The 44967-nt window shown below is 30.5% G+C and carries 40 protein-coding genes (1 of these 40 only partly in view); 10 read left to right on the top strand and 30 right to left on the bottom strand.

Annotation, left to right across the window (positions count from 1 at the left end; genetic code table 11):
• Window positions 1–321: 321 nt before the first annotated feature.
• From aspS to I4V16_RS08930, 17 genes are all read right to left on the bottom strand, one after another.
• A complete protein-coding gene (aspS, locus tag I4V16_RS09010; RefSeq protein WP_111937122.1) occupies window positions 322–2112 on the bottom strand; it encodes an aspartate--tRNA ligase in 1791 nt (596 codons plus the stop codon).
• Between the two features lie 18 nt (window positions 2113–2130).
• On the bottom strand, window positions 2131–3381 hold the full coding sequence (hisS, locus tag I4V16_RS09005) for a histidine--tRNA ligase (RefSeq protein WP_049180119.1): 1251 nt from the start codon (window positions 3379–3381) through the stop codon (window positions 2131–2133).
• An 11-nt stretch (window positions 3382–3392) separates the two neighbouring features.
• Window positions 3393–4823 carry a coproporphyrinogen III oxidase gene (locus I4V16_RS09000; RefSeq protein WP_195966640.1) on the bottom strand — a complete coding sequence of 477 codons (1431 nt, stop codon included), beginning with the start codon at window positions 4821–4823 and terminating at the stop codon, window positions 3393–3395.
• Between the two features lie 8 nt (window positions 4824–4831).
• On the bottom strand, window positions 4832–5449 hold the full coding sequence (locus I4V16_RS08995) for an MBL fold metallo-hydrolase (protein ID WP_195966639.1): 618 nt from the start codon (window positions 5447–5449) through the stop codon (window positions 4832–4834).
• Between the two features lie 189 nt (window positions 5450–5638).
• Window positions 5639–6088: a D-aminoacyl-tRNA deacylase gene (gene dtd / locus I4V16_RS08990; RefSeq protein WP_049180116.1), complete on the bottom strand. Its 450-nt coding sequence runs from the start codon at window positions 6086–6088 to the stop codon at window positions 5639–5641.
• 12 nt (window positions 6089–6100) lie between these two features.
• Window positions 6101–8287 carry a bifunctional (p)ppGpp synthetase/guanosine-3',5'-bis(diphosphate) 3'-pyrophosphohydrolase gene (locus I4V16_RS08985; protein ID WP_049180115.1) on the bottom strand — a complete coding sequence of 729 codons (2187 nt, stop codon included), beginning with the start codon at window positions 8285–8287 and terminating at the stop codon, window positions 6101–6103.
• A gap of 111 nt (window positions 8288–8398) precedes the next feature.
• A complete protein-coding gene (locus tag I4V16_RS08980) occupies window positions 8399–8917 on the bottom strand; it encodes an adenine phosphoribosyltransferase (RefSeq protein ID WP_049180114.1) in 519 nt (172 codons plus the stop codon).
• Window positions 8918–8987: 70 nt separating this feature from the next.
• Window positions 8988–9845: a DHH family phosphoesterase gene (locus I4V16_RS08975; RefSeq protein ID WP_049180113.1), complete on the bottom strand. Its 858-nt coding sequence runs from the start codon at window positions 9843–9845 to the stop codon at window positions 8988–8990.
• Between the two features lie 423 nt (window positions 9846–10268).
• Complete coding sequence (gene secF, locus I4V16_RS08970; protein ID WP_195542001.1) at window positions 10269–11126, bottom strand: protein translocase subunit SecF; 858 nt, start codon at window positions 11124–11126, stop codon at window positions 10269–10271.
• A gap of 6 nt (window positions 11127–11132) precedes the next feature.
• Entirely contained in the window at window positions 11133–12374 is a 1242-nt protein-coding gene (gene secD, locus I4V16_RS08965; RefSeq protein WP_195542000.1) for a protein translocase subunit SecD, read from the bottom strand.
• 82 nt (window positions 12375–12456) lie between these two features.
• Complete coding sequence (locus tag I4V16_RS08960; RefSeq protein WP_049177674.1) at window positions 12457–12828, bottom strand: TIGR04086 family membrane protein; 372 nt, start codon at window positions 12826–12828, stop codon at window positions 12457–12459.
• A 50-nt stretch (window positions 12829–12878) separates the two neighbouring features.
• Window positions 12879–13148, bottom strand: a complete 270-nt coding sequence (yajC, locus tag I4V16_RS08955) for a preprotein translocase subunit YajC (RefSeq protein ID WP_049177675.1) — start codon at window positions 13146–13148, stop codon at window positions 12879–12881.
• Between the two features lie 100 nt (window positions 13149–13248).
• Entirely contained in the window at window positions 13249–14388 is a 1140-nt protein-coding gene (gene tgt, locus I4V16_RS08950) for a tRNA guanosine(34) transglycosylase Tgt (RefSeq protein WP_049177676.1), read from the bottom strand.
• Window positions 14389–14400: 12 nt separating this feature from the next.
• The gene (gene queA, locus I4V16_RS08945; protein WP_195963202.1) at window positions 14401–15426 is read right to left on the bottom strand and encodes a tRNA preQ1(34) S-adenosylmethionine ribosyltransferase-isomerase QueA; all 1026 of its coding nucleotides are present in this window, start codon (window positions 15424–15426) and stop codon (window positions 14401–14403) included.
• A gap of 14 nt (window positions 15427–15440) precedes the next feature.
• Window positions 15441–16475, bottom strand: a complete 1035-nt coding sequence (gene ruvB, locus I4V16_RS08940) for a Holliday junction branch migration DNA helicase RuvB (RefSeq protein WP_027099634.1) — start codon at window positions 16473–16475, stop codon at window positions 15441–15443.
• Window positions 16476–16486: 11 nt separating this feature from the next.
• Window positions 16487–17098: a Holliday junction branch migration protein RuvA gene (gene ruvA, locus I4V16_RS08935; RefSeq protein WP_049177678.1), complete on the bottom strand. Its 612-nt coding sequence runs from the start codon at window positions 17096–17098 to the stop codon at window positions 16487–16489.
• Between the two features lie 163 nt (window positions 17099–17261).
• Window positions 17262–17843 carry a hypothetical protein gene (locus I4V16_RS08930; protein ID WP_195966638.1) on the bottom strand — a complete coding sequence of 194 codons (582 nt, stop codon included), beginning with the start codon at window positions 17841–17843 and terminating at the stop codon, window positions 17262–17264.
• 164 nt (window positions 17844–18007) lie between these two features.
• On the opposite strand from I4V16_RS08930, the gene I4V16_RS08925 reads away from it, so the two are divergent.
• Window positions 18008–18898: an SDR family oxidoreductase gene (locus I4V16_RS08925; RefSeq protein WP_243282796.1), complete on the top strand. Its 891-nt coding sequence runs from the start codon at window positions 18008–18010 to the stop codon at window positions 18896–18898.
• 119 nt (window positions 18899–19017) lie between these two features.
• On the opposite strand, the gene I4V16_RS08920 is transcribed toward I4V16_RS08925, so the two are convergent.
• The 4 genes from I4V16_RS08920 to I4V16_RS08905 all read right to left on the bottom strand — a co-directional run bounded on the left by I4V16_RS08920 (window position 19018) and on the right by I4V16_RS08905 (window position 25752).
• Window positions 19018–19395, bottom strand: coding sequence for a hypothetical protein (locus I4V16_RS08920; protein ID WP_195966637.1), 378 nt, complete (start codon window positions 19393–19395; stop codon window positions 19018–19020).
• Window positions 19396–19459: 64 nt separating this feature from the next.
• Window positions 19460–19726, bottom strand: coding sequence for a hypothetical protein (locus I4V16_RS08915; RefSeq protein WP_049179543.1), 267 nt, complete (start codon window positions 19724–19726; stop codon window positions 19460–19462).
• Window positions 19727–20092: 366 nt separating this feature from the next.
• The gene (locus I4V16_RS08910; protein ID WP_195966636.1) at window positions 20093–24673 is read right to left on the bottom strand and encodes an Ig-like domain-containing protein; all 4581 of its coding nucleotides are present in this window, start codon (window positions 24671–24673) and stop codon (window positions 20093–20095) included.
• 203 nt (window positions 24674–24876) lie between these two features.
• Window positions 24877–25752: a radical SAM/SPASM domain-containing protein gene (locus I4V16_RS08905; protein WP_195966635.1), complete on the bottom strand. Its 876-nt coding sequence runs from the start codon at window positions 25750–25752 to the stop codon at window positions 24877–24879.
• A gap of 255 nt (window positions 25753–26007) precedes the next feature.
• Here I4V16_RS08905 and I4V16_RS08900 point away from each other — a divergent pair, with 255 nt between their 5' ends.
• Window positions 26008–26340 (top strand): DUF1622 domain-containing protein, encoded by a 333-nt coding sequence (locus I4V16_RS08900; RefSeq protein WP_049177178.1) that lies wholly within the window; start codon window positions 26008–26010, stop codon window positions 26338–26340.
• Between the two features lie 40 nt (window positions 26341–26380).
• Here the strand turns inward: I4V16_RS08900 and I4V16_RS08895 are convergent, their stop codons facing one another.
• A complete protein-coding gene (locus I4V16_RS08895; RefSeq protein ID WP_153246598.1) occupies window positions 26381–26521 on the bottom strand; it encodes a hypothetical protein in 141 nt (46 codons plus the stop codon).
• A 142-nt stretch (window positions 26522–26663) separates the two neighbouring features.
• Between I4V16_RS08895 and I4V16_RS08890 the strand changes: the two genes are divergently transcribed.
• A complete protein-coding gene (locus I4V16_RS08890) occupies window positions 26664–27359 on the top strand; it encodes a GerMN domain-containing protein (RefSeq protein ID WP_111937116.1) in 696 nt (231 codons plus the stop codon).
• 271 nt (window positions 27360–27630) lie between these two features.
• On the opposite strand, the gene I4V16_RS08885 is transcribed toward I4V16_RS08890, so the two are convergent.
• From I4V16_RS08885 to hflX, 5 genes are all read right to left on the bottom strand, one after another.
• Window positions 27631–28368, bottom strand: a complete 738-nt coding sequence (locus I4V16_RS08885; protein ID WP_049177181.1) for a YebC/PmpR family DNA-binding transcriptional regulator — start codon at window positions 28366–28368, stop codon at window positions 27631–27633.
• Between the two features lie 76 nt (window positions 28369–28444).
• On the bottom strand, window positions 28445–29095 hold the full coding sequence (locus I4V16_RS08880) for a YigZ family protein (protein ID WP_195572225.1): 651 nt from the start codon (window positions 29093–29095) through the stop codon (window positions 28445–28447).
• Complete coding sequence (locus I4V16_RS08875) at window positions 29083–30498, bottom strand: PLP-dependent aminotransferase family protein (RefSeq protein WP_049177184.1); 1416 nt, start codon at window positions 30496–30498, stop codon at window positions 29083–29085. The genes I4V16_RS08880 and I4V16_RS08875 overlap by 13 nt, the downstream gene beginning before the upstream one ends.
• 16 nt (window positions 30499–30514) lie before the next feature.
• Window positions 30515–31417, bottom strand: coding sequence for a nucleotidyltransferase domain-containing protein (locus I4V16_RS08870; RefSeq protein WP_049177185.1), 903 nt, complete (start codon window positions 31415–31417; stop codon window positions 30515–30517).
• Window positions 31418–31543: 126 nt separating this feature from the next.
• Window positions 31544–33340: a GTPase HflX gene (hflX, locus tag I4V16_RS08865; RefSeq protein ID WP_049177186.1), complete on the bottom strand. Its 1797-nt coding sequence runs from the start codon at window positions 33338–33340 to the stop codon at window positions 31544–31546.
• A gap of 708 nt (window positions 33341–34048) precedes the next feature.
• Between hflX and hpt the strand changes: the two genes are divergently transcribed.
• Window positions 34049–34573 (top strand): hypoxanthine phosphoribosyltransferase, encoded by a 525-nt coding sequence (hpt, locus tag I4V16_RS08860; protein ID WP_027099619.1) that lies wholly within the window; start codon window positions 34049–34051, stop codon window positions 34571–34573.
• A 405-nt stretch (window positions 34574–34978) separates the two neighbouring features.
• Here the strand turns inward: hpt and yunB are convergent, their stop codons facing one another.
• The gene (gene yunB / locus I4V16_RS08855) at window positions 34979–35629 is read right to left on the bottom strand and encodes a sporulation protein YunB (RefSeq protein ID WP_049177187.1); all 651 of its coding nucleotides are present in this window, start codon (window positions 35627–35629) and stop codon (window positions 34979–34981) included.
• A 96-nt stretch (window positions 35630–35725) separates the two neighbouring features.
• Here yunB and I4V16_RS08850 point away from each other — a divergent pair, with 96 nt between their 5' ends.
• A complete protein-coding gene (locus I4V16_RS08850; protein ID WP_111937114.1) occupies window positions 35726–38269 on the top strand; it encodes a transglycosylase domain-containing protein in 2544 nt (847 codons plus the stop codon).
• A gap of 277 nt (window positions 38270–38546) precedes the next feature.
• The gene (locus I4V16_RS08845) at window positions 38547–39947 is read left to right on the top strand and encodes an alanine/glycine:cation symporter family protein (RefSeq protein WP_111937113.1); all 1401 of its coding nucleotides are present in this window, start codon (window positions 38547–38549) and stop codon (window positions 39945–39947) included.
• Window positions 39948–40053: 106 nt separating this feature from the next.
• Here I4V16_RS08845 and I4V16_RS08840 read toward each other — a convergent pair whose 3' ends face one another.
• Window positions 40054–40896, bottom strand: a complete 843-nt coding sequence (locus tag I4V16_RS08840) for a YcdB/YcdC domain-containing protein (protein WP_049177190.1) — start codon at window positions 40894–40896, stop codon at window positions 40054–40056.
• Between the two features lie 63 nt (window positions 40897–40959).
• A complete protein-coding gene (locus I4V16_RS08835) occupies window positions 40960–41973 on the bottom strand; it encodes a GNAT family N-acetyltransferase (RefSeq protein WP_111937112.1) in 1014 nt (337 codons plus the stop codon).
• Window positions 41974–42333: 360 nt separating this feature from the next.
• Here I4V16_RS08835 and I4V16_RS08830 point away from each other — a divergent pair, with 360 nt between their 5' ends.
• The 4 genes in view from I4V16_RS08830 to I4V16_RS08815 are tightly spaced (at most 28 nt apart) and all read left to right on the top strand, a layout consistent with a single transcriptional unit that may run on beyond the window.
• On the top strand, window positions 42334–42873 hold the full coding sequence (locus tag I4V16_RS08830) for an XRE family transcriptional regulator (protein WP_027099614.1): 540 nt from the start codon (window positions 42334–42336) through the stop codon (window positions 42871–42873).
• A 28-nt stretch (window positions 42874–42901) separates the two neighbouring features.
• Window positions 42902–43942 (top strand): spermidine/putrescine ABC transporter ATP-binding protein, encoded by a 1041-nt coding sequence (potA, locus tag I4V16_RS08825; protein WP_049177192.1) that lies wholly within the window; start codon window positions 42902–42904, stop codon window positions 43940–43942.
• A gap of 1 nt (window position 43943) precedes the next feature.
• On the top strand, window positions 43944–44786 hold the full coding sequence (locus tag I4V16_RS08820; RefSeq protein ID WP_049177193.1) for an ABC transporter permease: 843 nt from the start codon (window positions 43944–43946) through the stop codon (window positions 44784–44786).
• Window positions 44780–44967, top strand: partial view of an ABC transporter permease gene (locus I4V16_RS08815; RefSeq protein WP_111937111.1) — the 5' end (the start) only. 610 nt of this gene lie beyond the right edge of the window; only the first 188 of its 798 coding nucleotides appear in the window; it begins with the start codon at window positions 44780–44782; the stop codon falls past the right edge of the window. The genes I4V16_RS08820 and I4V16_RS08815 overlap by 7 nt, the downstream gene beginning before the upstream one ends.

Here is a 44967-nt window from a genome sequence, read left to right as displayed (position 1 = left end):
TTGATGCGTGGTATGTCTAAAGTTCGTACGGAATTTTTATTAATGGCTTTTGGATATAATGTTAACAAATTACATAGCAAAACTCTTCAAAAGCGTAACGGAAAGCTGCTTCACAAGCAGCAAGCTTCTTAATTAGTGCAATATAGTAATAATTTGGATAATTTTGAAATTGTCCTTATTTTCTTATGCTCAAAAATAAATATTTTGGAAATAAGTACATATAAAGTTATGAATAAAATTTAAAATTATAAAAATAAGGCTGTATCAGCCTAAGGTAAAAAACCTTAATCTGATACAGCCCCTTTTAATTAAAACAAAATATTATTCTTCTTCATTTTTAGCTATTATAGCAATACCTAATTCTTCTAATTGTTTTTCATCTGCTATATTTGGTGCTTCACTTAAGTAGCAGTAAGCATTTTGATTCTTAGGGAATGCAATAACATCTTTAATATTATCTGTTCCAGCTAAGAACATTATCATTCTATCAAGACCAAATGCTAATCCTCCATGTGGTGGTGGACCAAACTTAAATGCTTCTAATAAGAATCCAAATCTTTCCCAAGCAGATTCTTCTGTAAAGCCTAAAGCTTTAAACATTCTTTGTTGAAGTTCCATATTATGAATTCTTATAGAACCTCCACCTAATTCTTCACCATTTAATACTAAGTCATATGCCTTAGATCTTACTGCACCTGGATTAGTTTCTATCATATCTAAATCTTCATCCATTGGTGCTGTAAATGGATGGTGACAAGCTGTATATCTATTTTCTTCTTCATCATACTCAAATAATGGGAATTCAGTAATCCAGCAGAAGTTAAATTCATTCTTATCCTTAATTAAATCATACTTCTTAGCAAGTTCTAATCTTAATGCTCCAAGACTTTGGAATACTACTGAGTTTTTATCTGCAACTATTAAAATTATATCTCCTGTTTCTGCTCCCATCTTTTCAATGATAGCATTCATTTCTTCTTCCTTTAAGAACTTAGCTATAGGAGATTTAATTCCTTCTTCCTTAAGTTGAATATATGCTAATCCCTTAGCTTTATAAGTCTTAACAAATTCACCTAATCTATCAACATCTTTTCTTCCCATAGATGCTCCACCCTTTAGGCAAAGAGCTCTAACTGAACCGCCAATTTCTATAGCGCTTTGGAATACTTTAAAGTCTACATCCTTAACAACCTCTGTTAAATCAGTAATTTCCATACCGAATCTTAAGTCTGGCTTATCAGAACCGTACTTTTCCATAGCATCTTTAAATGTCATTCTAGCTATTGGAAGCTTAACTTCATGACCTAAAACTTCTTTGAATACATGAGCTACAAGTCTTTCATTTAATTCCATAACATCATCTTGCTCAACGAAGCTTAATTCCATATCTATTTGAGTAAATTCTGGTTGTCTGTTTGCTCTTAAATCTTCATCTCTGAAGCACTTAACTATTTGATAGTATCTATCAAATCCAGAAACCATTAATAATTGCTTAAATATTTGTGGTGATTGAGGTAATGCATAGAACATACCTGGATAGTTTCTAGATGGTACTAAGTAGTCTCTTGCTCCTTCTGGAGTTGACTTAGTTAGCATTGGAGTTTCTACATCTAAGAATCCGTTGTTATCTAAGAAATCTCTTACTGCCTTAGTAGCTCTATTTCTTATCATAAAGATGTTTTGCATATCTGGTCTTCTTAAATCTAAGTATCTATACTTTAATCTAATTTGTTCAGATGCATCTAATCCTTCTTTTATATATATTGGTGGAGTTTCAGATTCTGAAAGAACCTTTATTTCTTCACACATTAATTCAACCATACCTGTTGGCATGTTTTCATTAGGAGATTGTCTCTTAACAACTTCTCCTGTTACAGCTATGCAGTATTCTGGCTTAACACCCTTAGCTTTTTCAAAAGCTTCAGCATTTATTTCTTCACCAAAAACAACTTGCATTATTCCACTTCTATCTCTTAAGTCTATAAATTCAAGACCTCCAAGCTTTCTATTTCTTTGAACCCATCCCATAAGAGTAATCTTCTTACCTATATGTTCTTCTCTAGGTTCACCACAGTACATAGTTCTCTTTAATCCGCCTAAAGATTCACCCATTTTAAAGTCATTCCTTTCTTACTTAAGTGTGTTTGCAATTTCATCTATATTTTCAAGTGATACTTCAAATATTTCACCATCACTCATTCTCTTAAGCTTTATTACATTATTAGCTAATTCATCATCACCTAAGATTGTAGTAAACTTAGCACCAACCTTATTAGCATATTTCATTTCTGCTTTAACACTTCTACCCATATGATTTATTTCAACAGCTACACCTTTGCTTCTTAAATCATTAGCAAGCTTAAATCCAGCTTTATATGCTTCATCACCTCTTGATCCTATATATAAAGCATAACTCTCATTACTTGGAATTTCTATACCTTCCTTGTCAAGAGCCATTATCAATCTTTCAATACCCATTGCAAATCCAACTGCTGGCATGCTAGGACCACCAAGTTCTTCTATCATATTATCATATCTTCCTCCACCTATAGCTGTGAAGTCATCATTTAAGATTTCAAAGATAGTCTTAGTGTAATAATCTAATCCTCTAACTATTCCTGGATCAACTGCGTATGGAATTCCTAATAAATCTAAATACTCTTTTACCTTAGTAAAGTGAGTATCACATTCTTCGCACATAAAATCTAATATTATAGGTGCACTCTTAGTAATTTCCTTACATTTCTTTTCCTTACAATCTAGAATTCTCATAGGATTCTTTTCAAATCTTTCCTTACATGTAGGGCATAAATTATCATAGTTTTCCTTTAAGAAGTTCTTTAAAGCTTCATTGTAATTAGGTCTACATTTTGGACAACCTAAATTGTTTATATTAAGCTTTAATCCTTTTAATCCAAGATTCTTTAAAACTTCCATAGCAAAAGCTATAACTTCTGCATCCATTGATGGTTCCTTAGAACCAAATACTTCAACACCACATTGGTGGAATTGTCTAAGTCTTCCCTTTTGAACATTTTCATATCTAAAACAAGGAATTACATAGTATAGCTTAGTAGGTTGAGCTTCATTAAATAGTCTATTTTCTATAAAAGCTCTTACTATAGGTGCTGTACCTTCTGGTTTTAATGTAACACTTCTCTTTCCTTTATCTTCAAAAGTATACATTTCCTTTTGTACTATATCAGTTGTATCTCCAACTCCTCTTAAGAAAAGCTCTGTATGTTCAAAAATAGGAGTTCTTATCTCTTTTAAGCCAAAGTTTTTTGCTGTATCTTTAAATGTATTTTCTACATAGTGCCACTTATATGCATCTTGAGGCAACATATCTTTAGTACCCTTAGGTGCTTGCATTTCTGCCATATTAATCCTCCTTATTTATACAAAGTATCTAGTAAAGCAATCTTACCATCTACCATTTCTTTTATTCTATTTACATATTCCTTAATATCCTTAACATTACCAAATCTCTCTATTCTATCATTCTCTAAGAAAACAACTTTAGTAACAGCATCTGCTCCTAAGGCTATAATTGTTTGCTTATCCTCTATCATTTGAATGTTATAGATACACTCTTTTCCCTTCTTAGAATAACCCAAATTCTCCATATTTCCAACCATATTTTTTTGTCTATACATATAATATGGGGTTAATTCTAATTCCTTGGCAAGATTTTTACTCTCTTCGTACATCTTCATTATCTCTTCTTGACTTTTTAAACCTAAGCCTTTTTTTAGAATAAAGTTCTCATACATTATAGAACCTCTTTTAAGAGATAGTCCATGTATAGTTAAGCTATCAGGTGAAAGCTTTTTAATTTCTCTAGCTGTAATCTTAGCCTCCTGAAGGCCCTCCCCTGGTAGTCCTATTATCATATCCATATTTATATCTTCAAAGCCAAGCTCTCTAGCCATTTTGAACTTATCTATTACATCTTGTGAAGTATGTCCCCTACCTATTAACTTTAGGGTTTCATCATTCATAGTCTGAGGATTGATACTAATTCTTGTTACATCATACTTCTTCATTGTTTGAAGCTTGTTTAATGTAATAGAATCTGGTCTTCCACACTCTACTGTAAATTCTTTTAATTCTCTATTTTCTACAAATGAATTATATATTTTATTCATTAAGTTTTCAAATTCCTCATCATTTACAGCTGTTGGAGTGCCTCCCCCAAAATAAACAGATTCAATTCTTAATCCTTTTTCATCTACATATTTCTTAATTTCTTCAATTTCATATGTAAGTGACTCTAAGTATGGATTAACTAATTTTTTATTTCCACCGATTGGATTAGCTGCAAAGGAACAGTAAAGACATCTTGTAGGACAAAAGGCCATTCCAACATAAATAGCAATATTCTTAGGATCTTTATTTACATACTTATCCTCAAATTCAGCTACATCTATACAAAGTTGTGCTTTCTCTTCTGAAGTTATATGCTTTTCAAAGAATATTTCTTTTACCTCTTCTTCACTTTTTCCTTCTCTTAAATGTTTAAGAGCAATTTTAGATGGTCTAATACCAACTAAGGTTCCCCAAGGATATTCATCTCCAGTAATATCTCTTAAAGCTTTAAATATTACTTTCTTTATGGTTTCCTTATAATATTCATTATCATTTTTATAGTCTTCTCTACTTATATCATTATAAGAAAAACTAACTTTATCATCAGTTATTTCAACATGATAATCTCCCTCTAGCTCTGAAAAGTTAATTTTGTCTAGAGGGAAATATATATTAAACATTTGATAAACATCATATCTATATTTTAGATCGTTTAATTTAATATTTATATCCATTTTTTCTCCTATATTAAACTATCATAGTCATTTAAATACATATTGTATCCTTTTTCATATCCTATAGATGACTTAGGTCCATGACCTGGATATACTTCTATTTCATCACCAAGAGGTAATAATTTAGTCTTTATACTATTTATAATCTCTGAAAAACTTCCTCCTATAAAGTCAGTTCTTCCTATAGATCCTTGGAACAAGGTATCCCCTGTAAATAGTTTATCCTCTATTAAGAAGCATAAGCCACCCTTTGTATGACCTGGAGTAGCTATTACTTTTATATTTAAGCTTCCAAAAGATAACTCATTGCCATCCTCTAAATATCCGTTAGCATTTCTAATTGATCCAAATACATAATTGTCTTTCTCCATGTATTCTTCATCTATTTTTGATATATAGAATGGAACATTTAGTTTATCTGATAAATACTCTACACCACCTACATGATCCATATGCCCATGAGTTAAAAGAATACTCTTAACATTAGCTCCCATATCTTTTATAGCTCTTTCTAGCATTTCTCCATCTCCACCTGGGTCTAACACTACTGCATCCTTTGTTTTTTCATCCATTACTATATAACAATTTGCATCATATATTCCAGCTGGTATTGCTTTTATTATCACTATAAATTCCTCCCTTTAAAAAATCGTCTCGTCGATTTTTTCAGCGCATTCTGGCTTTTGTGAACGCATGTGAGCAAAAGACCAGGCGCATATAATTTTATTTTTATTCTTTAGGAATAAATAAACTCATATATTATTAAATTGTTGAAGTTACTCACAATTTAGTAATTACTATAATTTCCTAAAGAATTAAAACTCTTTTTTGCTATCTAATAGAATTGTCACTGGCCCATCATTTTCAATTTCAACATTCATATGCGCGCCAAACTCTCCCGTTTCTACCTTTAAGCCAGATTCTTTTAGCATTTTCACGAATTCTTCATATAGTGCTTTTGCCTCATCTCCACCCATAGCATTCATAAAATTAGGTCTTCTACCTTTTCTACAATCACCATAAAGAGTAAATTGAGAAATTGCAAGAATATCCCCCTTTATATCTAAAAGAGAAAGGTTCATTTTATCATTTTCATCTTCAAACACTCTTAAGTTAATAATTTTATCTTTTATATATTTCAAGTCTTCTATTGTATCATCTTTAGAAATTCCTAAAAGGACATTAAAGCCTTTATTTATTTCTCCAACTAATCTACCTTCAACAATAACTCTTGACTTTTTAACTCTTTGTACAACAGCTCTCATTATATAGCTCTCCTAACTATTAACTCTAAATACATCTGTAACCCCTTTAAGTCTTCTTATCTTTTTCATAAGTTCCCTAAGTTGTTCTATAGAATCTATTTTTACCTTTATATTAATTAAAGCTTCATTTCCTTTAGCAGAATTAGCATTTAAAGCATTTAAATGTAATCCTGAATCTGTTATTACCTTCATAATATCAGATAATACTCCCATCCTATCGTCAGATTTAACTCTAACCTCTGCAACATATGAAGCACCCTTTGACATTCCCCAACTTACATCTACAACTTTATTAGGGTCATAGGCTATTAAAGATTTTAAGTTACTACAATCAGTTCTATGTACAGATACCCCTCTACCCTTTGTAATATATCCTTGTATTTCATCACCTGGTACAGGATTACAACATCTTGCAAACCTGATCATAAGATTACTTTCACCTTTTACTGTAATTCCATAATTACCTTCCTTCTTATTAACCCTATCACTTTTTGCAATGTGCTCCTCAATATTTTTAGCTATTTCTTCGTCAGATTGCTTAACCTTATCACCTAGATTTTCTTCTTTTAATCTAGATACAAAGGCAGAAGCTGATATGCTTCCCACTCCAACTGCAGCATAAATATCATCAGAGTTATGTAGATTATATCTTTTTGCAAGTCTTTCATATGAATCACCTTTAGTGATTTCTGATAGTATAACTCCCTGCTTTCTTAATTCTTTTTCAAGAAGTTCTTTACCCTTATTTATATTTTCATCCTTTTTAGCTTTTTTAAGCCAAGACTTTATCTTACTTTTAGCTTGATTACTCTTTGCTATATTAAGCCAATCCATATTAGGACCCTTAGCTGATTGAGAAGTGATTATTTCAACTATCTCTCCAGTCTTTAGCTTATAATCTAAAGGAACAATTTTTCCATTAACTTTTGCACCTATGCATCTATTTCCAACATCCGTATGTATTCTATAAGCAAAATCTATTGGTGTAGACCCACTTGCTAAATTTATAACTACCCCTTTAGGAGTAAATACAAATATTTCATCAGAGAAAAGATCTATTTTAAATCCTTCCATAAACTCTTCAGCATCTGATGTTTCCTTTTGCCACTCAAGCATATCTCTAAGCCAAGCAAGCTTCTTCTCAAAGCCCTTTTCTTTATCTTCACCTGCATCACCTTCTTTGTACTTCCAGTGAGCAGCAATACCATATTCAGCAGTTTTATGCATGTCAAAAGTTCTTATTTGTATTTCAAATGTTTTTCCTTGTGGTCCAATTACAGTTGTATGTAAAGATTGATACATATTTGGCTTAGGCATAGCTATATAATCCTTAAATCTTCCTGGTATTGGCTTATATATAGTATGAACTATACCTAAAACACCATAACAGTCCTTCACTGAATTCACTAAAATTCTAATAGCTGTTAAGTCAAAAATTTGCTCTATAGTCTTATTCTTATTAACCATTTTTCTATAAATACTATAGAAATGCTTTGGTCTTCCTTCAATATCAGAATCTATTCCAGATTCCTCTAAATTTTTATATAAATCATCAATTATACTAGAGATATACGCTTCTCTCTCTACTCTTTTTTCTGCAATTTGTCTTACTAAATCATAGTATTCTTCTTCATGTAAATATCTAAAAGAAAGGTCCTCTAATTCCCACTTAATCTTAGACATACCAAGTCTATGGGCAAGAGGTGCATATATATCTAAAGTTTCCTTTGCTTTAAGCTTTTGCTTTTCTTTAGGCATGAACTTTAGAGTTCTCATATTATGTAATCTATCTGCAAGCTTTATAATAATAACCCTTATATCTTTAGCCATTGCTAAAAGCATTTTTCTAACATTATCTGCTTGCTGTTCCTGTTTACTTTTATACTCTATTTTACCAAGCTTAGTTACTCCATTTACTAAACTTGCAATTTCTTCATTAAACATATCAGACATCTCTTTATAAGTACAATCAGTGTCTTCTAACACATCATGTAATAGTCCTGCAGCAATAGTATTTGTATCCATACCAAGCTCTGCAAGAATTTCTGCCACATCAATAGGATGAATTATATAGGGTTCACCTGATTCTCTCTTTTGAGATTTATGAGCTTCACTAGCAAAGTTATAAGCTTTTTCTATTATATCTATATCAACGTTTATACAATTGTCATTAATCTTTTTTATTAAGCTCTCAATCATAAGGCTTACTCTCCCCTAGCTATTTATTTCTAAAATCAATGGCTGGTTTATACTAACCAGCCATTCTTAATAAATATTATTATATATTATTATCCTATCTTTTTCAACAAATTAAAACTCGTAATCAACTAGAGACATTACATCATATCCTTGTAATTTATCTCTTCCATTTAGACCTGTAAGTTCAATAGCAAAATCTAAAGCTACTACTTCAGCACCAACAGTTTCTACTAGCTTGGCAACTGCTTCAATTGTTCCTCCTGTAGCTAAAAGATCATCTACTATTGCAACTCTTTGACCTTTCTTTATTGCATCTTTATGAATTTCTAAAGTATCATTACCGTATTCTAAACCATAGTCAACAGATACTGTTTCACATGGTAGTTTTCCTGGCTTTCTTACAGGCACAAACCCAACACCTAGAGCATAAGCTACTGGAACACCAAATATGAATCCTCTAGCTTCTGGTCCTACTATTAAATCAACGTTTTTATCCTTTAAGTGTTCTACAATTTTATCAATTGAGCACTTTAAAGCTTCTCCATCACCAATTAAAGTAGTGATATCTTTAAAGCTTATACCTTCTTTTGGAAAACCCTCTACCACTCTAATACTATCTTTTAAATTCATACTGCTTCCTCCAAAAATATTATTTATATAAAAATCGCCTATTCTACTTTATCAAAGCGTAAATTATTTACTACTCTTCAGGCTTTTTTAAGTTATATAAGTATTTAGAAATTTGTTCAGCTCTATCCTTATCATTTGTTATTAATAATTCAAGTATAATACGTGCATTATTAACCATTCCTACAGTGCTTCCTGTTGGAGTAATAAGTTCTATGATCTTAACGATGCTATTATCATCCAACTCTACTATATTATTTAACTCCATAACAGCCCTTAAACCATAGTTATTAGTATTAATTAAAAACTTTTTGCCCTCTTTTATTATAACTCCATTTTCACCTTTAAGGGGAACCTTTGCCCAATGCGCACCTATTAAAATCAAATCTAAATATTTGTTAATACTCTTTAGATTATAGTAGATTGCAATAGCTTGCATTAGCTTAAAAGTTAACGCACTTAAAGACAGGTTCTTATACCTGTACTGACACCCCTTTTGGTTCGGATTTATATAGACATAGCTTCTTTCCCTAACTGTCTTTTTATTTTCTAAAACAATTAGATCTATATCAAGCTCATTGCAAAGCTTTACCTCACTCTCCGACTTTAAATCAACTCCAAGTGTTATAAGTAAATCAGCTCCTAAAAAATCAATATCATTTTTTATATTATTGCAATCTATAGATTTTTTAGCATCTTCCTCTTCATATATAAGATATTCAACATCCGCATTTAAATACATTAAAATTAAACTTAAGGATGCAATAGAACATATTCCATCTACTGAAGACACACCATAAATAACAATCTTTTTTCTATTATTTACAGCGTAAACTAACTTTTCAATCGCTTTATTCATATGTCTAAGTAAAAAGGGATTATATCCAGTTATATAATTTGGACAATAAATACTCTCCCAAAATTTACGCATGACTTACTCCTCCATAAAATAAGAAAACAACTATATTATAGATGAAAACAGTCATAATATCAAACCATTTTTTAAAGTATTTACATACACACTACAAATTGTGCTTTTTATTTTTTTTATTCTACATATAGTATGCGTTTTTATTATTATTTAATTAAATATAAATCATATTCTATAAAAAAGATGGAGTGGATTTTTTTAATATGAAATTGTAATCCCCCTTTGATTTATATCTAATTAAAATTTTATACTTTCTTAGATAGTAAAAAAATCGTCAAGACGAGCTTGCCGAATCGTCGATTTTTTTTCAGCGCACTCTGGCTTTTGGAAACGCATGTGAGCAAAAGACCAGGCGCATATAATTTTCTAAAGAATAAAAAAAGTTTTCAACCTAGTTTAGGCTGAAAACTTTTATTATTATTATTATTTAGATTTTTTCTTTTTTTCTGTAACAAGTACCCATAAAGAAGGTGCTATAAATACTGATGAGAATAATCCTGAAACTATACCAATTATTATTGGGAAAGAGAATCCTCTTACAGTAGGTACAAATATATACACAGCTACTATAGTAAATAAAGTAGTTAATGTAGTATTTATTGACCTTGCCATAGTTTGAGTTACACTTTTGTTAGCAACTTCTGCTGCAGAAGTTCTTCCTGATAATTTTAGGTTTTCTCTTATTCTATCAAAAATTACTATTGTTGCATTTATAGAATAACCTACTATTGTTAATACTGCAGCTATAAATGGTGAATTAATAGAAATACCAAACACTGCAAATACGCTTATAGTTATTAATAAGTCATGTGCTAAGGCTATTAGTGCAATAACACCAAACTTAAATTCAAACCTTACTGCTATATATATAAGCATAGCTACAAATGCTATAGCTAACGCCTTTAAAGAATTAACTCTTAATTCTTTACCTACAGAAGCTCCAATCTCCTCTTGAGATACAATGGCATTTTCTGGCATCTTGTATTTTTTCTTTAATTCTTCTACTAACTTAGAAACATCCTTGCTCTCAAAATTCTTTGATTTAATTTCATACTCATTATTTTCTGCAGTATTTGTTACTGCATCAGATGCAAATCCTTTAACTATAGAATCTACTTCCTCTTTATTGTACTCTTCATCAAACTTTAAAATTATATTAGTTCCACCTTCAAAATCTATTCCGAAGTTTAAACCTTTAGCAAACATAGCAATTAACCCAATTGCTATTATAATAGCTGAAATACTAAACCATATCTTCTTTTTTTCTACAACTTTAAGCATGACTCTCTACCCCCTCTTCACTCTGAACTGAGATAGTTTTGTTAGTAATCCCATTTCTACAGCCTTATTCATAAAGAATTTAGTAACAATCAACGCTGTAAATAAACTTACTACTATACCTATAAGTAAAGTTATAGCAAAACCTTTTACTGTTCCTGATCCTAGGAAGTAAAGTACTAAAGCTGCTATTATAGTTGTAATATTGGAATCCATTATTGATGATGTTGCATTTTCAAATCCCTTTTCTACAGCACTTCTAATTGACACACCTTTTTTAAGCTCTTCTCTTATTCTTTCAAAAATTAGCACATTAGCATCTACAGCCATACCTATTGTTAATAGAACTCCTGCAATTCCTGGTAAAGTTAAGGTAACACCTATTTCACCAAATAAGAATAATATTAATGCAATAAATAATGTTAATGCTAAACAAGCTATAGCTCCTGGTACTCTATAATAAATAATCATAAATGCAAAAATTAGTCCTATACCAATTAAAGCTGCTTTTAAAGCATTTGGAAGTGCTTCTTCTCCAAGTTGTGCTCCTACAGTTTTTACTGAAGCTGCTTTTACAGTAACAGGTAAAGCCCCTGCATTAATTAATCCTGCAAGTCTCTTTGCATCATCTGCGCTTTTGCTTCCTGTAATTACCGCAGAACCATTTGTTATTACGCTATTTACTGTTGGATTTGTTAAAACTTCATCATCCATATTAACTGAAATTGATTGACCTAAGTACTCTTTAGTTGCATCAGCAAACTTTTTAGTTCCATTCTCATTTAGTTCTAGTGCAACTTGTGGCAACCCATTTTCATCTGATGTTGCTGTAGCCTTACTTACGTCTTGTCCTGTTAAGATAACATCCCCTTTTGGAGATTTAAAAGTTAACTCACCAGTTTTCCCTAAGCTTTCTACTATTTCCCCCGAATCAACTTGTGCTGGAATATCAATTCTTATTCTTCTATCCCCTTCAGTTGAAACTACTGTTTCTGCTACCCCTATTTTGTTTACTCTTAGAGATAATTGCTCTTTTGTTTTCTCTAAGTCTTCCTTGCTTACTTCTTCGTCTTGAATTTCCATAACAACAGAAACACCGCCTTGAAGGTCAAGTCCCTTTGTTATAGTTTCCGAAAACGGTTTAATTCTCCACCCTGCAACTTCAGCTCCTTTATAACCTACAAAAGCAAATAGGATTATAGCTAAAGTACAAAGTATAAATAATGCTGAACTTTTGCCCTTTGTCTTCATTTTTATCCTCCTCAGTACTAGGTTCGAATTTCACATTGTATTTTTACATTATAGCATATTGGTAATATATATAAAAGATTTTTTACAGATTTATCCCTAGTATTCCTGATATAGTACCAACTCCAAAACAGCCTATTAACTTATATATTTGTGTTATATCAAAAGCAAAACTTCCGTTTATAACAGAGCTAAACACAAATATAAATATAAAGAAAAGTAAACCTACTATACCACCAGTAAGCCATCCCTTTTCTCCATTGTTTCTTGCTGCAAGCACTGCTCCTATTACAAGAGAAACTACTGTTATTACTGTAAAAATAATGCTATATATATTATCATTTAGCTCAAACTTAATCATAGCTAAAGATAATATTAACATAAGCATAAATGTTAATAGCACTGCACCAATCCAACCCTTTAAAACTGATTTTACAAAACTTCTATTTTCATCCATATAAAACACCCCCTGATACTAAATTTTATGAAGTATCAAGGGGTACTATTCTAGTCTTCTTTATATATTTTATTTGCTATTGCATTTTTAGTCATTTTTAATCTTGCTCTATCTGGACCTGATTCAAGAACCATATTGTCTCCATCAAGAGAAATTATTTTTCCTATTATTCCACCTCTAGTCATGATTTCATCATTAACTTGTAGGTCATCTAACATTTGCATATATTGCTTTTTTCTCTTCTTTTCTGGTAATAGTAGTACTAAATAAAATACTACAAATACTATTAACATAGGTACTAATGATGCTATTATCTCCATTCTTTTATTTCCTTCCTTCCCTTTTGTAAAACTAACCTTATGAATGTTAATTCAACATCCTTTTAAAGTAGTTTACAATTCTTTATTATCTTTGTCAATATTATGCTTTAATGTTCCAATCTTTTAGCTTTTGTTCTTTAAACTCTTTATAATAGCCACCATCAATAGCTGCTCTTATATCTTCCATAAGCTTATTATAGAAATATAAATTATGTAGAACGCATAATCTCATGGCAAGCATTTCTTTAGCTTTAAATAAGTGTCTAATATATCCTCTAGTATAACTCTTGCATGCTGGACATTGACAACCTTCATCTATAGGTCTCTTATCTAATTCAAACTTTGCATTCATTAAATTAATCTTACCATCTTTAGTGAATACATGACCATGTCTACCATTTCTAGCAGGAAGTACACAGTCAAAGAAGTCTACCCCTCTATCAACAGCCTCTAATATATTAGCAGGAGTCCCTACTCCCATTAAATATATTGGTTTATCTTCTGGAAGGTATGGTACAACAGCATCTATAGTTTCATACATCTCCTCATGAGTTTCTCCAACTGCTAAACCACCTATAGCATATCCATCTAAATCCATCTTAGCAATAGTTTTTGCATGCTCTATTCTTATATCCTTAAATGTTGCTCCTTGGTTTATACCAAATAACATTTGTTCCTTATTAATTGTTTCTGGAAGTGAATTTAATCTATCCATTTCCGCCTTACATCTTTCAAGCCATCTAGTTGTTCTTGCCACTGACTTTTCAACATATTCTCTTGATGAAGGTATTGGAATACATTCATCAAAGGCCATTGCAATAGTTGATGCTAGATTGCTTTGAATTTGCATCGATTCCTCAGGTCCCATAAATATTTTCTTACCATCTATATGTGAACTAAAGTAAACTCCTTCTTCCTTTATCTTTCTCATTCCTGATAAAGAGAAAACTTGGAATCCACCTGAATCTGTAAGTATTGGTCTATCCCAATTCATAAATTCATGTAATCCACCCATTTTATATACAACCTTATCACTAGGTCTTAAATGAAGGTGATATGTATTTGAAAGCTCTACTTGGCATCCTATTTCCTTTAAATCCATTGATGATACAGCGCCCTTTATTGCAGCTAATGTACCAACATTCATAAATACTGGTGTTTCTATTGTTCCATGAGGTGTAACAAATCTACCTCTTCTTGCTTTTCCATCCTTCTTTAGTAAAGTATATCTCTTTGACAAAAAATTCACTCCTTATTTTATAAACATTGCATCTCCAAATGAGAAGAATCTATACTTTTCTTTAACTGCTTCATTATAAGCATTTAATACATGCTCTTTTCCAGCTAAAGCTGACACTAACATAATAAGCGTTGATTCTGGCAAGTGGAAATTTGTAATTAAGTTATCTATAGTTTTAAACTTATATCCTGGATAAATAAAAATATTAGTCCATCCAGTTTGAGCTTTAACTAATCCATTATCATCTGCAATAGTTTCTATAGTTCTTGTAGATGTTGTTCCTACAGATATTACCCTATTTCCTCTCTTCTTTGTATCATTTATTATTTGTGCATTTTCTTCATCTAATACATAAAACTCAGAATGCATATCATGACTTTCTATATCTTCAACCTTTACTGGTCTAAAAGTACCTAAACCAACATGTAAAGTTACATATGCAATATTTATACCCTTATCTTTTATCTTTTGTAATAATTCTTCTGTAAAGTGAAGTCCAGCTGTTGGTGCTGCTGCTGATCCCTCTTCCTTAGAATATACAGTTTGATATCTTTCTTTATCTTCTAATCTTTCATGAATATATGGTGGAAGTGGCATTTCTCCTAATGAATCTAAAACTTCTTCAAATATTCCTTCATAGAAAAACTGAACTATTCTATTACCATTTTCTAAAACTTCAACAACTTCTGCCTTTAATTTACCATCACCAAAGGTAAATCTTCTTCCTTCTCTTGCACTTTTTCCAGGCTTAGCTAAGCATTCCCACTTATCTCCCTCTAATCTTTTTAAAAGTAAGAACTCTATTTTACCACCTGTATGTTCCTTTTCTCCTATTAGTCTAGCTGGTAAAACCCTAGTATTATTTAATACTAAAGTATCTCCCTTTTCTAGATAATCAATAATATCATAAAATCTCTTATGTTCTATCTCTCCAGTTTCTTTGTTTAAAACCATTAATCTAGATGTATCTCTCTTTTCTAGAGGATGTTGTGCAATTAACTCCTCTGGAAGATAAAAATCAAAATCAGATACCTTCATATCCTTCACTTCTCCTAACTATTGAAAAAACTTTTTTGTCCTTCATGTACATTTTTCTTATTCATTGCTCTTCCTAAGTGCTTATATGCTTTTTCTGTAGCAACTCTCCCCCTAGGCGTTCTAACTATAAAACCTCTTTGAAGAAGATATGGCTCATAAACATCTTCAAGGGTTCCAAGTTCCTCGCCTACAAAGTAGGATAATGTTTCAATCCCAACAGGGCCTCCCCCAAAGTTATCTATTATAGCCTCTAAAATTTTATTGTCAACTCTATCAAAACCTTCATTGTCTACCTCTAAAAGTCCTAAGGCTTCTCTAGCCTCTTTTAAGCTTATTAAGTTATCTGAATATACTTCTGAATAATCTCTAACTCTCTTTAATAGCCTATTTGCTATTCTTGGTGTACCTCTAGATCTTCTCGCTATTTCTATAGCCCCTTCTTCTGTTATGTTACATCCAAAAACTAAAGCACTTCTAATTACTATCTCCTTTAATTGTTCCACTGTATAATATTCCATAGAACATAATACACCAAATCTATCTCTAAGTGGAGATGTAAGCATTCCTATTCTTGTAGTTGCTCCAATTAAGGTGAACTGTGGCAAATCCAATCTTATAGATTTTGCTGCTGCTCCCTTACCTATAACTATGTCAAGTGCGTAGTCTTCCATTGCTGGATAAAGTATTTCTTCTACACTTCTATTTAGTCTATGTATTTCATCAATAAATAAAACATCATTATCTTTAAGAGATGTTAAAATAGCTGCCAAGTCCCCTGCTCTCTCAATTGCAGGTCCTGAGGTTATCTTTAAATCCCCCCCCATTTCCCTGGCAATAATATTAGCCAAAGTAGTTTTACCTAGTCCTGGAGGTCCATATAAAAGAACATGGTCTAAAGCTTCCCCTCTTTTTTGAGCTGCTTTTATAAATATATCTAGTCTCTCTTTAACCTTATCTTGACCAATATATTCACTTATTTTTTGAGGTCTAAGACTTAATTCTCCCTTTGAATCTTCCTCTAACTCGGCAGGAGTAATTATTCTTTCCATATTTCATCCCCCTATCCCATTAATACTTTTAAACATTCCTTAATAACATTTTCTACCGTATCATTCTTATTAGCCTTCTTTAATGCTAATTCAGCTTCTTTTTCGCTGTATCCAAGAGCTAATAAAGCTCCCATTACTTCGCTTAAAGTTGATGCATAGTTATTATCTTCATTAAAGTCATTATCCATATCAATTTGATCTTTATCAATAACCATATCTTCCTTCTTAAGCTTATCTTGAAGTTCCAATATGATTCTTCCTGCTGTCTTTTTACCTATTCCAGGTGCTCTACATATATGTTTTTCATCACCCATCATTATTGCATACTTTAAGTTAGTTACTCTACTTATTGATAATAAAGAAAGAGCTGCCTTAGCCCCAACCCCATTTATACTTAGTAATAACTTAAACATCTGTAATTCTTCTTTACCTATAAATCCATAAAGACCTATAAAATCTTCTCTAACTATTTGCTCTACATAAAGCATTACTTCTTCACCTGATTTTGGCAACTCCGCCATAGTAGCTCCTGAAGTAAATATTTTATATCCAATTCCATTGTTTTCAACTACTACATAATCTTTATTTATACCTATATACTTACCTTTTATATACTCGTACATTATTTATTCCTCCGAAATCATAGTGAAAGTATGTTCCCCTAATACTTTATCATTTAAGCTATAATCTTTCAAGGACTTAAAAACATAATAAAGGTGTGAATCATTCAATTCACACCTTTATTTGTAATAGTTTCACTATATATAAAGAAGTATTAAGCTATTGTTAACTTATGCCTGTCAAATCTAATTTTGCGTCTTCTTTTGTGTCATATACATATTGATACTTTTTAATAGCTTCTTGGTCTAATGGTTTTAAATCAGTGAATTTTGCTCCATTTCTATAGACATCAGCTTTTTCATCTTCAATCTCTAACTCACCCTTATCATTAGACTTATAAATTGCTAAGTATCCTTCATATTCTCCAATATAATATTTATTAGGCTCTAGCTCAGACTTTAAGTCCTTGTTATAGTATACTGTATCCGATGTACTTACATCAAAAGTATATCCATATTGACTTAAAACATCTGTTAACTCATCTTGAGTAATGCTTCCTTCTAATCCGTATTCATCAATAACTTCATCTAAGGTCTTTTCAGCCTCTCTGCTACCATTTTTCTGTAATACTACTTTAACATTATCATTTAGATACTTATTACTTGAATTGGCATTTGTAGATGCTTCATTAGTATCTTCCCCTTTGTTTTTGCTTTTTACATATATATCAGTAGCCATATAACTAATTAAGAAAATACTTGTTAATGCTAGTATACCTAATATTATTTTTTTGCTTCCTTTTTTCATTATAATCAACTCCCTATAAGAAATTATTGCCTCCAACTCCATTTAGTATTCATAAAGTTAAATATTTTTATGCAATATTATAAATAATTTGAAATAAACAAACCTTTTCTTAATAGTTTTCATAAAATAGTTAATTAAAAGAACTAATTTTGGAGATGTCTGTATTGGAGAATAATTATAGGGATTTTAAATGTACTTATTACGAGCCACAATTTCCTGCTCAACATCAAATGATTCAACCAGGAATAGAATCCATAATGCGCCCTCTTCCTATCTTTGATAACCCTAATTATAAAGGTAGTGATAAATTAAGAGGAAAAGTAGCCCTTATAACTGGTGGAGACAGTGGTATAGGTCGTGTTGTTGCTGTAGCTTTTGCTAAAGAGGGGGCAGACCTAGCCATTTCCTACTTATATGAAGAAGATGATGCTAAATACACTAAAGACTATGTTGAAAAATATGGTGCAAGATGTTTATTAATAGAGGGTGATATATCCTCAAAAGAGTTTTGCCATAAAATTATAGATAGAACCATAAAGCACTTTGGTAAACTGGATATATTAATTAACAATGCAGGTGTTCAATGGCCTCATGATAATGGAATAGAATGCATATCACAATATGAGCTAGAACTTACTTATAAAGTTAATATTTTTCCCATGTTTTATCTTGTACAAGCTGCCCTTCCTCATTTAAGATCAGGCTCAGCTATTATTAATACTGCATCTGTAACTGCATATAAAGGTCCAGAAGATTTAATTGATTATGCCTCTACAAAAGGAGCCGTTGTAACTTTCACACGCTCACTATCAAATTCTCTTATCAAAAAAGGTATACGTGTAAACGCAGTTGCCCCTGGTCCAATTTGGACCCCTTTGATTGTTTCAAGCTATTCAGCAGATAAAATGGCCACCTTTGGTCTAGATGTTCCCATGAAGCGTGCAGGCCAACCTTATGAACTTGCTCCAACATACGTTTATCTTGCATCTGAAGACTCTTCATATGTTACAGGGCAAGTTTTACATGTTAATGGTGGAACTATGGTAGATAGCTAATATCTTATTTTTTAGGATTAAACAAACTTTATTAGGATTTCTTGAAATTATCCACAATTTAATAATAGATATAAATTTCCTAAAGAATAAAAAAAGCTGAGGGATTCTCCCTCAGCTTATTATTTCTTTTCCTTTATAAAACTCCTTATAGATAAAACTACATACCCTATTGTGCAAGTCACCATAATATGTAGCCCTAGTGCTGCAAGGTTATAGGATTCATTATTTATGTACACTGTTTTATCAAACAAGAAAAATATAGTTAATAAACACACTATACTAGATAGCACTAAATTAAATCCTCTACTATATAATTTCCCAGTTAGCTTAGTAAATAGTATAAAGGCAAGTGGAATTAGTATTACCCACCCTTGTTGCTGAAAGCCATTATAACTTATAGAATCTAGCTTTACCCAATCCATAAATAAAGACATTATACCCGCTATAAAAAACACTATATATACTTTATTATCCTTAGATATATTCTTGAAATCCATATCTTCCCCCATAAATTGTACTTTATGAGAATTATATTACATTTCAGTAGTTCTATCAAACAAATTAGTATGTACCTTTTTCATATTCTTTATAAAAGTCTTCTGTTTCTTTATTTTCTTGAGATTTTTCATCCTCTAAAAAATAATCTTGCTTTTCTTCATCTTCTAAGAATTCTTCCTCTGGTGGAACACCAAATTTCATATATTCTGGCTCATCCATCTTATTAACAGCTTCTACAGTTGGTTTATTTATAAAAACTAAGGTTCCACAAAAAAATAATGAAAGTACAATTACCCCATCAATCATAATTTTTATTTTATCTTTTTTCATAATCTAAACTCCTAAAAATAATATTTTGCTTAGTGTGTGCAACAATTACTAAAAAAATACCAATCTCTAATTATTAGTTAGCATATTGTTTTAAATACTTAAAGAAATAAATATATAGTAAAAATGTATGTTTCAAAAAAATATATATGGAATAGCTTTGGATATAACAAGGGTGGGGGGATATTTATTTTGCTCCTTCCGTCGAAATCTCTAAGTCACATCAAAACAAATATCCCCCCACTCCTACTAAAGGTAAGGAAAATATAAAATTATTATCCTTGATTTTATATTTTCCTAAAGAATAAAAAATGAGCTGCGCACTAATTATATAGTGCCACAGCTCACTCTAAAAAACTTTATCATATTCTATTTACTATTAGACTTTTCTCTGCTCATTAATATAATGTTTACTCCACTTAATACCAATAGAGCCAATACTAATAGACCCAAACTTTCATCTCCAGTTTTAGGTGGATTTGATGACTCTGTTTTATTATCTTCAATTTCATCATTACTACCACCATTTGGCTTTTCTTCTTTATCTTCAAGACCATTAATCGCCTTTTGAAGCTTATCTATTAATTCTTCCAATTCATCACTAGAAGTAATTCCTTCATCAACTTTTGCTTTTACTTCATTTAGTACTTCTAGGAATCTAGTCTTACTTTCTTCTGTCTTATTAGACAAGTCAATATTTTCTGCCTCTTTTATTAAATCTAATAATGACTTGATATCTAATTCAGGCTCCTTTGAATTTTCTACTGTAAGAGTCTTAAACTCCATCATACGTTTATTCTCATGGATTATTCTTACAATAATTTCATCTCCATTTTCAACTACTGTATCTACGCCTTGTGCTATCTCCTCAAGTCCATTGTTATTGCGCTTCATAACTGTTATTTGTGCATTTACATCATTAGCTTCTGCGTTAACTGAAATTTTATTAGTCTTGTTACCTAAATCAATTTTGCCTTCTGAAATATCTAGAACATTTCTATTAACATCAATCTTTTTAAAGCCTTCTAAAATATCCGCATAACGCATAACATGAACACTATGGATATCTTTAGTTATTCCATCCTTAGCAACAGCTTCAAAAGCAACACTAACTACTCCATTATAAACAGGAACTGTAACCTTTGCATTATTTCCATCTTGAATCACTTCATAATTTATTCCATGATCATAATTCTTTGCTAAAAGCTTGTCTGTACATTCTGATAATTTAACATTAAATGTTATAGAATTATCTTTTTTATCAGTATTAATAAAGGAATTTTTGCTTGATATATTTATTTCACCATATCCAACAGCATTAATTGACTCAATTCCTGCCTTATTACTTTTTATTTTCTTTAATTTAATAGTTCCAAAATCACCACTAACTGTATCCTTACCTGTAACATCTATTACTGACTTAGTATTATTGTCATAGTTTACTAAATATAGCTTTGTTAATTCCTCTGGAATGGTAAGGGTATCCCCATTAACTATTTTGGTACCATTTATATAAAAGCCTTTTTGAGATTGCGGCTTATAATTAAATGTTTTACTAATTACATTTGAATATTTACCGCTAGGTAATTGTGATACCACAAACACCTTATATTCCCCATTTTCTGTAGCTTTAAAGCTATTGCCATTCACAACATATGTGTTATTGCCAGGCTCACTAACTATTAACATACTATTACCTTTATAGGTTGAATCAAAGCTAATATTAATATTATCATTACTATCAGATAAATAACTTAAATTAAAAATTTCAAACTTAGACTCATCATTAGTCATAATTGCTAATGAATCCTTTGCTAGAACCTCATCTAACCTTCCTTCTCCTAATTTAATGTCTGTAACTGTAACATTTTTATTAGTTTGTCCAGCTCCCCAACATGCAACTGCAAGCTTAAGATCATTTCCAAAGCTTGATATATCAACGCTTTGTACCTTATTCTTCTTGCCATCAACTATAGAATATAAATTAACTGTTTTGCCTTGCTTTTCTATTGCAAAAGTTGCTTTTGTAATTTCATTTTCACTAATGTCCCCTGTTGAATACTCACTTCCTGTAGCATTAACTTCATGAACAGTTCCAAATCCATCAGCATGAGCACGTTTACCTACGGATAAATAGTTGTTACGATCAACTGTTCCATCCTCATTCTTTTTCATAATTAAGAAATATGCTGAGTCCCAGTTATTTGCCATACGTCCTGGTAATCCATCAATTGTCGCTACTCCTGTAAAATTGTTGGTATCAATATTTTCTAAATCAATAGTAACCAAGTTATTTAATGTATTATCGCTTCCCCATAAATCATTACCAGCTTTACGAGTTATTGTAATACTATCATCTGAAATTTTTGAATTGCTATCTTTGTCTTCAATATTTATTAAAGAGTTTAAAACCTTTTGATCATCTTTACCATTTACTATAACAAAGACTGTTTTTTCACTTCCCTTATATCTTGCTGTAATTCTTGCTAAACCTGTTTTTAAACCATAGAAAGTATTTCCTTCTAGTTTTACAATTTCAGAATCATGAATTGTATATTCTATTTCACTTGGATTAATATTTCCTTTAGCCTCAAAGCTTGTACCATTATCTCCATTAATAGTAATTACCTCTGATTTAAATTCAAGCTCATTTCCAGAGGTATTTTCAGAGCTTAAAACTGTTATTTCCTTCTTATTAGACTCAATAATAGTACCATTCCAAACATAGTATGCAAAAACCTCTGCTGTACCTTCTTTGTTTGCAGTCATCTTTCCATTACTATCAACGCTTACCACTTCAGGATTAGTTGATGCATATTGTATATTGCTAATAACATCTGAAGGTTCAGTTTTTTCTCTATTAGTTAGTATATTTAAATCATCTTTAAGATTTAAGTTTTTACTATCCATGCCCTCAATTAAGACATTCTTTCTTAACCCATCATCATAATAGTTGTTTTCTACAACAACATTTTTACTATTTTTAAATTCTAATACATTAGCTACAGTTCCTGAATTAGATTCTGGACCTCCTGGTAATGATGTTGGTCCAGTTACAACATTTCCATCATAAGTTAGTTCTAAATTGCTATTGTTACCTACATATAATTTGTTAGAACCTTCTATACTTAAATCAACGCTTGGATCTAATCTATATATTTCATTATTTCTAAATGTTAGATTCTCAACACTTTCAGCACGTAAAGCCCCATCACTTTCTAAATAGAACTTATTTTCTTCAATCAAAATATTCTTATGAATAGGGTTGGATTCATCTGGTAATCCTCCACCTTTAGTTACTGGATGAAAATATATTGCTGGAGCATACTTCCACCAAGTACGACCTAAACTACGTATTTTAAATGTATTATTTCTTATTTCTAGGTCACGAATTGGACCTGACTCATACCATTCATCAGAATCATTTGAGAAAAATAATGTTGCCATTGAAGGAGCTTCAAAATAATTGTCTTCAATAACTATTTTCTTACGTGATGTTGCTAATATCATACGAGTAAATACATTTTTAAACTCGTTGTTTTTAATATAAATCTCTGGAGTGTATGTTGCATTTTCAGCTACAAACTTTGGTTCATTTCCAACTTTCTCTGTTAAATAATCTGGTACTTCTTCTTCAAATTCAACAATCATCTCTTTAAGATTATCTTTTGATGGTCCTTCTACACTTTTTACTGTATATTCCTTTTCATTATCACTTGACTCTAGTGTATCACGACTATAAAATACAACCTTATCTCCTGGATGATATTGTGGAAATCCTCCTTGTTGATTATGAATATATTTTAATCTCAATGTATTGCTATCTAACTTTTCTTCTACACGAGTAAATGTCCCATGAATATTAATAGGGTCATCATGAGTATTATTGAAGAAGGAATTTTTTATTTCTATCTTTCCTTTTGCACCTGAAATATGAATTCCATCAGCAAAACTTGAAGTATTACGTCCTGTTTCAATATCTGTTTCCATACGTATGCCGTCAAAAGAAACGTTTTCTGCCATTTGAACTAAGAAACCAAACCCATGCATGTATGATATCTTTGTATTAATTACATTAATATCTTTACTTTCCCATACAAAAGCACCAGCTGTTGGACGCTCAGCATTTGATACTAATTGAAAGTTCATTCCCTTTACAATTTCAAAAGCTGGATTTGAATTATATTTAATTCTAACTCTTGAATCATCTAACTGCTCTATTGATTGTGCATTTGTAAATGGGTTAGAATTCGAATAATATGATCTTCCCATTAACTCTGTTGGATACTTTACTGATATACCATAATTACGATGATCATTCTTTTCTGTCCAATAGTATCCTCCATCAGATTTTTGTTCTGACTTCCATATAATATTCGCTCCTTGAATTTCATAATTAAGATATTCAGGAATAAAATAATCAATAGTCTTATTTTCATTATCATAATCAAGCACAGTCATCTCAGAAGTTGTAGGAATTTGATAATCTATATTTACATTCTTTACTGTTATATTCTCTGAGTGCATAATAGCTAAAGCCATCATATCTCCATTAATAATAAACTGTGATCCATTTCCATCTATAGTTAAATTATTTTGGTTCTCAATTAAAATACCAATTGATTTATTAGGAAAACGTACACTATCTGTATTTGATGTATGTACCTCTCTTACTGGAGCATTCTCTTTATGAATTTGATAAATACCTTTATCAAACTTTAAAGTAACCTTATCCCCATTCTCACCTATTTCCCTAATAGCTTCAAACATATTAACTAAAGCTTTAGCATTATCTTTTTCACCTGTTGAATCAAGTCCATAATCACTTGCATAAACTACGATTCCTTCATCACTTTTTTCCATAGCTTTTACTGATGAAATACTTACATTTGAAATAAGTACTGCTAGCACAGTAAAATAAACTATTGCTTTTCGAAATATACGTTTCATTTTTCCCTCCTTATGAGTTGATATTATTTTTTACAGTAAAATTTAAAACTATCCTCCTTTTCAGAAAACGTTTTCTGTTTTTCCAATTTTATAGTATCATCTCATAATTTGAAAATACATATAAAATATTACTTAAAATATATAAAAAACTAGGATTAGCTTTAAACTAATCCTAGTTTATATATACCTTTCTTACTATATAGCTATTTAGAGAATACCTCACTGTAACCACATCTTTTACATAACTCTTCTACTCTCTTTCTACAAGAAAAACCTTCAAATATGTTTCTAGCCCTTTCTCCTTCAAGTATAGATTTTAAACTTTCATTATAAATATTGCCTAAAGATATATTGCCTTCCCCATCTAAGCAACATGGAACCACCGTTCCATCTACCAATATTCCAAAATGATCTCTTAGTCCATGACAGAATCCACTATCCCCTAACGGTTCAATATCCATAGTTGGCCATTGAAATTTTTCTGCTCCATTCAAATATATTCTATCCTTTATCTTTACCCTTCTCTTTTCCTCTAAAACCTTCATTACATCATCTTCATACCCAAACTTCATATTAATAAGCTTGGTTATTTTCTCATTTAGCTCATTTTCCCCCTTGGTCTTCTCACCATCAAAATTCCATAATCTCATTGAACATATTATATCTGTATTTCTATTTGCTTCATCTATAAAACTTAAAACATCATTAAAATATTCTTCAAAAGTTATTTTACTATCATTAGCTTCAAAACTATGAAGTGAAATATTAACTTGTCTTAGGGACTTTGCATTCAGAAGTATTTCTTTATTCTTCTTTAAGAGGGTTCCATTTGTTGTTATGTTAACTTTTATTCCCTTTTTATATGCCTCATCTAAAAACACTTCTAAACTAGGATTTAATAAAGGCTCCCCCATAAGATGGAGATAAATATAATCAGTATATGGACTTACTTCATTAAGTATATGCACAAACTTTTCCTCATCTAAAAAGCTTTTGGCTCTCTTTGTTAATGGGCAAAAACTACAACTTAAATTACATACATTTGTTATTTCAATATAAACTCTTTTATACTTTTTCATTATTCTGTACCTACTTTTTAAAATTCTTAATCATACATTATTTTATAACACTAAGATATAAGAAATACAAATATAAAATTTCACTTGTATAATTTTATATTCTGTGTTATTCTAATTGAGCAGTTGGTACAATAGTGCTGATTACTTGGGAGCTTAGTTTGTCTTTCGCCGGATGCTAAGCTCCCTTTTATTTTATGAATTTTTTATTCCCTCTTGTGAAAAACTACAGTGATAGGTTTTTTAGGAGGGATTTTGTTGTTAGAGGAATTATTGAATAATTATTTACCAGTCTTGATACACCTTTTAGAATTAATGGGAGTAATAGTGGTTGTTATAGGTGCTGTTTCTGCCTTTTATAAATATATAATGAGTATATTTTCTAAAAAGAAGTATCCAATCAAGTACACCTTTGCTAATAACCTAGCTATGGGTCTTGAATTTAAGCTAGCTGGAGAAATATTAAAGACTGTATTAATTAAAAATATAGATGAGTTATGGATAATTGCTGCTGTAAGTTTACTTAGAGGATTTCTTGCCCTACTTATCTATTGGGAAATGAAGAATGAAAAAAGTGAAACTACACAATAAAAGGAGCTGTACTATTGCTACAGCTCCTTTTTATATGTCTTTAATTACCTTTCATTTCATCCATGCATCGTTTACAAATTGCATTATGCTTGTCTCCTTGGTTTTTATCAACATAATAATCCGATAAACTCTTCATCTTATGACACATCTTACACCTTTTTATAACCTTAGATCTTGACATTCTTTAACACCTCCCACTTTAAATCTATTCTCAATTATGTATATTTAGAATATTAGTTAACTAACACTATATTATTTAAGTAAATATATACACATGAGGTAATAAGCAGATATAATATATACTAAAGAAAGGAGTGGTTTCATTGAAAAAAAGGATATTATCTATTATACTCATATCTTTTTCTATGCTTTTATTTACAAGCTGTTCTGAAAATAATGTTGATAAAAATAATGAACAAGATCATGTTGAGGCCTCTTCCCCAGAAACAGATATAAAAAATGAAGATAATAAAGAAGATTTATCAGATTCAAATACAGGTAAAGCTGAAGAAAAACCAGATACTAATGTTTCAGTGCTTCCTCCAGAAAAAACTACTGATAAGGTGAAAAAAGAAGAAACACCTGCAACTCCTAAAACTGTTTCTAAATCTTTAAGATTATACCTATACAACCCAGCATCTGATAAATATATATATCTAAGTAAAAATGTTAATATAACTGACAATGCTATAGTAACAGCTATCATAAATGAATTTAAAAATCCTCCTAATTCTTCTTATGTAGCCATAAACCCTAATGCAGGAGTTTCTAGTGCAAAGGTAAATAAGGAGGCTAATCTTCTAACTGTAGATTTTAATAATTCCATTTTACCTAATAATATAGGTGGTGGAGTTGAAGGGGCATTTATTCAAGGGATTGTTAATACTTTAGGCTATAATTTAGGAGTGTCTAATGTTCGTATAACTATAAATGGAAAAGGATACTCTTCTGGTCATATAGATTTAGGAAGTAGCGATTATTTTAGCGTAAACTACAAGGGTTGGAATCCAATTAATTAAAAAGGTTGGAGGATATTTATTTTGCTTGTTCCGTCGCTTAGTCCATAGATTTTTACTTTTCTTGTTCCGTCGCAGGCTCCAAGTCACATCAAAACAAATATCCCCCCACTCCTACTAAAGGTAAGGAAATTATAAAATTATTATCCTTAATTTTATATTTTATAATATGGAAATGTAATAATACCTTTGATTTATATCTAATTAAAATTTTATAATTTCCTAGACGTCAAAAAAGATGTTGCAAAATAATTTATTTGCAACATCTTTTTTATTATTCCTCCCAACCTTCTGGGAACTCTGCATTATGGTAAACATCAGTTACATCGTCATCATCATCTAATAGATCTAACATCTTTTGGAACTTCTTAGCATCATCTTCTTTGATTTCAGTATATGTATCTGGAACCATCTTTACAGCTGCTTCTAAGAATTCAATTCCTTCTGCTTCTAATGCTTCTCTAACTGTACCAAAATCTTCAGGTGTAGTAGTAACAATGAAAACTTCTTCTTCTGCTGCAAAATCTTCTGCACCAGCATCTAAAGCTAACATCATCATTTCATCTTCATCTCTATCTTCTTTTTCTATTACAATTTCACCTTTTTCTTGGAACATGAATCCTACACAACCTGTAGTTCCCATATTTCCACCACCTTTAGTGAATGCACTTCTAACATTACCTGCTGATCTATTTTTATTATCAGTAAGAGTTTCAACAATTACAGCAACTCCACTAGGGCCATAACCTTCATATACAATTTTTTCGTAGTTTACTGAATCAAGTTCTCCTTCTGCCTTCTTAATAGCTCTGTTTATGTTGTCATTAGGCATATTAGCAGCTTTTGCCTTTGCAATAACATCTCTTAGCTTTGCATTTGTATCAGGGTTAGCGCCACCGTTCTTTATAGCTAATGCTAATTCTTTACCTATTTTAGTAAATATCTTTCCTCTTTTAGCGTCTGCTTTACCTTTTTTGTTTTGAATGTTATGCCATTTTGAGTGTCCTGACATGCTTATTCCTCCTATCTTTATTTTTTATAAAACCTATAAAATTATATCATATACTTTTAGGAAATAAAAGAAGTGGTTATTCTATTCCTTTGTACAACCTATTTTCTTCCTTGAAATATATACCTTCCTCACTTTTTGCAATAACTACTTTTCCATTTGTAGAATTAACAAATTCATTTTCTATAGTCTCCACAATACTTTTTTCAGTTAATATGTGTACAGTAACTGAATCTGTATATTCTGTATCTTCTATATGCCAATTATTTTGGCCACATATATATTGTATTTTACCAAAAAGATCATAATCAATATTAGCAGATAGCTTTAAGCCTTCTACTTTTTCTACAACACCTGCAGCCTTTACAGCAATAGATGCCCCTTTAGTATAAGCTCTAGTTAACCCTCCTGCTCCTAAAAGAATTCCTCCAAAATATCTAGTTACAACTACTGCACAATCAGTAATTCCACTCTTTTTCATTACCTCTAAAATAGGAATTCCTGCTGTCCCTTGAGGCTCACCATCATCTGAATATCTTTGAATCCCCATATTTTGACCAATTACATATGCCCAACAATTGTGCCTAGCTTGCTTATGCTTATTCTTTATTTCAGCAACAAAGGCTTTGGCATCCTCTTCATTCTCAACTCTCTTTGCATACCCAATAAATTCTGATTTCTTTTCTTCAAAGGAATCTTCACCAAAATTTCTTATTGTTATATATGCCATGTTTCTAATTCCTCTCTTATTAATTTAAGTCCTTTTTTTATTTTCCCTTCATCTGTCTGGGAAAATCCTATTCTAAAGTTTCTATCCCCATCTCTCATATTTCTAAAAAACAATACTCCAGGTGTTATATAAACATTCTTCTTACTCAATCTTAAAAACAGCTCTCTAGATGTAATTTCTTCATCTGCTATTTTAAGATAAAATGTAAGTCCTCCCCCTGGTTTATTACAAGTAACCATATCACCTAGTTCTTCATCTATAAGTTTAGACATTAATTCATATCTTTTCTTATACTCAACATTTAAATATGAGATATTATCCTTCCATGCCCCATCTTTTATGTATAGCTCTAAAGCTCTTTGCATTAAACTTGATGTTGCAATATCTGTATTAAACTTAGAGTTTTGCATACTTTCCCTAAATATATTTGGAGTAACTATATATCCAATTCTTATACCTGGTAAAAATATTTTAGAAAAACTCTTTATATAAATAACTCTATCACTTCTATCAAGCCACTTAAACGGAATATATTCCACTGATTCTTCATAAATAAGCTCTGATAAATAATCATCCTCAATTATATAAAAATCATATTTTTCTGCTAGTTCAATAAGCTTTTTCTTCTTTTCTAAACTATAGCTTACACCTGTTGGATTTTGAAAATAACTCATAGTATAAAAACATCTTATTCTATTCTTTTTTAGTATTTCCTCAAAATCCTCTAGATTTACTCCGTCCTTTTCCATCTCAACTTCAAATATATTAGCTCTTCTCCACTTAAATACAGAAAGAGCACCACCATAAGTTGGTTTTTCCACTATAACATTGTCATTAATATTTAATATAGCCTTAGATGCAATATCAATTCCTTGTTGTGCACCTGAAACTATTAATATATTCTCGTTATCTATGCTATTATCCCAAAATACTTCATTAATAGTATATCTTAAATTTTCATACCCTAAAGCATTTTGTGAAATTAAAGCTTCTGCTCCATCTCTATCAAGAACTTTATTAATAATACTTTTAAACTCATCTATAGGAAATACCACTTCATTATTTGTTTCCCCTGCAAAATCTATAGCATCCTTAGTATTTCCTGATGATAATTTTCTAAATACTCTTGAATATTCCTTAGAGAAACTAGGACGTATTTCTTTTACTTTTGCATAGGTTCCACTCCCAACCTTTTGATATGCAAAGCCATCATTTTGAAGTTTATTGTATGCATTAATAATAGTTACCTTATTAACCCCTAAATACTTAGTGTATTCTCTTATTGTAGGAAGTTTTTCTCCATCTTCTATATTCTTACTTTCTATAAGCTTTTTTATATGATTAGAAATTTGAACATACTTTGGTATTTCTTCCTGAAAAATCACATTATAAATATCCCTCATAATATACCATCCAATTTTAAATTACTTTATGTGCATATACATTTTCATCAAGTATTAAATTACCTTCTTCATCATATAAAGCCCTACTTTTCTTAGAAATAACATCTCTCTTTGCAAGCTCTTTTAATATATTTTCCATTTTTATATCAAATTCTTTAAATGCATCATAAGATCTAATTTCATGAGAATTCATATATTCATATTGTCCACAAAGATAATCTATTAAAGCGCTAGATGCCCTAACAATATTTCCATCTAAAAAGCTCTCTATATAATTTATAGTATCCTTAATAGTTTTTTCATTTATAGGCTCCATAAACAACTTGTCTACCACTTCTCTAAAGTTATTACTTAAGTTTGTAGCCATAACTAAAGAATCCTTTGTTACTGTGTATCCGTTTAAATTAATTAACAATTTTGAAAAGCTATCTAAAGTTCTAATTAAAACTTCATAGGACGTTTTAAGCCTTCCATTTTGTAAATACTTTTTACTTATGCCTATATCCTTAAGAAGCTTGCCTAAATAAACTAAATTCCACACCTCTGTATGGGATATCATAGTATATCTGGAATTATTGTAAGCTGAACTTATTTCATTATCCCTTGAAAATACTAATTTTGAATTACATAACAACTTTTTAGCAAAGCCCTTTTTTCCATCATTCTTATAAAGTTCTAGGAAAGAGTTTTTATTTAATATCTTTGTATGCACTGGAACTCCCTTTACCTCTGAATAAACATCTCTTATTTTTTCAAAGCCATCTTCATATATAAGAAACAAATCTATATCAGATTCTTCCCACACATCTCCAGATACAATACTACCAAATGTAAATAGTGCTACAACCTTCTTATTTTTATTAATTTGATTTACAACAGTTTGAAATGCATCCTGTAATTCTAATACAGTTTTAGCCATATTTTCTCTCCTTTCCTTAAAATTATTTATTTACATTATATATTAAAATCCCTCCTTAAAAAAGTACCGAAACAATTTTATACATTGAAAAAGGAGAAACCCTTATAGAATTTCTCCTTTTTACTATTATTCAATTACTTTAGTTACATATTCTTCTGTTTTATTATAAACTTCCTCATCTACTTCTACCATCATATAAGTACCTTCATCCTTATAATCCTCTTCAAAAACTCTTCCATTTCTATGAAGGAATGATACTACATCACCTTTATGATACGGAATCATAAATTCAGCTTTAATTAGGCTATAAGGAAGCTTTTCTTCAATAAGATATAATAATTCCTCTAAATTTGTTCCTTCTTTTGCAGAAACCTCAATTATATCCTTATATAATGATTTTTCTCTTAGTTCATCAAGTTGCTCTTCTGAGGCCATATCAACCTTATTTAAAACTAAGATAGTTTCCTTTCCTATAGCACCTAACTCTGAAAGCACCTCTTCAACAGCTTTAATTTGTTCTAAAGCATAAGAAGATGAAGCATCTACAACATGACATAAAAGGTCTGAAAACACTACTTCCTCTAAGGTAGACTTAAATGCTTCTACTAAATCATGAGGCAATTTTCTTACAAATCCAACTGTATCTGTTAGGGTTATAAGCCCTTTATTTTTTAAAGTTATTGCTCTTGTTGTTATATCAAGAGTTGCAAAAAGCATATTAGCTTCAAATACTTTTTCCTTCCCCTTACCTTCTTGAACTGCTGCTATATCACATAAAGCATTTCTTAAAGTAGACTTTCCAGCATTGGTATATCCAACTAAAGATACCTTAGGGATACTTTCTTTATTTCTCTTTTCTCTTTGAACTTCTCTCGTCTTCTTTATTTTCTTTAACTCATTATTTAAATCGTAAATAGTTTCATTTATATGTCTTCTATCTGTTTCAAGCTTCTTTTCTCCAGGACCTCTTGTACCTATACCACCACCTGTTCTTGATAGCACTGTTCCAAGTCCTTGTAGTCTACTCTTTCTATATTTTAATTGGGCAAGCTCTACTTGAATTTTAGCTTCTTTACTCTTTGCTCTTCTTGCAAATATCTCCAAAATAAGAGTAGTTCTATCTATTACCTTTGCACCAATTGCATTTTCTAAGTTTCTAACTTGAGAACCTGATAATTCATCATCAAAAATAACTACATTAGCTCTTTCAGTTTGTCTTAATGATGCTATCTCAAGAACCTTTCCTCTTCCTATATAAAAAGCTGGATCTATCTTGCTTCTTCCTTGGAAAACACTTTCTAATACTGGAATATCACAAGCTTCTGCAAGTTCTCTTAATTCTTCTAAACTTTCTCTTGTATCAGAACCAACAATTATAGCTTTTTCTGTATCATCCTCTACTACTTCATTTTCTTTTATTAATGATTCTACATATCTTACTTTATCTAAAATGTGTATTGAAACAAGCTCTTCAAAGGAAAGATTCTTCTTTTCTTCATAAGCCAATACATCATTAAAGACTGTTAAAGTACCTAAAGAAAAATCTATAATATTTCCTTCAAATATCCCAACTGCTACAATACAGTCTAGCTTTAGCTTTAATAAAGCTGATAAATCTAATGCAGAAAGATTACTAAATCCATTTGGATGTGTGTGAATTACTCTTGTACCAGAAAGCTTACTTTCTCTAATATCTAATAAAGGTAATTCAACAGATGTGGAATCTCCTATTGCAACAGAAGTAACTGTACCTCTTCTATCGATAGCAACACTTACTTCCCTTTCAACCGCAGTAGAAACCCTAACCATAGTATCTATTATCTCTCTACTACATACTTCATCCTTCAAACTCTTCATTTTATATATTTTATCTAATTCATCTAAAAAGGTCTTTTTAATTCCTTCCGTATTTCCATTTATCATACATCAATCACCTCATGCCTAAACGTTATATAATTTATATTGTAGAAATTCCAACAAAATCAGAATTTCTTTATTATCTTACTTATCTTTATCTTATTTATCCTATTTATCTTGATTAACTTATTTATCTCATTTACCTTCTTACCTTGTTTATCTTGTTTATCTTGATTATCTTATTTATCTTGATTATCTCATTTACCTCTTACCTTGTACCTTCTTACCTTGTTTATCTTCTTACATTCTTCACAAAACCTATATCTAAGCAAAAACTTTCTTCCAAGAAATAAAGCTTTCAATTTTCCACTACCGATTTATAATCATAGAAACTCTAGCGACAGCAGAGTCTCCTCCCTATCTTGTTTATCTTATTTATCTTGATTAACTTTATTATCTCATTTATCTTCTTACCTCGTACCTTGTTACCTAAACTGTGCGTAGCACTGCTTTTTACCTAGTACCTTCCCTTACCTTCCTATCTCTATCTTGGCAACTTTCATCTAATTTTATACTATTGGTAAACATATGTAAACATCATAAAATGTTACTCATTATCTTATTTTATGTAAAATAGTTGAAAGAATTTAAAAATGTATGTAATATAAATTAAGATAAGACTTTTTTAAGTATTAATTTGCACTTTAATTAGAGAGAATATAATTATAGTTAATTAAGTGGTACATAGTATTATTTTATGAGCGGAGGACAACCATGGAAAACAAAAAACGCAACATACTTTTATCAAAGGAAACTATCGATAGTAGAATTCAAGAGCTTGGTAAAGAAATCACAAAAGATTATGAAGGAAAGAGCATATATGTACTTTCTCTATTAAGAGGAAGCTTTATTTTCACTGCTGATTTAGTTAGAGCTTTAGATACAAAAGTTAAAGTAGGTTTTATGACTACATCTAGTTATGGTCATAGTGAAAATAGTTCAGGAGAAGTTAAAATAGTTAGCGACATTCCTGATAACATTGAAGGATATGATGTCTTAATAGTTGATGATATTGTAGATACAGGATACACTATGGAATTTATCATAGAGCATGTAAAAAAACTTGGTGCTGCATCAGTTAAGAGCTGTGTACTTTTAGATAAGCCTTCAAGAAGAAAGGTAGATTTAAAACCAGATTACAGCTGTTTTGAAATTGATGATGTATTTGTAGTAGGATTTGGTTTAGATTACGAAAGTTATTATAGAAACGTTCCTTACGTATTTAACTGGGAAGAATAATTACATAGCGTAAATAATTATGGAATAGTATTTATACAAATTATAAATGCTATTCCATTTTTTAATTTCTATATAAGAAGGGCTCATTTTATTATTGGAATACTTTTTTGTTAGCTTCATTTAAAATTTCTTTTTTACTTCTTACCTATATTTATATATTCTTATATTTATATATTGTTATACTTATATATTTTTATATTTATAAGTTTTTAACTTTTTAAAATGGCTAAGTCCACTGTGAAGCTGTAGATTTTTTTCACCCAAGTTTCCTATAAAGCAAAAAAGGAGAATGGATATTTATCTTTCTCCTTTGGTCACAAGCTTCAAGTCACAGAAAAATAAATATCTATTCCCTTAATACTAGAGGTAAATTTATTTATTCATTAGATATTTTATTTTTTATCTTTACTTATTGCCACCGCCTAAATCTATAGCAGTATTTGGTGTCTTTCCAACAATAATTGTTTCAGCCACAGGTATCTGACAAGTAACAACTTGCTCCTTACTATGTAGAGGTATTTTCATCCTTACTCTAGCTTCAACATTTAAATAAATTTTATGTCTTGTCTGATTAATTCCTGCACTTTCAAATTTAGATTCATAAGATACCTTCATATTTCCAATTGGATCAATCTTTACATTTAAGTCAGGACCAAACTCATAGAAAGCACTATTGTCAGTCATCCATCCAAGAGGTACCTCCACCCCTACCTCTCCCATTTTCTGAAGTTCTTCATTGCATCTTATCGAAAGCCTTGAAGTTAAATAATTTAGTTTAACAGTATTAGCTCTAATCATATTGATATTACCTTCATTATCTTTATCTATTATGATCATCTCATCATAATTAAATTCCTCATCAAACAGTTCCATACTTGTTTTACTTATACACTCTATTGTATCAGCTTTAATTGAACTTTCTGCTACCTGTAACACTGCAGGATAAATCCTCTTATCATATAAAAATATTGAAAGAATAAAAACTAATAATATGGAAATAATAACCAGTATGATAGGCTTAAATTCCGTTTTTTTAGGTTTAGTATAATAGTTCATATATCACCTTATTGTTGAGTTATTGATTTACTCATATTATAATTATGCTATAATAGCATTTATTATTATTAAATCAATTTAATTTAGGAGGAACTGATGGCAAATAAAAATAATTCAAATAAAAATAAAAAAACCTCACAGGGACCATCTAAATCAGGTAGTACTTCTAAGAAAAAGACAGCTGACACTTCAAAAGTAAGTCAAGCTTCTCAAAAAAGTACTACTTCAAAACCTTCTAAGAATAGTAAAGGTAAAGTTGTTAGCAAAAAGAAAAAAATAATAAAAAGAGTATTTTTAGCTTTATTATTCTTATTCTTAGCCCTATTTGTTATAGGTTTAGGATATGTCTTCGCAATTATCAGTAGTGCCCCGCCACTAGATGTTGATGCTGTAAAAAATTTAAGCCAAGCTTCAGTATTATACGATAGAGATGGGGAGTTTATGGATAATGTCCATTCTGATATCGATAGACAAATCGTAGATGGAGATAAGATACCTCAAAATTTAAAAAATGCATTTGTTTCAATTGAAGACGAAAGATTTTATAAGCATCCTGGTATAGATGTTAGAAGAATACTAGGTTCTGCCGTAACTGATGTAGTTAAAATCTTTAAAGGAAAAAGAGGTCTTCATGGTGGTTCAACTATAACTCAACAATTGCTTAAAAATACCATATTAAGCAATGAAGACTTTATAATTGAAAGAAAAATAAAAGAAATATACCTTGCATTACAATTAGAGAAACACCTAGATAAGGATGAGATATTAGTTCAATATTTAAATACAATTCCATTAGGTGGTGTAACTTATGGAGTTGAAGCTGCTTCAAATTTATACTTTGGTAAATCTGTAGATAAGCTTAACTTAATACAATGTGCTTATATTGCAGGTGTAACTCAAGCACCTCACACTTATAGCGCATATAATCCAAACAATAAGGATAATCCTTCAATCTACTTAAATAGAACTAAAACTGTTTTAGGCAAAATGAAGGAATTAGGGTATATTAGCGAGGAAGAATATAATCAAGCAATTTCTGATATTGATAATGGTGGATTAGTTTTCACTCCAAAATCAATTTCATATAGACTTGATTATGAATGGTATATAAACCCTACTGTAACTGAAGTAAAAAGAGATTTAAAAGAAAAATATAAGTATTCTGATGAAGAAGTAAATAAACTTTTAGCTAATGGTGGATTAAAAATCTATACAAATATGGACAGAGATCTTCAAGACTATGCTCAAAAAGTATTAAATGAAACTACTGCTGCTACTGTTAGAAAACAAGAAACTTATGTAGCTGGTACTAAAACTCCAGAATTCCAAGGTGCAGCTACTGTAGTAGATTATAAAACTGGTGAAGTCCTTGCTCTTATTGGAGGAAGAGGTGAACAAGGAGCTAACTCCTTAAATAGGGCATATAGCGATTTGAAATCTATTGGGTCATCAACTAAACCATTAACAGTTTATGGACCTGCAATAGAAGAAAAGCTATTTACAGCTGCTTCTACACTTGACGATTCACCTTTTACTGATTCAAAATTATCTTACTTGAAAAATTTTGACAATTCACATTATGGAAATATAACTTTAAGAGAATCTATTAAAGAATCAAAAAATATAACAACTGTTAAAACTCAACTATCTATAGGTAACTCTTTATCTAAGCGTTATGGTGAAAAGTTTGGAATAGTATATAGTAAGAGTTCACAGGAATACCCTGCTTATGCTTTAGGGGAATTCCATAATGCATCTGATGATAGAGACGGGGCAACACCATATATTTTAGCCTCAGCTTTTGGTGTTTTTGGTAATGGTGGTGTTTATACTGAACCAAAGTTATACTCAAAAGTAACAGATGCTTCTGGAAATGTATTATTAGAAAAAGAAACTGAAACAAAGAGAATATTCTCTGAACAAACAGCTTATATAATGTATGACTTATTAAAAGGCTCTCTAAACTACTCAGCTTCAAACGCCAAATTTGGTGCTATGCCAGTAGCTGGTAAAACAGGTACTACAACAGGACCTAAAGACTTCTGGTTCTCTGGGTTAACACCTCATTTATCTGCTTCTGTATGGCTAGGTTATGATAATCGTTCAATAATGGGTGGATACTCAAGTTCTGCTTCTAAGGTATGGGGTAAGATTATGGCAAAAGCTAGTGAAGGAATGAACACTAAGGATATTACAATGCCAGATAACATTGTAAAGGTTGCTGTATGTAAAGATTCAGGACACCTTCCTACAGATTTATGTAGACAGGATCCAAGAGGAAATAGAGTGTATGAAGAATACTTCATAAAGGGAACTGAACCAACAGGCTATTGTGAAAACCACGTTAAGGTTAAGGTTAATAGTGCTAATAACAAATTAGCAACACCAAACACCCCTTCTCACCTTGTTGTGGAAAAAATATTTGTTAAGAAGGCTTCACCAAATCCTGTTACAGGTGATTACAAATACGTATTACCTACTGAGTATGATGATACTGTAGGTACTCCTGTATTACCTCCATCTGATACTGGAGATGAAGATGAAGATTTAGACGGGGATGATGAACTTCCTGAAGACGGTACTGGTTCCGAGGATACTAACAATAATCCAGAAAAACCAGAGAAACCAGAAAAGCCATGAATATAAAATACAAAAATAAAGATAACTTTAAAGTTATCTTTATTTTTTTGAATAATTTCAATTCTAATCCTTCATTTTAAGAATGATTTCAATTCATTTCCTTCACTTTTCTCTTTTAAACCTTACTTTTTTCATATTTTACGTTGATTTTAAATACTTTTTATTCTTTCTATGCAACTTTTATTTTTTTTCTTGCAAAAAACAACTTTTTCATATATTATAAAAGAGTATTTTGTCATAATAAGCAATAAAATATTACTAGAATGGGGGACAATAAATGGATTTATTAAACAATTTTATTCAATCATTTAATAATTTCCTATGGACTTATATCTTAATAGCTATGCTTTTAGTATTAGGTGTATACTTCACATGGAAAACAAAATTTGTACAATTTAGATACATAAAAGAAATGTTTAGGCTTCTTGGAGATGGAGCTACTCAAGAAAAGGTAAAGGGTAGCATTTCTTCATTTCAAGCTTTCTGTATAAGTACCGCTTCAAGAGTAGGTACTGGAAATCTTGCAGGTATAGCATTAGCTCTTACTGTAGGAGGACCTGGTGCAATATTCTGGATGTGGATAATAGCATTAATCGGTGCAGCCTCAAGCTTTGTAGAATCAACTTTAGCTCAAATCTATAAAACAAAACAACCAAACGGTTCTTATGTAGGTGGACCTGCATATTACATGGAAAAGGCCCTTGGTAAAAGATGGCTTGGTATTATATTCTCTATATTAATAACAATCACTTTTGGGTTAATATTCAACTCAGTTCAATCTAACACTATTACTCTAGCAATGAACGAAGCATTTGGTACTAATAACGTTATGATTGGAATTCTTCTAACTGTTCTAACACTTGTTATAATATTCGGTGGTGTTCACAGAGTATCTAAAGTTTCAGAAGTTATAGTTCCTGTAATGGCATTAGCATATATCTTTGTAGCTTTACTTGTAGTTATAATGAATATATCACAACTTCCAGCCCTAATATCTCTTATAGTAAAGAGTGCTTTTGGTGCTGAACAAGTAGTTGGTGGAACAATGGGTGCCGCTTTATTAACTGGTATCAAGAGAGGTTTATTCTCTAATGAAGCTGGTATGGGAAGTGCTCCAAACGCTGCAGCTACTGCAACTGTAACTCACCCTGTTAAACAAGGTTTAATTCAAACACTTGGAGTTTTCACTGATACAATTATAATTTGTACATGTACAGCCTTCATAATTCTTTTATCAGGTGTAGACTTAAATAGTAATTTAGAAGGTATACAACTTACTCAAAATGCTTTAAGCTCACAAGTAGGTGCTTGGGGAAGCTATTTCATAGCTTTTTGTATACTACTATTTGCTTTCAGTTCTATTGTAGGAAACTACTATTATGGTGAAGCTAACATTGAGTTCTTAACAGATAAAAAAATATATTTAACTCTTTATAGATTATTTGTTGGCGCTATGGTGTTCTTTGGATCAATAGCCAACTTAAACATAGTTTGGAACTTAGCAGATGTATTCATGGGATTAATGGCAGTTTTAAACCTTATAGTTATTGCATTATTAGGAAAATTTGCATTTAAAGCCCTTGAAGATTACAGGGCTCAAAAGAAGGCAGGTATTAAAGAACCTGTATTTAAGGCCAACTCAATTCCAGAACTAAAAAATGTAGATGAATGGAACTAGTGGGTTATGTTTGTTTTGATTGTTCCATGGCAAGCTCCAAGTAACATCAAAACAAAGATCCACTGAAGATAATAAAAAGAACTCAACTTTTTAAGTTGAGTTCTTTTTATTTTGACGATTTTGTTTCAGCAACAGTGTCTTTAATCCTATTAATAATTTCCCCACTTTCAGTGGAAACAAAGTATTTCAATCTTGCTTCTTTCCCATCAATCCCCAAACCTTTTATAGAAATAACATAGCAAAGTTCCGTTTCCTTCTTATCCTTATCTTCATAAAAAGCTTTAAATGTTTCTCCCACTATCTCACTCTTTTCTACAAGGCTTAAAGCTTCATTTAATACTATCTCTTCAGCTTTATCCTGAGTCACCTTAACCTTAACTCTATTAGGTTCTTTTAGAGTTGAAATATTTGAATATCCGTCTAAAGTTCCTTTTTCCTTATTTATATTTACTATTATTTGATCCTTATAAAAAGGATATCCATCCTCTAACTTAGTAAATATTAATGAGTAATACGGCACTTCTTGCCCTTCACTTTTTATAAACTCTTTAAACTCCACATCACCTTTATATATTTTGTCCAAATAATCTTCTGCCTTTTTAATAGCTTGTTCTTCACTTACTTTCGTCTCACCAAGAATACATACTTTATTCTTGAAACCAATGACTTTAAACTCATTATCAACATCTATACCAAAGTCCCTAGTATTTACTATATAATATTCACTTTCATTATTCATATCATATTTCTTTGAACTTTCATAAGATATACTGTCTAAATTTTCAGTTTCAGCCACTATATCCTGTGAGTATAATAAACTAACAAACCTTTTAGCTGCTCTTATTTCTTTTGATCCTCCACCAATGTAGGAATAAACAATACACAAAAGGCTAATCAAAAGACAAATAATAGTTATAAAAAAGATTATACTCCTCTTCTTATAATTCATAAGATACCTCCACTTTACGAACAAACTATTCCTATATATTTATATTACAATAATATGTGAATTTTATAAAGTACTATTGTACCCTAATTTTTTAGCTATGTTATTTGAAAGTCTTCTTCCATAAACCTTTGTAATCATTCCTAATAACATTTCTATTTCACCGAGCAAATTATAACTTATCATTATTTTACCATTATCAACAAAGTTTTTACTAATACTTTCATAACCTTTTCTATCTCTAAAAAACTTTCTCTCTTCATGGCACTCATTTAATTTAAACTTATCTGTTTTTATACATACATAATCGCAACAATGGAACTTTGTATACAAATCCTCTAAAGTACTATTATCTAAATTATTGCCATCTGGAATGAATAATATATCAATTTTCTCTTTCACTTCTTTATTACCGCTTATAAATGAAGCTTCTATTTCATGTAGTTTAAAAAGCTCTTTCTTTTCTATTTTATTAGATAACATAAAAATCTCTTTTGCTAGTGTAAAATCTAAAATATTCATTTCATCATGCATTATAAAGCCTACATTTTTAATTGACTCTTCTTTTTTCTCTAAGAATTCATCTTTACTAATTCTTACACTTGCATTTCCCTTTTGATTATATATAATAGTAAACTTAGTTTTCTCAGCAAGCCTTACCCCTGCCTCTGTAGAGATGTTGTCCATTATTATCTCGCCACCAAATTCAATAAAGAAATACTCTAATAGTAGCTTTACAGCTTCTTCCCCAAAGCCCTGATTTCTATATTTAGATAATATCTTAATATTAAACCTTGCAACTTTAGTAGCTGAATCATATCCATGAAAACTTACCTCTCCTATAGGAGAACCATCATTTAAGTACACTAAACAATAAAAGTTTTTACCATCAGATGGATAAACCATTTTTTTATAAAAACCTTCCCACTTACTTCTAGGAAATGAAAAAATCCCACCAATATCCTTCATAGTCTCTTCATCTGACCAAAGACTAGCGACAAACTCTAACTCCTCTAATATTGGCTGTTTTATATAAATCCTCTTTCCCTCTCTCATATACAAACCATCAGAATGTAACATAATTCATCACCTATAATATTTTCAACTATTTTTATAATAAATATCTCATATTTATACACCATTATCAATACAAATAATTTTTTCCATCAAATTCTTATTCTAAATAAACGCAAAAAAGCTTTTTATTTATTTTTCTTAGTTATACTAAACTTTTCTTTATGTTTTACTAAACTATTTTTTTCATATTTCTCTACACTTCAATCATACTCTATCTTAGGAGCAAATATTTTTTCCAATATTTTTTATAAAAATATTGATTTTTCCCTCTATTCTTTATATAATATTTTTGTTTGTTTAGTAATTTTAAACTATTAGTTTAGTAAAAGTTATTTTTATAAATTAAAGATGGTAGGTGTAAATGTGCAAATAGGAGACAAAATTCGAAGATTAAGAGTTGAAAAACAATTAACACAAGAAGAGCTTGCAAATAGGTGTGAATTATCAAAAGGATTTATTTCTCAATTAGAAAATGATCTAACTTCACCATCTATTGCAACTTTAATGGATATACTAGAGATATTAGGTACAAACTTAAAAGAGTTCTTCAGTGAAACTTCTGAAGAGAGAATTACCTTCACTAATGAAGATATGTTTGAAACTGAAAACGAAGAGTTAAAATATCAACTTATGTGGTTAGTTCCAAATGCTCAAAAGAATGAGATGGAACCTATAATGATTACCATTGAACCAGGTGGAAGATATATAGAAGAAGAACCTCACGAAGGTGAAGAATTTGGATATGTACTTGCAGGAATCATATTTTTACATCTTGGAGAAAGAACTTATAAAGTAAAAAAAGGTGAAAGTTTCTACTATCAAGCACGTGAAAATCATTATATCTCAAATGCCGGAAAAACTCCTGCAAAAGTTATTTGGATTAGTACTCCACCATCATTTTAATTTAGTTTTTTAGAAAGAGGTGTTTATATTGAGCGAAAATATAATTGAATTAAAAAACATTAGTAAACAATACGACGATAATACAGTCTTAGATAATTTATCTTTAAACATTAGAAAAAATGAGTTTGTCACCTTACTTGGACCTTCAGGTTGTGGTAAGACTACTACTCTTAAGATAATAGCTGGTTTTGAAACTGCAGATTCTGGAAGTATAATGTTTAAAAATAAGGATATCTCAGATGTTCCTCCTTATAAGAGGCAATTAAACACCGTATTCCAAAAATATGCACTATTCCCTCATATGAATGTTTACGAAAACATTGCATTTGGGTTAAAAATAAAAAAGCTTTCAAAAGATGAAATAGATAAAAAGGTAAAAGAAATGCTTAGAATGGTTTCTTTATCTGGGTTTGAAAAAAGAAGTATAGAATCCCTAAGCGGAGGACAACAACAAAGAGTTGCTATAGCAAGAGCTTTAGTTAATGAACCAGAAGTACTTCTATTAGATGAACCTCTTGGTGCATTAGATTTAAAACTTAGAAAAGAAATGCAATTAGAGTTAAAGAAAATTCAACAAGAACTTGGTATCACTTTTATATTTGTAACACATGACCAAGAAGAAGCATTAACAATGTCAGATACTATAGTTGTTATGAACAAAGGGCTTATACAACAAAAAGGTACACCTGAAGATATATATAATGAACCTGCTAATGCTTTTGTAGCTGACTTTATTGGAGAAAGCAACATTCTTGATGGTGTTATGGTAGAAGATTTTAAAGTTATTTTTGCAGATAGAGAATTTGAATGTGTAGATAAAGGTTTTGAACCAAATGAAGAAATTGATGTTGTAATAAGACCTGAAGACTTTAAGATAGTAAAAGCAGAAGAAGGAATGTTAAAGGGTACAGTAAAATCTGTAATCTTTAAAGGTGTTCATTACGAAATGGTTGTAGAAGAAAATAATAGAACTTGGATTTTACATAATATAAAATTTGCTGAAGTTGATAGTGAAATAGGATTAGATATATATCCTGAAGATATTCACATCATGAAAAAGGTGAGATAAGATGAAGAAAATTAACAGCAGTAAATCTGCTGCTTATCCATACATAGTATGGAGTTCATTATTTATATTAATACCTTTATTAATAGTTCTATTTTTTAGTTTTACAGTGGAAACCTCTGAAGGATACAGTTTTTCTCTTGAAAACTATACAAGATTAATGAATTCTCAATATGCACATATTTTTTATAAATCAATACAGTTAGCTGGATTAACTACAGTTGCCTGTTTAATTCTAGGATACCCTGTTGCATATATTATTTCTAAAATTTCTCCATCTAGAAGAAATTTAGTTATTATGCTTTTTATAGTTCCTATGTGGATGAACTTCCTACTTAGAACTTATGCTTGGTTACCAATCCTAGGTAAAAATGGTTTTGTAAATAACTTTTTAGCTAACTTCGGTATTGGACCAATACAGTTTTTATATAATGATGGTGCAGTATTACTTGGTATGATATATAACTTCTTACCTTTTATGGTATTACCAATATTCACTATACTATCAAAAATGGATCAAAGCTTAATTGATGCTGCAAGTGATCTTGGAGCAACTAGAAAACAAATATTTACCAAAGTAGTATTTCCTCTAAGCCTTCCTGGTGTTATATCAGGAATAACTATGGTATTTATGCCTGCTGTATCTACCTTTGTTATTTCTAGCCTTCTAGGTGGTGGACAATACATGCTTCTTGGTAACTTAATAGAACAACAATTTACTACTATGGGTAACCGTAACTTTGGTTCAGCAATCTCTATAATAATGATGATTGTTATCCTTATATCTATGGCAGTAATGAATAAATTCGACTCAGAAGACAAGGAAGGGAGTGCAGGACTTTGGTAAATAAGTTTGAACAGTTTTTAAAAAGATTTTATCTTGTTATAATATTTGCATTTTTATATGCACCTATAATAACACTTATGATTTACTCTTTTAATGATTCAAAAACTATGGCTAAATGGAATGGATTCACCTTCAAGTGGTATGGAGAATTACTTCATAATGAAAATATAATGAGTGCTCT

Origin of the sequence: Clostridium sp. 1001283B150210_160208_E6 (assembly GCF_015669365.1) — a bacterium.
Taxonomy (GTDB): Bacteria; Bacillota; Clostridia; order Clostridiales; family Clostridiaceae; genus Clostridium; species Clostridium paraputrificum.
The sequence above is the reverse complement of the archived record's forward strand: the minus strand, read 5'-3'. Positions and strand labels throughout refer to the sequence as shown.

Excerpts from the sequence above, each read along its gene's own strand:
- I4V16_RS09000 (WP_195966640.1), bottom strand. The coding sequence starts at position 4,823 with ATGGATATAAATATTAAATTAAACGATCTAAAATATAGATATGATGTT.
- I4V16_RS08845 (WP_111937113.1), top strand. The coding sequence starts at position 38,547 with ATGGATTTATTAAACAATTTTATTCAATCATTTAATAATTTCCTATGG.
- yajC (WP_049177675.1), bottom strand. The coding sequence starts at position 13,148 with ATGGAGATAATAGCATCATTAGTACCTATGTTAATAGTATTTGTAGTA.
- hflX (WP_049177186.1), bottom strand. The coding sequence starts at position 33,340 with ATGATAAATGGAAATACGGAAGGAATTAAAAAGACCTTTTTAGATGAA.
- I4V16_RS08885 (WP_049177181.1), bottom strand. The coding sequence starts at position 28,368 with ATGTCAGGACACTCAAAATGGCATAACATTCAAAACAAAAAAGGTAAA.
- secF (WP_195542001.1), bottom strand. The coding sequence starts at position 11,126 with ATGCTTAAAGTTGTAGAAAAAAAGAAGATATGGTTTAGTATTTCAGCT.
- hpt (WP_027099619.1), top strand. The coding sequence starts at position 34,049 with ATGGAAAACAAAAAACGCAACATACTTTTATCAAAGGAAACTATCGAT.
- ruvB (WP_027099634.1), bottom strand. The coding sequence starts at position 16,475 with ATGGAAAGAATAATTACTCCTGCCGAGTTAGAGGAAGATTCAAAGGGA.
- aspS (WP_111937122.1), bottom strand. The coding sequence starts at position 2,112 with ATGGGTGAATCTTTAGGCGGATTAAAGAGAACTATGTACTGTGGTGAA.
- I4V16_RS08905 (WP_195966635.1), bottom strand. The coding sequence starts at position 25,752 with ATGAAAAAGTATAAAAGAGTTTATATTGAAATAACAAATGTATGTAAT.
- yunB (WP_049177187.1), bottom strand. The coding sequence starts at position 35,629 with ATGAACTATTATACTAAACCTAAAAAAACGGAATTTAAGCCTATCATA.
- I4V16_RS08980 (WP_049180114.1), bottom strand. The coding sequence starts at position 8,917 with ATGAATTTAAAAGATAGTATTAGAGTGGTAGAGGGTTTTCCAAAAGAA.
- I4V16_RS08975 (WP_049180113.1), bottom strand. The coding sequence starts at position 9,845 with ATGCGTAAATTTTGGGAGAGTATTTATTGTCCAAATTATATAACTGGA.
- I4V16_RS08875 (WP_049177184.1), bottom strand. The coding sequence starts at position 30,498 with ATGAGGGATATTTATAATGTGATTTTTCAGGAAGAAATACCAAAGTAT.
- I4V16_RS08960 (WP_049177674.1), bottom strand. The coding sequence starts at position 12,828 with ATGGATGAAAATAGAAGTTTTGTAAAATCAGTTTTAAAGGGTTGGATT.
- dtd (WP_049180116.1), bottom strand. The coding sequence starts at position 6,088 with ATGAGAGCTGTTGTACAAAGAGTTAAAAAGTCAAGAGTTATTGTTGAA.
- I4V16_RS08835 (WP_111937112.1), bottom strand. The coding sequence starts at position 41,973 with ATGTTACATTCTGATGGTTTGTATATGAGAGAGGGAAAGAGGATTTAT.
- secD (WP_195542000.1), bottom strand. The coding sequence starts at position 12,374 with ATGAAGACAAAGGGCAAAAGTTCAGCATTATTTATACTTTGTACTTTA.
- I4V16_RS08820 (WP_049177193.1), top strand. The coding sequence starts at position 43,944 with ATGAAGAAAATTAACAGCAGTAAATCTGCTGCTTATCCATACATAGTA.
- I4V16_RS08930 (WP_195966638.1), bottom strand. The coding sequence starts at position 17,843 with ATGAAAAAAGGAAGCAAAAAAATAATATTAGGTATACTAGCATTAACA.
- I4V16_RS08895 (WP_153246598.1), bottom strand. The coding sequence starts at position 26,521 with ATGTCAAGATCTAAGGTTATAAAAAGGTGTAAGATGTGTCATAAGATG.
- I4V16_RS08880 (WP_195572225.1), bottom strand. The coding sequence starts at position 29,095 with ATGGCATATATAACAATAAGAAATTTTGGTGAAGATTCCTTTGAAGAA.
- ruvA (WP_049177678.1), bottom strand. The coding sequence starts at position 17,098 with ATGTACGAGTATATAAAAGGTAAGTATATAGGTATAAATAAAGATTAT.
- I4V16_RS08920 (WP_195966637.1), bottom strand. The coding sequence starts at position 19,395 with ATGGATTTCAAGAATATATCTAAGGATAATAAAGTATATATAGTGTTT.
- queA (WP_195963202.1), bottom strand. The coding sequence starts at position 15,426 with ATGAAGGTATCTGATTTTGATTTTTATCTTCCAGAGGAGTTAATTGCA.
- hisS (WP_049180119.1), bottom strand. The coding sequence starts at position 3,381 with ATGGCAGAAATGCAAGCACCTAAGGGTACTAAAGATATGTTGCCTCAA.
- I4V16_RS08850 (WP_111937114.1), top strand. The coding sequence starts at position 35,726 with ATGGCAAATAAAAATAATTCAAATAAAAATAAAAAAACCTCACAGGGA.
- I4V16_RS08870 (WP_049177185.1), bottom strand. The coding sequence starts at position 31,417 with ATGGCTAAAACTGTATTAGAATTACAGGATGCATTTCAAACTGTTGTA.
- I4V16_RS08915 (WP_049179543.1), bottom strand. The coding sequence starts at position 19,726 with ATGAAAAAAGATAAAATAAAAATTATGATTGATGGGGTAATTGTACTT.
- I4V16_RS08840 (WP_049177190.1), bottom strand. The coding sequence starts at position 40,896 with ATGAATTATAAGAAGAGGAGTATAATCTTTTTTATAACTATTATTTGT.
- I4V16_RS08985 (WP_049180115.1), bottom strand. The coding sequence starts at position 8,287 with ATGATTGAGAGCTTAATAAAAAAGATTAATGACAATTGTATAAACGTT.
- I4V16_RS08910 (WP_195966636.1), bottom strand. The coding sequence starts at position 24,673 with ATGAAACGTATATTTCGAAAAGCAATAGTTTATTTTACTGTGCTAGCA.